Below are 57,545 nucleotides of genomic sequence, written 5' to 3'. Positions count from 1 at the left end.
AAAAGAAGTTTATTTTAAGTTTGACGGGATTGAAAAAGCGGTCATCTCTCCGCAAAAAAGTGATCAGCCGGCCAGCCCGGCTCCTGATAACCAGGGACGGATGGCCGTGATGATAGGCATGGACGATCAGGTTGGCGATCCAAATATCATCCAGCTCCCCACCAATGCCATTAAAACTACCGAAAAGGAGTTTTCCAAATTGCAGGAGGCCATGCGAAAGGATCCGAATGCCTTTGCCCAGTCAATGGTGGCTGCACAGGCGGCAAGCCAGGGCAGGCCAGCCCCAAAAATCGATATCAGGATCGGGCCGCAGCCGGTGATCAATAACCCGATAGAATTGCCTGAAAAGAAATGAGCCGGATTATAAAGTCAGTATGGTTGCTGGTTATAGGGTTACTATTTTCGGCTCCCGGCTTTGGTCAAAGTATTAAGGGCACAGTGAAAGACAGCACCGGGAAACCGGTGCCTTATGCCACCATTAACCTCAAAAACGCGGCCACTAATAACATTATAAACTATACCATAACCGATACCAAAGGCACCTACATTTTGCCGCTCCCGGCCAATACACCTATGAGCGGCCTGCTGGTCGAGGCGCGTTGTATAGGCTATAAAAATCAGAGCAGGGGCATTACGGATTTGCAGGCGCCTGTTGATTTCACTTTGTCTGTTTCCGTCAACCAGTTACAGGCCGTAGTGATTAAAAGCAGCCGGCCGGTGTTGCGGACAAACGGTGATACCCTAAGCTATAAAGTATCTGATTTCAGCAGTGTGCAGGACAGGGTTATTGGCGATGTGATTAAAAAACTGCCGGGTATAACGGTTGCCGCTGACGGCAGGATCAGCTATAACAATAAACCGATCTCCAACTTGTACATCGGCGGTGATAACCTGCTGGACGATAAATATAATATTGCTACCACTACCATTCCCCAAGGTGCGGTAGACCAGGTGCAGGTGATCCAGAACCACCAGCCCGTTAAAGTGCTCCAAAATAAAGTAGTGAGCGATGATGTGGCGCTAAACCTCAGCTTCAAAAAAGGCGCTAAATTGCAGATGGTGGGGCAAGAGAGCATCAGCGCGGGCTTACCTGGCAATTATGATGTGGATTTGAATGCCATGATGTTTAAGGATAAGTACAAGGCCATTAATTACCTTAAAGGCAATAACACAGGTAACGACCTGCAACAGGACCTGGTATCGCACAATTTTGCCGATTATATGCAGCAGATCGATAACGATGTACCGGCCACCATGTTATCGCTTGGTTCGGTGAATGACCCGGCTTTATCACGTAACCGGTATTTATTCAATCGCTCGGGGATCCTCAATCTCAATAACCTGGTCAATTTTAAAAAGAATGTGCAGATGAAGATCAATGCTTATTATTTGCGCGATGCCCGGCGTCAGGACTACAGCCAGCACACCACCATCTTTTTACCCGGCGATACGGTACGCTATAATGAAACGCAACGTAACCGCTTCCGCCCCGACATATTGCATACTCAGTTTACGCTGAACATTAACCAGGATAAATATTACCTGAACGATGTGTTGCTGATGGATAACAACCGGTCCACCAATTACTCAGACCTGAATACAAACGGCAGCATGGTGAACCAGGTATTTAAAGATAACGCGCTGAATTTTTCTAATGAATTTAACCTGATCAAATCCTTAAGATCAAACAACATTATCCAGGCTTACTCCTATATCAGTCATTCGACTGAGCCTGAGAGCAGGACAATTGGGCCGGACTATAACAATCCAATATTCAACAATAATGTACCTTATGCTCAGTTGGTACAAAATGTAAATGTACCTGCATGGTATACCAATAACTATATCTCTTTCAAAATACCGTCGAACCTTATCACGCAAAGTTTCAGAACAGGGTTCAGCGTTCAATCACAAAAGTTAAACTCAGATCTAAACGTTGTACAGGCAGATAACACGGTTAACCTTGAACCAGACAGTTCCATCAACCATTTAAACTGGACCAGGAAAAAACTGTATGCCGAAGCAGCTTATGATCTGCCAGGCAGTATCCTCAAAGTGAACCTCACCTTGCCGTTAAGCCTGCAGCAGATCAATTATTCGGATAGCCTGTATGCCCTGCGTAAGGGTTTAACCAGGTTATATTTCAATCCGCAGCTAAAAGTAAAATATCAAACCGGGATGGAGAACTACCTGAATTTGTTTTACAGCTACCGCAATGAGGCGGGTACCGTAGAAGATATGTACCAGGGCTATATCCTGAAGGATTACCGGACACTTTATGCCAATAATGCCGGCCTTACCGAACGGCAGAACCAGTTGGCCGCCCTTGGATTTAACTACCGCAAAGCGCTAACCCTTTTGTTCGCCAGCCTGAACATTGTTTATAACCATATCGCTTCCAATAATATCGCTTCAGAAGTAATTACCAACACCCTGCGGCAGCGTGTAGTACTGCCATATTCCAACAGTACCGATTCGTGGACGGTGAACGGCACTGTCAGCAAATATTCCTTTGCATTAAAAACCACTTTCAGCGGAGGGGTAAAATGGCAAAGTAATAAGTCGGTGCAGATCCAGAATAGCGCGCTGCTTCCTTTCAATACCATTTCCAGAACTATAAATGCCGGCGCGGATACCAAAGTGAATGAGCAGATAAACTTTAGCTATAAAGCTGCATTTACCCAAATCCAAAGTCATTCAGCAGCGGAGGCATCAACTTATCATATTAATCAGTTGCTTCAGCAAGCATCGATCAATTATAATCCTGTAACCAATTTACAGTTCAAATTATCAGGCGAGCATTACTTCACCCGCCAGCAAGGTAATCCTGACCTTAAATACTTTTTTGCAGATGCCTCGGCAAAATTCAGGGTCGAAAAATGGAAGACCGACCTGGAACTGAGCGTTGCTAATTTCCTGAACGTAAAAACTTATAACACGCTTTACTTATCAGCCAATACATTAACTGCCAGTTCGTACACCTTGCCGGGAAGGATTATATTGCTCAAAATAATGTTTCATATTTGAGTGGTGTCAGGTTTTTTCAGGCAACCTATCCGGCCTGCTGCTCCTCTTCCGTCAGTTTCAGCAATGTGGCTTCATTTTTTATGCGGATGCTTTTGCCCGATATTTCGATGATCTCCTCATCGATAAAATCATTAATGGTGCGAAACAGTGATTCATAGGCCGCACCTGTAAATGAGGCCAGGTCCTGCCGGGTAAGTTCAATCTTGATAAAGCCCTGTTCATTTAGCCCGAATTTGTTTTTAAGCGAAATAAAAGCCTGGGCTACGCGGCCTTTAACCGGCATGTGTGCCAGGTTGCGCATCCGTTTTTCCGATTCCTGCAATTCGTTGGCAAAGAAGCGCATCAGCTTAATAACAAAGTTATTGTTAACCTGCAGTGTACTTTCAAAAAAGGGCATTTCGATATAGCAAATTATACCTGCCTCAATGGCTGTGGCCGAAACCGGGTAAAACTCTGTGTTACCCAACCCGAGGTGTCCGACAATATCACCTTCGCGGGCAAACCGGAGAATAAGCTCTTTTTCCTTATCCCACTTTTTATGAACCTTTACCGTGCCCGAATAAACAAAGTAAATGCCGGTAACGGGATCACCTTCTTTAAAGATCTGCTGCCCCTTTTTTACAACGATATTTTTCCTGGCGGCGCTGATTGCCGGGATCCAGTCGGGCAGGCAGTGTGTACATAAAAAGCAAGTCCCCAAATCGCATTTATCTTTGTTTTTCGCCATTTATTGATGTGTATTTAAGCCGGTGCTGTTATAAAAACATGCTAATTTATTAAAAGCGGCGGCCTTTTGGCTGTTCCCAGGTAGCCATGTTAAAAATAACTCCCAAACTTAACAATACCGCACCGCCAAAAACAGGCCATGGAAATGAGCGGATGCCATTGATGTTAATGCTCCACGGATGGGAATCGAAAGGATTAACGGTATTCAGGTTCCTGAATAGCAACAATCCGGCAATGATGCTTGCGGCACCTAAAACAGAAAGAATAATGCTGGTAATTTTCATAATTATTGTTTGTGCAATGATTTTTATTAAAAACTAAGCAAATGTTGAATAAAAACATTGCATGTGCAATATAAAATTGAAAATAAATTTATTTATGCTGCTTTAAGTATTACCTTTGCAAGAAAAATAGCACAGTCCCCTAAAACGGAACGGGACTAATCAAAACATGGAAACAAAACAGAACGCCATCCCGGTTTCGCCCTCATTAAATGATCTTTACAATTTTAAATCCGGCTTAAAAGGCACCAGGCAAATGAAAACAAGGCTAATCTTTATATCGGCACTTTGTATTCTTATTGCCGGCCTTATCAGCGTAATAGCCAAAGGCCTTATCTATCTTATTAATATCGTTACCAATATCTCATTTTACGGAATGCTGGATGCCGGCTTTCACAGCCCGGCCAATAACCATTTGGGTTTATGGGTAATTGTTATACCGGCTATAGGCGGCATTATAGTAGGCATTATGGCCCTGTATGGCTCCAAGGCGATCAGGGGGCATGGCATACCAGAAGCAATGGAGCAGATCCTGGTAAATAAAAGCAAAATAAAACCGATTATAACTTTTCTGAAACCCGTATCATCGGCCATAGCCATAGGTACCGGCGGGCCATTTGGCGCCGAGGGACCTATTATTGCAACCGGCGGGGCACTTGGTTCAACCTTTGGCCAGTTATTCAAAATATCGCCCAACGAGCGTAAAATTATTTTGGCAGCAGGAGCAACAGCGGGCATGTCGGCCATATTTGGCACACCCATAGCAGCGGTGTTTTTAGCTATTGAGCTGTTGCTGTTCGAGTTTTCGCCCCGGGCCATATTACCGGTGGCATTAGCTTGTATCACCGGAGCAGCCGGGCACCATCTGTTATTTGAAGCCGGACCTGTATTCCCGATGCCTGATGTAGATACACCTTCAAATACCGCCCTGGCTATTTATAGCATCATTGGCCTGGTCATTGGCTTTATATCATTGGGGCTTACCAAAATAGTTTATTTTATTGAAGATAGCTTTGAAAAACTGCCCATCCACTGGATGTGGTGGCCTGCAATTGGTGGCCTGGCGGTAGGCCTGATAGGTTATTTTGCACCGCACACCCTCGGCGTAGGATATGATAATATTATTACTATTCTTTCGGGCACATTATCATTGATGCTAATTGTGCGTTTGTGTTTATTCAAATTTCTTTCATGGGCTATAGCCCTGGGCAGCGGCACTTCGGGCGGTACGCTTGCTCCCTTGTTAACCATTGGCGGCGCGGCCGGTGCGGCTTTTGGCGCATTGGTACACCTGGTATTTCCTGATGCGGGCATAAGTGTTCCAATAGCTGCGCTTATTGGTATGGCCGCTATGTTTGCAGGCGCTTCAAGGGCTTATTTAACCAGTATCACCTTCGCGCTGGAGGCTACCATGCAATCGCATGCATTACTGCCTTTGCTTGGTGCCTGCACAGCATCGTACCTGGTTTCATTCTTCCTGATGGAAAATACCATCATGACCGAAAAAATTGCCCGCCGTGGGGTATACACCCCTGATTCATACGAACCTGATCTGTTACAGGTATTGACTGTTGCCGACGTTAATAATGAAGTTGGTGAAACCTTAAAAAGCAATAGTACCATAGCCGAAACAAGGGCCCGGCTTACCGGAAATAATATTACCCAAAGTTTTTTTATAGTGACTAAAAATGATGGCAGCTATGCAGGCATGGTTAGCCTGACCGACATTTATAATCATAGTATTTCTGCCGAACTCACTATAAGTAATATAACCAAGGCAAGTAAACAGGCCGTGAGGAGTAATGATCCCCTGAAACGTGTTGTGGAGATCATGGCTGAAGAATCAGCAGAGGTGCTTCCCGTTATTGCCGCCGGAAATACCATAGCCGGGCAAATCTCCTATAAAGAGATCTTAAACACCTACTATCAGTATGTTGCCGAAAACCGGAAGCAAAACACGCAGATCTCCCTTAAACGACGTAGACTTAAAATTGCCGCCCGTGGCCGCAGCAGGGCTAAATCTTAAAAACAAAAGGCGTTTGAATTAAAAAAGAAACCCCGCGTGATCTTACGTCACGCGGGGTTTCTTTTTTTCTGAACGTTCCTGTCTCGTAAAAAATTAAATACGCCGAAACTGGGTTATTGCTTATTTATTCTATAGCTTTGATTTATAAAATGTTGCCGCTTGTTTAGCAACGTTTTATCCTCCATTTCTGCCAATTACACCTGTTTGATTTAACGTTGCTGTTGAAAGTAATATTTAACCATTAAATCATATTTTATGAAAAAATTTGTAATTGAAAGGGAGCTGCCCGGCGCCGGTAACCTGTCGCCCGAAGAATTACAGGCGATTTCACAGGCATCGTGTTCGGTTGTGAATGAATTGGGTAAGCCCTACCATTGGATCCAATCGTTTGTTACTGCCGATAAGATCTATTGCATCCACATTGCCGAAAGTGAAGATGTTATTCGCGAACATGCCATGAAAGGCGGCTTCCCGGTAAGCAGTATTGCCGAAGTTAAGGCCATCATTGACCCAACAACAAGCACCGCGACAGTTTAATATGATTGTTGTTAAAAGAAGAAAGGCCCATAATTTTATTACAGGCCTTTCTTCTTTTTAATTTGGTATTGGTTAATTCCCGACCGAACCCTGTGAGCCGGTTTTAAACAACGGATCTTCTTTAAAATAAGCACCACCGTTAAAACTAATCACATAATCAGATTTGAAATGCGTACTTTTTTTATAATAATCGGTGCTGATGATCTGTGCACCTGATTTTTGCGCTGCTATAAACGAGCTCATATCATTTGCGCGGGCTTCTTCTGTATCCGAGTCGGCACGGGTACGGATAATGTAACCTTTCTTAACCAGTTTTTGAATGGCTGCCAGGTCCTTTTTAGCATCATTTATAATGTGAATGGCGGCTTCAGGTGTGCCCGGCAATGCATCGGCAAACAATACACGGCCTTTTAACGATGGGTGACCGGCGATATAGGCAGCTCTTTTTTCGCCTTTTTCATCAAGAATAAAAATGAACTTCCCTTTGGCCGCTTTCAACGTCGGCCAGTTGTTATGCAATACGGCAGCTTCAAGGGTTTTGTATGTGCCGCGCACATCATCCGGGGTAATTAAATATTGTTTGCCCAGGTTGTTTAAAATTTCTTTATCCAGATTGTCAAAGGTTTTAGCTGTAAATTTTTCCGGAACAGTGAACCCTGGTTTTTTTGACGGCTCGTCTTTAGCATTCATGGTAATGTAAATGGGATTATGATCAGGATGTTCATCACTCCATTTCTTCAACTCCTGCAGGCAAAGCTTAAAAGTTGCGCAGTTGCTGCGGTAGTCGATATCTTCAATATGAAAAACCTTAAAACCAGGTTCTTTCATTACGCCCCGGGTATCAAACGCCGGCTGTCCCGGCACCCAGTCCAACCCTTTGGGGTGGGCATATCTGCCACCTTTGGTATCAGCATAAACGTCAATTTCCAAAGCGTTTAATCCTAAATTAAGCTGGTCGGTAAGACTGATGTGCTCATAATCTATCTTACTCATACCAACCGAATCGCGCTTTTGCAAAAAACGGAATAGTTTGGGATCAATTGCCTGCTTATAGCTGTTGTGCGATCCTATTACCTGGAAATGGTTCATTTTCTGGTCGCCTGGGTTGCTCAATAGCGCTGATGCTGAAAGAATAATGCCCCCAATTAATCCGCCTGTAAGTTTCATTTTGGTAAATATATTATTGGTTTAACAAAACAAGCGCAAAAGGCCTGGCTTTTGCGCTTGTATAAAAAATGTTACTAATTAATAACCCGGGTTCTGTTTCAGGTTAGGGTTGGTTTTTAATTCGGTTGATGGAATCGGATATAACCTACGGGTTGGATCGGTGTTCATTTTCAGGTCGTCCGTTTTGCCGCCCATAACCGGTAGTGGATATTCTTTCTCAAACAAACCATAGCGGATCAGGTCATTACGGCGCCATGCTTCCCATGAAAGCTCACGTGCGCGCTCATCCAGCAAAGCATCCAGGTCAATTGATGTAGCAAGCTCCGCGTGGGCACGGCTGCGTAGTTTGTTTACCAAAGTAAGCGGAGTTTGTGCGTCACCGTTTATGGTAGTTGGAGTAGCGCCGCGTAATATAGCTTCTGCTTTCATCAGGTAAATATCGGCCAAACGGAATACCGGTACATCGTTACTGTTTAAACGGGTAGCCTGGATGATGTTAACATCAGGATAGTATTTAATTGAACGTACACCTTCCGATTGTGAGGTTGTCACATCATTACCCAAATCCATTGGTTTTAAACCGGTAAGGGTTAGGGTTGGGATGATGTTAATTTGCTTGGTTGCGTTCGGGGCCGGGTAATAAACAGGTTGGTTAGTGAAGCCGCCATTGCCATCAGGATAATATTGCGGTCCCGCAAGCCATGTTTTGCTACGGTCATCGCCAGGAATGTTAAAGCGGTTATAAAACTCAGGTGTGGTGCTCATGGCAATACTTAAGCCTACGTTGAAGCCATAGGCCTGGGCCAGGTAATAAAAGAAACCGAAACGGGTAAACTGGTTGCCCGGAATTTGCTGGTCGTAAGGAACGGCAAAAATAGTTTCATTAATCTGCGGACCGTTGGTTGGCAAAAATATGTCGCGGTATTTGGCATCCAGGAAATAATTGGTGTTAGCCTGTACGCTATCACACATGGTAACGGTTTCCTGGTAACGGGTGGTGCCTGTATATATACCAGAGTTCAGGTACATTTTTGCAAGCAGGGCAAACACCATGCCTTTTGTCGGGCGGCCGTACTGGCCTACGTTTGTTGCTGCGTTGCTGGTTTTAGCGGGCAATAACGGCAAAACGCTTTTAAGCTCGCTTTCAATAAACTCATACACTTTTGCGCGTGGCTGATTGGTCGGTTGCGTAGTTACCGGAAAGTCGGTGATGATAGGAACGTTTCCATACAGGTCCATCATGAAGTAAAGGTACAAGGCGCGCATTGCTTTAACCTCGGCAATTGATGACGCTTTTTTTTCCGCTGTTGATGATGAGGCATTGATAACGGTGATAATACGGTTACAAGTGTTGATACCGCCGAAACCCCACTGCCATACGCCTATGACGTTAGGATGGTCAAATGTCCAGGTGTGGTAGTGTAACTGGCGGTACTGGCCACCGTCGTCGAAGTTACCGTCGCGGGCAGGCAAAATAGCCTCATCGGTCGACATATCCTGCATGCGCCAGTATGGTACTGCGTAACTTGACGACAGGTTTGAATAAATGGTACCCAGTAATGCCGTATAATCGGCATCAGTAACCGGGAAGTTTGATTTTACATATTGTGATTCAACAGGTACATCTAATTTTGTACATGAATATGTGCCAATCATGGTAGCGAAAGCGGCACATGCTAAAAATATCTTTTTCATCTTTTGTCTTTCTGGGTTTATTAGAATTGTGCGGTTATACCTAAGCTGAACGTGCGTGTTTTAGGATAGAAATCGCGGTTATCGATACCCGGGGTTAAACCGCCGATATTAACTTCGGGATCAACACCACGGTATTTTGTGATGATAAAAATGTTGTTACCCGATGCATAAAAACGCAGGCTTTTTATAGCCTGGATGTGTGGCTTAACGGTATAGCCCAAAGTAGCGTTATCCAAACGCAGGTATGAACCACTTTCAAGGAAACGATCAGAGATTAGGTAGGCGTTGATATCCTTAAATGATTCGCCCAAAGTGAACCTTGGGATGTTCTGCAGTCTCGCGTCGGCCGGGTTGTTCAATGAGGCAAGCGTTGCATTCAGTATCTTGTTGCCATATACGCCGCGAACCAGGAAATTAAGATCAAAGTTTTTATAGAAGAAGCTGTTGCTCCAGCCATAAACCAATTTGGGCTGGGCGTCATATTTTATAAACTGATCAGAAGTTAAGGGCTGGGTTGCCACTACCGATCCATCGGCTTTTTGGTAGGTACTTACACCATTGGCGTTTTTACCCATATAGTGCCACAGGTCAAAAGTACCAATAGCATAACCAGGCTGTATGATCTGGCTGTAATTGCCTGATTGGCCTTTACCGCCCAACTGGGCCGTTTGAATAAAAGGAAGCGTGAACCGGCTGTTTGATAAACTTTCAACAACGTTTTTGTTATGCGAAACGTTGAATGAAGTGCGCCATGTAAAGCTTTGCGATTTTACTGGTATCGCGTTTATGACAACCTCAATACCGTTGTTTTTAATTTTACCTACGTTGGCTGTATAAAACGGATAGAAATATAAAGTAGATGAAACCGGATAGGTAGCGATCAGATCGGATGTTTTTTTAACATAGTAATCAACCGAACCGGTAATGCGGTTATTCAATATACCAAAATCCAAACCGATATTGGTTGTACCGGTACTTTCCCATTTCAAATCGGGGTTATCATTACGTACCGGGCCGATAGGATTAACAATGTTACCATTGCTTAAAAATTTACCACCACCAGGAGGCACGCCATAAATCAGGCGGGCAGTAAAGGCATCGAAGCCTAAGCTGTTACCCGAAACACCATAACCTGCTCTTAATTTCAGGTCGCTGATAACCGGGATCGATTTCATAAAATCCTCGCTAATAATCTTCCATCCGACAGATACAGCAGGGAAGTAACCGTGACGGGTATTTAAACCAAATGCAGATGAACCGTCTTCCCTGATTGAAGCCTGCAGCAAGTATTTATCAGAAAACTGATATTGCGCACGGGCATAAAACGATATCAACCTTAAAGTTGAGATATAGGTAATAGCCGGAGCATTAGAGTTTATAGCATAATTAGGATTAAAAATTATTTGCGAAAGCTGGGTAGGATTAGAGAACGGCAAATAATTGTAGGTTAGGGCATCGTTTGAAAAGTTTTGGGTTTGTACGCCAAAACCATCATTGTTACGATCTTGCTGATAAGAGTAACCGCCCAATAATTTCAATGAGTGCTGGCCAAATACCCGGTCGTAGTTAAAATAAGCTTCTACTACGTTACTGGTATTAGTGTAAGCACTGCGGCTGGCCACGCCATGAGCGTTAACAAAGATGCCCGATTGGCTTGTTGAGTAAATGTTAACGTTGTTCTGCTCTTTTTGGGTTGACCCGGTTAAGGTGAATTTCAAGCCTTTTAAAATGTCAACCTGTGCCGACCCGTTTATTAAAGTTTTGTTGTTTTCTGTTCTTATAAAGTTATTATCAATTAATGATAAAGGGTTTAACGGGCCACTGCCTGTACGGGTGTAATTTTCTTTATAAGTACCATCGGGGTTAAACGGGCTTACTGTTGGCAGATAAAATAAAATGCCCGATAACACCTGGCTTTGATATATGTCATTGTTTTTAGTAGCGCTATTGGTTAAATTAATGCTCAGTTTTAAACGGTCATTAAAAAAACGCTGATTGATATAACCTTTGTAAATGGTACGCTCAAGGCTGGTATTTTTTAATATACCATTGTTTTTTAAATAATTGACACTTGCCCCATATTCCGAATTGGTACCCGCACCACCGTATGAAAGGTTATGGTTTTGCGAATAACTGGTTTTTTCGGCTAATTTTTGCCAGTTGGTGTTTGAGCCATCGTCGTCTGTTGGCTTTGAAAGCGCGGCTACACCATTGTCGGCGAGGTATTTGCGAAGTTCGTCGGCGGTAAGTACGTCAATGTTTTTTGATACTTTTTCAACAGCGCCATAGCCGCTGTATGTTAACCTGGTTTGGCCGGTTTTAGCTTTACGGGTAGTAACAATGATTACACCATTTGACGCGCGTGAACCGTATATAGCGGTTGATGACGCGTCCTTTAATACATCAATGCTTTCGATATCGGCAGGAGCCAAAAGATCTATTGACGCGCCTGGTACGCCGTCAATCACATAAAATGGTTGCTGTGCAGCACCTTCACGAAACGTTGACGGCCCCCTTAAAATGGTGGCAGGCTGTTTGTTAGGGTCACCGCTTTTGGTAATGTTTAAACCGGCAACTTTACCCTGCAATAGTTCGGCAGGAGTAGTTAAAACGCCGTTGTTAAATTCTTCGGCTTTTACCGAGGTAATAGCGCCTGTTACATCTTTACGGCTGGCTGTGCCGTAACCAATTACCACAACATCTTTAAGCTGTTTGGTATCGGTAACCATCGTAACATTTACCGTGTTCTTTTCGCCAACAGTAACCTCCTTTGGTACCGAACCTAAAAAGGTAAATTTAAGTACATCGCCGGCGCCGCTTGTTTTTACGGTATAGGCACCGTTAGCGTTGGTTGAGGTTGATCGCCCCGAACTTTTTACGGTCACCACTACGCCGGGTAAAGGAAGATTACTTTCATCGGTAACGGTACCCTTTATAGTGCCGTCCTGTGCAAAAACCGCTGACGAGGCCATAAGCATCAGCATAAAAAGACAAATCGTTTTACCCGATCTGTGCCATAATCTAAGAATAGATCTGTAGTTTTTTTCCATAGTTTTTAATTAAAGATAAACCCCTGTTTTAATAGTTGCCCAAGTTGAGATAGGAGGGCGATAATTGGTGCAAAGCAACGGTAGTTTTATTATCAGGAAATAAATATAGGGTTAACTTATCTATTAATTAAAATCAATATTGTTTTTCTTATTTATGCTGTTTTTGGCTGGTTTTCAGCTTTTTACTATTGATTAATAATCGGGCTTTGTTAACCCGGGATTAACAATGTTTAAATTTTGGCGTTTTGTAAAAAGGGTGTTATGAAGCGCCTGCTAAAAAATTTGACTTTTTTAAAATTGATGGAAAAAGACACGTTTAGAGCAACGGCCCAATTTACCGGTTGGCCAGCGAGATCATTGTGTAGGCTCCATTGGTTTGAATAGTAAACATAAACTCGCTGTTTTGGTAAATCTTGCTTCCGGGTTTTCCATAAATTATGTCCCTGAAGTCGTGACTTTCAAGATAGTCCTGGAATGAATGATCGTGCAACACAGGACACATGTACAGGAGTTGTTCCATCCTGATGGCGAGGGCTGTTTTTCGTTTCTTATTTTCCCATCTGTCTTTATCCTGGTCAAAAACCCATCCGCTGTTGATTTTATTGAGTTCGGTAGTATAAACGCCCGGCCCTGCTTTCATAAGCAGGATCATATCGGCTGGGGTTATTTCTCTTTCGGCTGTCTTTGATTTGCGCCATGGATGAAAAGCAAGTAGTAATATCAATAACGTAGCCGTTAGAAGGCCGATCCAAAGGTAATTTCGGCTTTGGGGAGGTTCGGGGATTATCGGATATTCGTGCGGGAACAGTTCATTTTTAATTACCGAGAGTGTATATTTTGCTTCGGCCCGGGCAAGGCCTTCTGCAACCAACAGGGCCTCAATCTCATGATCTGAATTGCCGTCGGCAATCATCCACTTTATCTGTTCGGTAATTTGTTGTTTATCCATTGGTAATGATGACAGGTTTAGGTTTAGTTTTGAAACTCAAGATACATATTTTTATAAAGGCAACATAACGGCAATTAAAAATGCAGATGGCGTTTCTTGAATGGGATACGCAAGGTAAAAGCGGCACTATTTTTTTAGCGTACAGTTTATATAATTATTATTGCACCGCTTTAGTTCTTCAAAACCAAATGAAACGCATTCTCCCGGTAATTGTACTTTCCCAGTTTTTTTGCACTTCACTGTGGTTTGCAGGCAATGCGGTTATGGGCGATATAGCCAAACAATTACAGCTTGAACCATCTTATCTGGCTTACTTAACAAGCGCGGTTCAGCTTGGCTTTATTACCGGCACCCTTGTTTTTGCCATCCTTGGTATTGCCGACAGGTTTTCGCCAGTAAGGGTCTTTTTTACCTGTGCGCTTATTGCCGCAGCTGTCAATGCGTTGGCATGTTTACCCGGAACAGATGCTGCGATAATATTAACGCTAAGGTTTACCATAGGTTTTTTCCTGGCAGGGATTTACCCGGTGGGCATGAAGATAGCCTCAGACCATTATCCGCAGGGATTGGGAAAAGCTCTCGGTTTTTTGGTTGGAGCATTGGTTTTGGGCACAGCGTTGCCGCACCTGCTTAAAAACCTGATGGCCACGTTGCCATGGCGCTACGTTATCCTGTCGACATCGATGTTAGCCGCTTTGGGCGGATGTACGATGATATTATTGGTGCCTGACGGCCGGGAAAGGAAGCCGGTAGTAGCACTTAATCCGGCTGCGTTTTTACAAAGTTTTCGAAACAGGCAATTCAGGGCAGCAGCCTTTGGTTATTTTGGCCACATGTGGGAGCTTTATGCTTTTTGGGCTTTTGTCCCCATGATGCTAACCGCCTACAATAATCGGTTCTCAAATGCGGTTTTGAATATCCCCCTATTGTCTTTTCTCATTATTGGGATGGGCGCTTTGGCCTGTGCAGCCAGCGGTATCATATCGAAATATCTGGGTGTGAAAAAAGTAGCTACCATCGCGTTGACAATTTCTTGCACCTGTTGCCTGGTATCGCCGCTATTTTTATTTACCGGCTCGACATGGATATTGATTTCATTTTTATTGATATGGGCTATTGCAGTCATTGCCGATTCGCCGTTGTTTTCAACATTGGTTGCGCAAAATGCCTATCAGCAATCAAGAGGAACCGCGCTAACCATTGTCAATTGCTTCGGTTTTGCTGTTACCATTGTAAGTATTCAACTGATCTCGGGTTTACGAACGGCCGAAAACGCGCGATATATTTACATGCTACTGGCCATAGGGCCGGTTTGGGGATTAATGGCACTGATAAAAGGGCGGAACACTAACAGGGATAGAAAAGAGAAAAGCTCCGGATCATAAACCCGGAGCTTTTCTCTTTATTGCTTAATTATTAAATGCTTACCTGAATTTAATATTAACACTTCCGCCCGATGCTTCGGCTTTAACCGGGATGCCGCCGCCATTGTATTTACCGTTAACCCGTTCCTTTTCCCATTGTCCGTTAAATTTAGCAACAGATGATGGCGACACGCCTTCACCTCGCAGGTCGAGGTCGTAGCCCTGGTTTTGCGGAAGTTCGATATCAACGTTACCGGCGCTTGATTCCAGTTTAAGATATTTGCCAACTTTTAGCATTTGAGCGTACAGACCACCGCCGCTGGTTTGCGCGCTAATACTCCCTGCCATGCGTTTAAGATCAATGCTCCCGCCGGAAGTACTGGTGATGAGTTCGCCGCTGATGTTATTGCCGTTAACGCCGCCACCGCTGGTCTCGGCGTTAATGGTGCCCTTTAGGTTTTCTAAAGTTATACCGCCGCCACTGGTTTCAAGCCTGATCCTGCCGTTACAGTTTTTGGCCTCAATACCGCCTCCGCTGGTTTCAAGCGAAATATCATCGCCCGAATTGGAAACATGAATGCCGCCGCCCGAGGTGTTACCGCGGATGGTACCGTAAAGCCTGTCGATAGTTAAACCGCCGCCGCTGGTGCTAAATTTTTCGTTGCCTTTTAAGTTATCAAGACCAATACCGCCGCCGCTGGTTTCCAGGTCGGTTGCGCATTGCTGCGGTACATAAATACGAAACGAGATGCTCAATGAGCTTCTCCAGTTAAAAAAGTTTTGACGCTTGCTTTTTGCAATGGCCCTAACTTCATGCCCGCTAACAGATATATCAAGTGTATAATCCTTGTCAAGGCGTTTTTTGATCTCTTCCTTTGAAAGCTCACTGTTATTATTGCCTTTGATGTAAACTTCAACGCGCGGTGCCTGTCCGGCTTGTCCGCTAACTACAATACCTCCGGCCGATGTACGTACCACGGCACTGGTAATAGCATCATTGGCTAATGACCTGGTAAGGTATAATGAACGGCTATCGCCATTTTGCGCTGCCGCCACAGCAGTTTGCCCGGCAAGCAAAAGGAGTAAAATATATTTTTTCATAAATGGGGTTTTAATGGTGATACAACTATGACCACACTTTACCCCTATACGTTACAGGCGTTTTTAATTTTTTATTTAACAGCCGTATATAAGAAGCTTTGGTGACCGGATTTTGGCAGCTTTGGGCTCAACCAAGCAAATCCCATAAATTACCAAAGGGATCTTTAAAAACGGCAACCGTGCCGTATGGTTCCGCCTGGGGTTCACGAACGAAGATGATGTTTTTGTCCTGCATCGCACGGTAATCGCGCCAAAAATCATCGGTCCTTAAAAAAAGAAATACGCGGCCACCCGTTTGCTGTCCTATCCGACTTTTTTGTTCATTACCTACGGCCTTTGCTAACAGCAAGCTACACTCAAATGCCCCCCTGGGCCTTACCAAAACCCATCTTTTATTTTCATTGATCGGTGTGTCTTCGACCAGGTCGAAATTCAATTTTTCTACATAGAATTGAATTGCTTCGTCATAGTCATTAACCACCAATGTAATGTGTGTTATAAATTGATTCATAAGCAGAAAAATAAGATGAACACATCAACAGTTAAAAAAACTTACTACAGCCGCCATTTAAATGACATGCTGTCGATAGCCCGCATGGTACATAAAATACCATTTAAATGATCATGCTCGTGCTGCATCAGTTCAGACAGGGCATCCGTCATCACCCACTGTTGTTGCTGCCAGTTTTCGTCAAGGTAATTTACGGTGATGGTTTTATGCCTTTTAACTTTCACCAGCAGGTTAGGAAAGCTCATGCAATCGTCCCAAAGTTCAAAAAGTTCATCGCTGGCGTCCTGTATTTCGGGGTTAATGAAAACTACAGGCTTGTCAATATTCATGTAAACCAAGCGTTTCATGATGCCCAGTTGAGGAGCCGCGATAGCCCGGCCAAAGTTGTATTTTTGCCTGATCTCCTGCATTACATGGTGCATATCTTCAACCCAACCGCTTACCAGCGGCAATTCGTTTCGTAATACCGGCGGGCAAACCTGGTAAAGACGCTCATCGCCAAGCAGCAAAATATCGTTCAATTTTTTCATTCCATAGTAAAACGTAAATTTATCACTTACGGAATCACATTAATCCCTCATGAATTGCTTTAACTTTATACTAAGACCAAAATAAGCGAAAATGCGGGAAAGCTAAACATTGACTTTCTTATCCAAATAAAGTTTTTTTGTAGTTATTTTTATCACATGCAGCCAAAAGAAATTTTAAAAGAGCACGTAAGCAAAACCGCCTCCCTAACCGACGAGCAGTTCGATTATTTCTTTTCGCATTTTACCTACAAAACATTCAAAAAAGGGCAAACTATAATCGGGGAGGGTGATAAAGTAGACTGTGAGTATTTCGTACTTTCGGGCTATCTGAAGTCGTTTTTTATTAACGACGACATGAAAATGTTCATCCTGCAGTTTGCTATGCCTACCTGGTGGGCTTCAGATTATAACGCGCTTTACAGCGGCGAGCGCGCTACAATTAGCCTGGATTGTATTACGGATGCCGAAGTACTTTGCCTCACCGGTCACGATCGCGAAAAGCTTTGTAATGAAATTCACGCAAGCGAGCACTTTTTTCGCTGGCGTACCAACAAGGGCTATGTAGCTGCTCAAAAAAGGCTGCTATCATTTATGAATAACAACGCAAAACGTCGTTATGAAGAGTTACTGGCGCAGTACCCTACGTTGTACAATGTGGTTCCCAAACAATTAATAGCCTCATATTTAGGCGTTTCAAGGGAGACATTGAGCCGTTTATACCATTCTTAAAATGTGATGTACATCACATAAATAAAGTGGTGTTTTAATTGTGATGTAGGTCACACAGTTTCCAGGCCATTAGTCCCCAACTTTGTATTGTCATTAAAGACATAACAAAATGGAAACTCAAAAATTTGAAATCATCAGCGCAAAAAGTAACATCGACTGGATTGGTCGTAAAGTTACAGGCGCACACAATGGTACCATCGCTATAAAAGAAGGCTCTTTAACTTTTGCAGATGGACAATTAACCGGCGGTAAATTCGATATCGACACCACGTCTATTAAAATTCTTGACATAACTGACCCGGCTACCAACGCCCAGTTTGCAGGCCACCTTGCTTCCGACGACTTCTTTAATTCAGAAAATTATCCCGAAGCTCAATTTGTAGTTACTGCGATCAACAAAGGCAGCAACGGCACTTATCGGATCACCGGCGACCTGACCATAAAAGGCATCACTCATTCCGTAAGTTTTGACGCGCAGGTTGCTACCGCAGCCGATACCGTAAACGCAACCGGTAAAGTTGTGGTCGACCGTACCAAATACGGCATGAGGTTTCGTTCCGGAAACTTTTTTAAAGACCTGGGCGATACACTTATCTACAACGATTTTGACCTGAATGTAAACATAACCGCAAAAGCTGTTTAAAACAGCTTTGCTTAAAAACTAAAGCCATGCCATACGTAAAAATTGAACTGACCCGCGAAGGTGTTACCCGCGAGCAGAAACAAATCCTGATAAAGGGTGTAACCGATTTGATTAACCGATACCCTGAACAAAGACCCGCATTTAACCCATGTAGTGATCAGCGAAATTGAGCTGGATGATTGGGGATATGCCGGCGAACAGACATCAGTATTAAGAGAAAGAGGCATCACTGCCGACAAGAAGTAAAACAATGAAAAAGCAAACAATAATCGTTACCGGAGCATCATCCGGTATCGGTAAAGAAATAGCCCGTTATTTTTTAGAAAAGGGCGATAACGTAGTCATTAACTCAACAACTGCCGATAAACTGGAAGCTGTTTACCAGGAGTTGGGTGCTGGCGATCACCTGGCCATGGTTGTCGGAAACGTAAGCGATAAAGCCACAGGCGAAAAGCTGGCCCAAACAGCCCTTGATAAATTTGGAAGCGTAGATGTGCTGATCAACAACGCCGGTATCTTTGAAACCAGGCCGTTTCTTGAAGTTGATGAAGCCTACCTCGACCGTTTTTTAAACACCAACCTTAAAGGTACTTACTTCACCACCCAGGCCGCGATTCCGCAAATGCTTAAACAGCATGATGGTGTGGTGATCAATATAGGTACGCCATTGGTTAACCATGCCCTTGGAGGTGTGCCCATTACAGCACAAATGGCATCAAAAGGCGCTATACACGCGCTTACTATACAACTGGCCGGCGAGTTTGGTAAAGATAATATCCGGGTAAATACTATTGCGCCCGGTACTATCCGTACCCCAATGCACGGTGATGATGCCGACCAAAGCGCAGGATTACACCTGCTGAACCGGGTGGGCGAAGTTGAGGACGTAGCCCAGATGGTGTACGCCGTTGCCAAAAACAATTTCATCAGCGGGGCCATTATCAATGTTGATGGTGGCATAGCAGCAGGCCATAATTTAAATTGAGTGTAAAATTCTTTTAGCAACTGCATTATGCCTTGCTTAGCGGCAGGCATAATGTTTAATTTATCAATAAAAATGGGAACTAACGATCAAAGCAAAGCTGCCATTGAACAGGCGCTTGAAAATTACTATTTCAAAGGGATTTATGAAGGTAATTTGGATTTGTTAAACCAGGTAATGAATACCGGCACACTGCTTTTTGGCGATGTAAAAGGACAGCCTTATGCCAAAACATTGGATGTTTATTTGGATGGGGTAAAAAACAGGGTAAGCCCTAAGGATTCGGGCAAACCATTTGACGGGAAAATCATTTCTGTTAAAGCAGTAAATTCAATTGCAGTTGCCGAAGTACAGGTAAAAATGTACGATTATAACTATCATGAGTTTTTATCGTTCCATAAACTCGACGGCAAGTGGCTCATTGTAAATAAAATGATCAGCGATACGAATTAATTTCGTTTCAGTGATAAATTGACCTATAGTCTTCAGTCAGAAGTCGTAAGCTCTAAGTGCAGAAAAAGAAAATCAGACTTGTGACTTCAGACTTAGTACTATCGACTTAATACTAAAACCATGTGGTATAACACAAAAGCAACGGAACTATTAGGTATTGATTACCCGATTTTACAAGGGCCTTTTGGCGGTAATTTATCGTCGGTTGAATTGGTAGCCGCGGTATCAAATGCCGGCGGGCTGGGCGGCTACGGGGCTTACACCCTGAGCGCGCCCGAAATTGCAGCGGTAGATAAACAGATCAAAGCAGCAACCAATAAACCGTACAACATTAACATATGGGTTTCGGAAACCGATGCACCTGACGGTGCAGCCACCGATGCGCAATATGAACACGCAACACAATTGTTTAAACCCTATTTTGATGAAGCCGGGATCCCATTGCCGCCCAAGCCCGATCCGTTTAAATTACGGTTCGAAAACCAGTTGCAGGTGATCCTTGACCTACGCCCAAAAGTATTCAGCTTTATGTTTGGCACGTTGCCTGCCGATGTGATGGAGCAGTGCCGTAAGTTAGGCATCGTTACTGTAGGCGCAGCTACCACGCTGGATGAGGCTATAGCATTGGAGGCAAGCGGGGTGGACCTGATCATAGCCTCGGGCTTTGAAGCGGGCGGTCACAGGCCATCATTCCTTGCCCCCGCCGAATCATCAACCACCGGTACTTTTGTGTTACTTCAATTAATTAAGGAGAAAGTAAAAGTGCCCGTTATTGCCGCCGGGGGCATTGCTAATGGCCGGGGGGTAGCCGGAGCCTTAACATTAGGTGCCGATGCTGTACAGATAGGGACTGCTTTTTTGGCCGTTGATGAATCGGGTGCGCTTCCTGTCCACAGGCAAATGCTGTTCTCAGATGCAGCGAAATATACTACCTTATCCCGCGCGTTTACCGGCAGGCTTGGCCGGGGTATTACCAGCAGGGTTGCTAAAGACCTGGCCGGAAAGGAAGCCGGATTTTTACCCTTTCCCCTGCAAACAACTTTTATGTCGCCTTTGAGAAAAGCCGCGCTTGAGCAGCAAAAATGGGATATGATTTTGTTTTGGGGCGGACAGATAGCACCAATATTGAAACACACCAATGCCACCGCGCTGATGCAATCATTAATTGAAGACACTACTAAAATTATGAACCCATGAAAAGCGAAGTTAATGTAACCTACTTAGGCGGACCAACCATCATTTTAGAGATCGGCGGCTTAAGGCTCATGACCGATCCTACGCTTGACCCCGCCGGCGAGCAATTCATGATCAACGATAAGCCTGCCTACCATAAAACCGAAGGCCCTGCTACTACCGACATCGGTAAAATAGATGTGGTTTTGCTAAGCCACGATCAGCATGGCGATAACCTTGACCATGCCGGCCGGGAGCTGCTGAAACAGGTTGATAAAACATTAACCACCAAAATAGGAGCCGAAAGATTAGGCGGCAATGCCTTTGGCCTGGCCCCATGGGAAAGCATCGCGCTTAACGATGAAGTAGTTATAACCGGCACACCGGCAAGGCATGGCCCTGCAGGCAGCGAAAAACTTACCGGCGATGTAACAGGTTTTATTGTAACTATTGCCGGGCTCCAGATCTATATCACAGGAGATACCGTGTTTTACGATGGCGTAAAGGAGGTTGCAGAAAAATTTAAACCTCAATATGTATTCATATTTGCCGGGGCAGCCAAACCCCGAGGCCCGTTCAATGTAACTATGGGCACCAATGATGCTATTGATACCGCTTTTGCCTTTCCTGATGCTACAATCATTCCGGTGCATTTTGAGGGCTGGTCGCATTATACCGAAACGGGCGAGATGCTGCAGCAATCATTTAACGCGCTGAGCATTGGCGGTCAACTCAGGATTTTACAGCCGGGCGTACAAACAAGTTTATAAGCAATTACTGGTATCATTCCCGCTCGTGGCCGGTAATTTGGGGTTCTGATAAAATTCCGGGATCTTCAATTGGTGCAACCACCTTTTTAGCGGCGCGCTCTGTAGCAAATGATGCTACCACGCAGGTAACCAGTATCAATATAATGGTGCCGTTCAGGATATTGTCGTCAATAATCTGCGCCTTGTATCCCACTAAAATAATGGCAAGGGTAGCCGCGGCATGTGCACTGCTTAAACCAAAAATGAGGTTACGCTGTATGCCCGAATATTTGAATATTTTTTGGGTAGATAATGCCGCCAGCCATTTACCCAGCAGGGCTCCAAGCGTTAAGCTTACTGCCACAATGGTAGCCTGCGGTCCGCGGCCCAGCACACGCAAATCAACCAGCATACCTACACTAATCAGGAAGAATGGAATAAATATGGCATTACCCACAAAATCGATCCTGCTCATTAAGGTTGATGACTGCTGTACTGCTTTATTTAAAGCAAGCCCCGCCACAAAGGCCCCTATAATGGGTTCAACCCCTGCCAGCTGGGATAAAAAGGCCGACACAAACACAATAAAAAGCACAAACACATATGGCAGTGTTTTACTATCGCGATAGCGGTTAAAAAACCAGTTTGCCAACGGCGGGATCAGCACAAACATGATGAACGCGAATATCGAAAGCGAAATCATCAGCTGCAGCCAGAAGCCGAAACCCAGCCCCCCATCCTTAGCGCCCATAATTACAGGCAGCAAAATCAGTACGGCGGTATCGGTCAATATGGTGCCCCCTACACTTATGGCGACGGCCTCATTTTTTGCGACGCCATATTTGCTCACTATGGGATAGGCCACCAGTGTATGCGTGGCAAACATACTGGCCGTTAAGGCCGATGTTATTAACGAATAACCGAGCGCATAATAACAAACAGGAAAACCGATGAGTATTGGGATGCAGAAAGTAAAGAAGCCAAACACAAAGCTTTTATGTTTCTTCTGCTTAAACTCGTTCAGATCAAGCTCGATGCCGGCAATGAACATAATATAGAGCAACCCGATGGTAGAGAACAGCTCAACCGCCGAGTTTTTGGTGAGCAGGTTTAACCCATGCGGACCAACCGCTATGCCAGCCATAATAAAACCCACAATACCCGGAATTTTGAACTTGCCCATGATGATTGGAGCAAGTAATATGATCAACAATATCAGCGAAAAAACAAGTACCGGGTTACTAAACGGCAGCTCAAGCTGTTGTGTTAACCGGCCCAGGATATCGGCATTATGCATGGGGCAAAGTTAGCACATAATAGCTACTTTCTTTTATCGATAAACTTAACCGGCTTGCGTACCGCTTCAGGGAATTGTAATTTCTGCATCTCATCGTGCTTCAGATAGGTGATATACGGGCTCACCCTTAGCCTGGCCTGCAAATTAGCCCGGATCTTGCGGTCGCATTCATCGGTATAGTTAACAGGCAACAGGTGAAGCAGTACTTCGTCCATACCTATCTCGTTTGAATACACTTCGGCTACAAAATCTTTGATCTCTTCCATGCCATTTAGCAGATCAAACAACGCCGGAGGGTAAAGGGTTGTACCCTTAAATTTGATCATTTGCTTTTTACGGCCAACGATAGATGATAGCCTGATACTTGTACGACCGCAGCCACATGGTTCATCAAAATAATGGCAGATATCCCCGGTTTTATATCGTAATAACGGCATACCCTCAACGCCAAGCGTGGTAATGGTAACCTCCCCCGATTCACCCGGAGCCACCGGGTTGTTCTGCTCATCCAGTACTTCAACTATCAATAGCTCCGGTTGGTGATGGCCGCCCCTGCCTTCGCCGCATTCGGTAAAAGCGGTTTGCATTTCGGTAGAAGCATAGGTTGAATACAGCTTGATATCCCAGGCTTCGGTGATCTTTTGACCTAAAATATTCAGGCTGAAATCAGTATTGCGGATATTCTCACCAATACAAACCGCCTTTTTAACTGACGATGCATTGATATCGATGTGATGCTCCTGTGCAAACTGGATCAGCTTTAAAATGAACGATGGTACGGCTACGATTGCTGTAGGTTTTAACCTCAAAATAGTTTCCCATTGTAACGATGGCACACCCGGTCCTAAACGGATAATGCCCGCCCCTATTTTGCGGATGCCCGAATAATAGGCCATTCCGGCCATAAACTGCCTGTCGAGCGTGAGCATGAGTTGGTACAGGTCAGCCGCCGAGCCATCGGCACAGGTAAAAGAATTGTACTCGTTATAAGCTAAACGCTCAAGATCATTTTCAGTAAGGGCAATAGTTACCGGGCTGCCTAAAGTGCCGGAGGTGGAACTGTACTCAATGATCTTGCCCCTGTCCACACATAAAAAATCGTCGTTGCGTTTTTGCAGGTCTTCTTTGGTGGTGGTCGGGATCAAACGCAGGTCATCGAGCGTTTTGACCTGGTTGATATCAATATGATGCTGTGCAAACAGGTCTTTATAAAAAGGCGAATTTTGGCTGAGGTAAGTCAGCAACTCTTGCAGCTTTTGCTCCTGGTATTTTACAACCTCATGTTTGGGTTGGAGTGCTAATGGTTCAAGGTGTTTTGTTATCACTGTTCAATAATTACCACGGCCGATGCCATTGTTTTTAAATGGGTTAATGATACGGAAATTTTTAACGGCCCGTTACGGTTAATCACTCCCGCGCTTTCGCCGGTAGGTTCTAAAATGGGCTTGCCGTTTTCATCATTGCTGATCTCAATTTCGCTAAAAGCGGTATCTTTTAGCCAGCCCGTACCTAATGCTTTAAAAAAAGCCTCTTTAGCGGCGAAGCGGGCGGCATAATGCTGATACTTATTGGTCTTGCTCTCACAATAGGCTATCTCCTTTGCCGAAAAAACCAGCTCACGAAAACCTTGTTCTTTAGCAATACTGCTTTGCACACGCTCCACCTCTATCATATCAATACCTACACCTAAAACTGTCATGAGCTTAACTTTTTAGTACATTTTTCAACCTGCTTTTTGATATAGTTTTCCTCGTTTACGGTGGCAATTACTTTGGTTAAAGCCGTTTTGTAATACCCGAGGGCTTTTTTATACTCGTTATGTTTAAACGAATAATCACCGGCAATCACATACGCGTGGTAAAATTGCGGATTGCTGGCCACCACGCTATCGGGGTTAATCTCTTCACCGTTAAAAGCTTTTTGTTTCAGCGTACGATAGGTTATAAAATTACGATAAGCCCGCGTGTTCAAAAACGCATCGGGCTTAATGGTAAGCGCGGTATCCATAATTTCATGATCGGTTTGCATGCCTTTCATGGCGAAGATCTTTTTCAAATCATAAGCCACAAACTCCCCCAGTTGCCATGGCGAGGTTGATACCCAAACAAGCAGCTTTTGCGGTTCAAAAACTACAGAGTGATGGGCAATTAACTGGTTCAATGCTTTCTCATTGCCCATGCCGATATTTTCACCATGCAGGCCCTGGCGGTCGCGCAATATATCAACCGTTTTTTGCACCGTGTTTTTACCTTCGGCATTCAGCAGTTCCATTAAACGTTGGTAGCGATATCGTGAGGCGCTATTACTCAACTGCACCAGGTTTTCTTTAGAGTGTGCCAGCCCTTTGCTTTGAAAGTGGTTGGCGCAAACAATATAGTTTTGGCGAGGATCATACACATCCAGCGTATCGGGTGTTTTCTCGATCACTACGGCCTTGTTATCTTCGGCCGAAGCTACCAGGAAAGATTCGGACACAAACATTTTGCGTTTTTTGGCGATCGCGATGGCCTCTTTAATGTTTTGGGCGTATTGCAAGATCTCACGGGCTACTAAAGATACCGGTGTGGCCGAACCCGATGGGATATTGGTCTTGTCGGCATTGATGGTAACGCTCAGGCCTTTTTCGTTCATGCCGGATACCGCGCCTACGAAGCCGCCCCAGGTTATGGTCATGAATTTATGCCCTTCAGATGGATTGAAGAATGCCACTATTTTATCATGCGCAAAATTATCGCCTACATAAAAATCAAAGTTCCGACCTACGATCATGGTACCATCGGCCGAGCGATCGTTCCAGGTACCAAACGAGGTACATCCCACCAAGGCCATGCTTTGCAGCGCGTGACCGATATCATGCGCGGCGTGGTAATTCAGGATGCGCTGATAATTGGAGCCGATATACTGGTATTTATCTGATGCTGATTTGGAGATGCCGTAGATCTCCTCTTTATATTCTTCGCTTACGTTCTTAGCCAAATCGCGGTTAAACCAGGCTATAAAATATTTCAGGAATGACAGGTAGGACTGTGAGGGGATGATCTTATTGATCTGATCGGTAAAATAAACCTCCTGGTTTACCACCAGCTCTTTGCTCAGTTTGCCATTAATTACCCCGCGCTCAAAAGGCTTACCCTCTACATACATCTCAAACAAACCACTCTTACTTTTCCGGAACCAGTTGTTATTAATGGTATAAAACCCCGGTGATGGCTGTTTTCGTTGTAATTGCAGGCTGCTCAAGTCGGCAGGTTTGGGTGGATAATCCATAGCTACGCAGTACAGGTAAATAAAGCCGATCAGCAGCAAGCCCACAAACACAAGGCCTGTATACAACACCCTTTTCCCAAACCGCTTCCAGCTAAATTTACTGTTACGCATTTCTTATTTTATCTATCAGATCATCATTGCCCAACAAAGCGCAACAGGTTACAATCCCGCTCATGGCGGCCCCTAAAATTCCATGTAAATTAAGGTTTTGCCCAGTGAAGTACAAATTAGGCAGTTTGGTACGCGGCGAAATGAACGTTTTCAGCGGGTGTTTATAATCCTTGGCAATGCCATAAAGCGAACCATCATCATTGCCAATATAATCACGATATGAGAGCGGCGTGGCGGTGTAGTACGAATAGATCTTTTCCCGTAAACCCGGAAATTTCAGTTCCACATCATCCAATAAAACCTCGGCTTTGCGCTTTTTAAATTGCTCGTATGTTTCTCCGCGATAAGCTTCGTCAGATACCGTATTGAAAGTATCCTCCCAAGGCTTTACTTCTTCATAACGCATATAGGCCAGTATGGTCATACCATCGGCGTATTCTTTATTTTTTGAGGATGGAGTCATGAACACGGCATAACCCAGCGGCCAGTTTTGCTGCGTATAATCGGCCATGTGCCATACCTGCCCGTCCTTAAAACTATAAACGTTATGGCTAAAGTATTTGAATGTATCTTTCTTAAACACAATATTGATAGTGAACGATGACACCGAGTTTTCCAGGTTTTTTAACCGGTTCCTGTATACGTTCTTGATCACTGATGAGTCCGTCATTTCCAGTGTTTTTACCGGGTGGATATTGGAGATGAAATGATCGGCATACAGCTTTTCGCCATGCTGCAGTTCAACATACGCTATTTTACCATCCTGTTCTACCAGTTTTTTCACGGCTTTATTCCGGATGATAACGCCGCCCCTGTTGCGGATATTGCGGGCAATGAGTTTAGCAATCTGCGAACCGCCGTCAACACATTTCCAGGAGCTTTCAATGTAGCTGTTAAGGATAAGCGCATGAACGTAGAGCGGTGTTTTATCGGCCTGCCCGGCATATAAAGAATTGTTACCGGCCAGTACCTGCTGCAATTTTTTATTATTGGTGATAGATGCCAGGAAAGCTTCAGTATCTACTTCCAGCACATCGGCCTTTTCATAAAAATCATCCGATGAGCGCAGGTTATACAACGGGAATTTATCACAAACCTCTTTCAGTTTATCGCAATAGGCTCGTAAAGCAGGTTCCTCATCCGGGAAATAAACCAACAGCTGTTTGATGAAATTATCATAGCCCTGAGCCTGGGGATATTCAACCGGATCGTTATCAATCATGATCTTATCAAAGGCATCGAGGCTTTGTTTTTCCAGTTTCAGGTTATCGATAATATCTATATACTTAAAGATCTGGTATAGATTTTGGCCCTTATCGAGCCCACCAAGATAATGAACACCTGAGTCAAAGATCACCCTATCGCGTACGTAGGTTTGCAGCGAGCCGCCAAGCTGCTTGTTTTTTTCAACAACACAAACCCGGTAACCTTCACGACCGAGCATATCGGCGCAAACCAAACCGCCCATACCGCTGCCAATGATCAGTACATCAAATTTATCGTTCATTTAAACCGGCTGCCCTTCTTTTTTAAGCACAAAAATAATATTTGAAGTGTATTTCGTGTTGTCAATCTCGGCGACTGAAAGATCATTCACTGCCGCTATATCCCGCAGCATTTTCCCCGAAAGGAACGAAAGACCATTTGCTCCTGTTTTATTAAAACCAAGCAACCTGGTCGAAAAAGTTTCGGTGAGCTCCGTTCCCTTATGCCTTTCCTCCATATCCTTATTGCCATCCCTGATGATGAGCTTGCCGCTGGGATTTAAATTGGCAATACATTTTTCAATCAATTGCTTTTGCTCCCCGGGCGGCAAATAGTGCAGCATATCGGCCATGATAATGGCATCATACCGCTGCATTTCAAATTGCAGGGCATCGGCATAAACAAAATTGATATTCTCCGTTTTTCCAAAGCAATTGGCTGCCACCTCTATCTTTTCCTCATCATAATCAACCCCGGTAAACTTGCGCCCCGGCGCTGCAAAATGCAGCATGTAGGGCATAAAGCCATAACCGCAACCCAAGTCAAGCATTTTTCCCTGGTTAGGCAGCAGCTCATGAAATACCTGGTAATTTTTTTCCAACCGTACTTTAATGCGCATATACCATTCCAGCACCGGGCCTTTATACAGGTAGTTATAAAACAGTTGTTCTTTATGATAGGCAGGCTGTTCAATTTCAGCACTTAGATTTTGGTATTCATCCTTAAAATAACGGCTGATGTTTTTGGTACGCTCCGCATAGCCTGTACCGAATGAAGCATCACCGGCAGCAATACGAGGCAGGTATTTTATGGTTATTGTGCCATTCTTCAGCAGGAAATCACCTTTGGTCATATTGTAGCCTGTTCCGTGCAGTATAATGGGCAATATGTCCATACCCAGTTGCTCGGCCAAAAAGAAAGCGCCTTTATGGAAACGTTTCATTTTGCCATCTGGCGAGCGGCTGCCTTCAGGAAAAATCACCATCGAGTATCCTTGTTTAACCTTTTCGGCCAGTTCATCAACGTTCTGCTCTACGCCTTCGGCCACCGGGAAATAACCAGCCATCCTCACCACCGCACCAAACACCGGCGAGTTCCAAACCCAGTGATTGGTAAACAAGATCAGTTTAGGATGCTGCATGATCAGCACCAAAATATCTAAAAACGATTGGTGATTACTGATCACCACGGCAGGTTTCTCAAAACTGTCTTTATTCACTACACGCTTACGCAGGTTAGGCATGATATGCATCATCGACCAGCAAAACTTCGACAGGATAGCATGATAAACATATTTGCTTCTTGGGCCTTTAAACGGGTTGAGCTTAATCAAAAACAAACCAATCAGGCTTGATAACAGGCAGCCGCTCACAAAGTAAGTGAAGGCAAAAACGGAGATCACGAAGCCGCTTATTGTCCAGGGGAAACGTTTTGCTTTTACTCGGTTCCTGATGAGCAGATTAAACAAAAACGGGATTAAAATCTGAGCCATCACAACCACGCAAACTATGCCGATGATGGAGATTAATGCGATTGAACGCAAAGCTGGATGTTTGGCAAAGATCAGCACGCCCAAACCCACAACCGTTGTAATAGCCGATAGAAAGATAGACGACTTGTACGAGGATAAATTCTTTTTGCCAGTTTTATATTCCTGTAGCAACCCATCCATAATAAACAGGCTGTAATCATCGCCCAAACCAAATATCAGTGCCGATATAATGATGTTCACGATATTGAACTGAATGCCCAACAAGCCCATCAAGCCCAAAATCCAGATCCAGGAAATAAACATCGGAATAAAAGAAACCAACGTAAGTTCGATACGCCCGTAAGTGAGCAGCAATACCGTAAACACCAGTAATGACGACATCACCGCGATACTGGTAAAATCATTGTTGATGATACCAACAAAACGGTTTGTTAAGTATTGCTTATCGACAACGGTAACATTTGGCGAATTTTCGAACAGGTTGTACAATTTGGCTTTATCAGCTTGTGAGATCTTAACCAATGTAATTACACCCGCCCTACCCGGTCGCTCGGTTATGTAATCATCCAACAAACTTTTGCGGATGCCGGCCATTTCATCCTGTCCAACCGGCTCAAAATTTTTATTGATGAGTTCCTTAAAATGGTCAAAAGCGGATGGTTTGAAACCTAAGGCAGCGCCTTCATTAACCAATACAGCTATTAACTGCTGTTTTTTTGCAGGTGTCCAGTAGTTATTCCAACGGGCAATGCGGGCTTTTTGCAGGGAATCGGAAATAATGAGCGATGATACACCGGAGTATTTTTTGACGATGTTTTTGTCTTTCAGTAATTCTATCTGTGCCGAGAGCTTTTCGTTAGTCCGGAGAGCATCATCCAATGTTTTGCCTTCGGCCAGGAAATAAACCGATTGCAGGGCGTATTTATTAATAGCGTTCAGTTTGGCTTCGGATGCTTTGAGTTTATCGGTCATGAAATTCATGCGGTTCATATCCGTTTCAAAGCTTACGTTCCGGGCTGTATGGCTGAATACTGCCGTAAGGATTATGATAGCGGAAATAATAAACTTATTATACTCGGGGTTATAGGCCGATAGCCTATCAATCCACGAAAGCTGGGCTGTATGTTGATCCTGTTCTTTTTTTGAGGCGATAAAATGCGGCAGGAACACCAGTGAGCAAAACGAAGCACCTATCAAGCTAAAAGCCGCAAACAGACCAAGATCTTTCAGCATTTCCGACTTTACAAACTCAAGGCACAAGAAACCGCCAATGGTTGTAAAACTGCCCACAGTAAGCGGCATAGCCAAATCGCGGATCACCTGTTCAATACTGCGGGTATGGCGGTAATGATTAAACACGTGCAGCGAATAATTAACCGCTATTCCTAACACCACCGAACCCGTGCCCAAGGCTATTACAGAAATACTGCCTTTTACAAAATAAACCACCGCAAGCGAAAACAATGCGCCAAACAAAACCGGCACTAAAATCACAACTGGTGCGCGCTTTTTTCTGAAGTAAAAACCCAGGAAAACAATCAGGAACACCACCGTAATCCCCTGGGTGAACATGGAGTCCTTGCGTAATTGCAGGGCATTGCCTACCGATACGGCTGTGGTACCGAAATAGCTGCAATCAACTGTTTGAAAGTTTTTAGTTTGTAAACTATCGATAACCTGGTCGATGCCTTTAAGCATTACGGCATTCTCACCAGTATTATTGGGCGAGTATTTGGGGGTGATGAACAGCAGCAGGTTTTTGTGATCTTTGGTCATCACATAGCTATCGTACAGTTCAAAATTTTCGTCGTATTGCAGCTGTTGCAATTTTTTAAGGCCTAGGTATGAGATCCCAACCGGATCGCTGCTGATCATGCTTTTCAGCGCTAATCCTGCGGGCGAGGTCAGCGTACGCAAATCGCGGGCAAGGGTTTCTTTTACCTGATTGGGGCGGATAAGTGTGTCAATATTTAAATAGTCACGCTCGGTAAGATAAATAGGCAGGTTTTTATTAATAGTGCCGAAAAGCGCCAGCACCAACCCCTCATCAACCTTTGCATTGATCTTACTTACATACCGTGAAAGTTTTTGCTGAACGGTTTCGGTAAAATTATCGGCAAAGGCTATAAGGCTATCGGGCTGCTGTTGTGTGGAATCTTTTAACGATACCATCACCACCAGCTTATCAACAAACTTGGAGTTTTGAAAAATATAGTTGAGTTTCTCTATCTTTTTATCCTTCGGCAGTATTTTGGAAATATCCTCCTCAAACCTTATCCTCGAAGCGAAAAAACCGATAAGCACAAAGCTTAACGCAAACACAGTATAAAACAGTGGTTTGCGGATATTGAAATAATTATAGATGCCTACCAGGATTTTTTCCATGAATTACAGGGCGGGGACTGGCCTCCGCTTAAACAGCTTTAGTAACGCAAAAGTGAGCAATCCAGCTATAATACCTGCAAAAATTGCCAGCGAAATGCTGCCGTAAAGATATTGTTCCAAATGTTCGCCAATGGATTTAAGCGAAATTTTATCCAAAGGGATATCCACATCCTTGCCGCCCATCCATAGGCTCCCGGTTTTATAACTCAGAAAAATAATAACCGGGATCATGGGCGCAACGCTGATGTGGGCAGCCGTAACCACGATGGCCTTGTTGAGCCTGAACAGGAAGGCCAGCGAAATAGCCACCAACAACTGGAAACCCCAGATAGGCACAATCCCCATAAAAACGCCAAAAGCTACAGATTTAGCTTTTAACTGATGCGAGTGTTCAGGGTTAAAAAACAGGTTTTTGAGCATTAGCTTAGCTTTTTTTTTATCAAAAAGCGTCCTGAAAAAATCGCGGGGTTTGATGTATGCGAAAGTTATGATAACCAGTACAGTGTTGAGTACACTAATGCGCGAAAAATCCTGAAAAGGGCGAAAATGCGATACCCGTATTTCTTTCGGGGCATAATAAACCTTTACCGGAACCCAATCTATCTTGATACCTTTCCAGGCGGCACGAACTATTACCTCTATTTCAAATTCGTATTTCCGGGTGATGAATTTGCTGGTTTTTAGCAGGTGGATAGGATACAGCCTATAACCCGATTGCGTATCCGGGCATTTAATGCCTGTCTCCACCCAAAACCAAAAGTTAGAAAACTTATGCCCGAAACTGCTTTTACCCGGCACCGACGATTGCTCCATATTACGCGAACCAATAATCAGCGAATCCGGTTCCTGTTCCAGTTTTTCAATAAAAGCAGGCAGGTCGGTAGCAAAATGTTGCCCGTCTGAATCGATAGTGATAGCATGTTGATAACCCTGTTCGGTTGCAAATTCAAAAGCTTTGCGTAAGGCCCAGCCCTTGCCTACATTCTGGGTATAGCTAACTGATTTTATTTGCGGGAATGATTGGATAATGGCAGGAGTACTATCGGTCGAGCCATCATTTACCACAATAACCTGATCGGTAAAAGCTAACACATCGGTAATAACAGCGGCCAGCGTACCCTGGTTATTATAGGTGGGTATAATAACGCATACCTTTAATTGTTTAAACTTTGCCTGTATAATTTGTAAGTTATCCGTCATATATCAATCGCACGTACCGGCTTCAGTCCAGGTTTTTATCAATGGGTTTTGTGGGTTTACGTTTAATGCTTTACAAAGTTATTGTTTCGGCTTAAATTAAACGTTAAATTTTTGTTGGGAGTATTTAATAAACTATGTATTAAATGTTGAAGTATTACCTCCTACGCATCAAGTAACTATTACGATTGCACAAAATGTATAAACATGTTTAATAACACACTGAGAGGAAGGTAAATCCACATAATGAAGCAATATAAAGTACGAAAAGTACATAATCAGTAGTCGTGTTCTCGATGAAATCGGAAACTCCACCTTTAGCAGGAGCAACAAAATCCCTATCCTGACACTTTCTGCTAAGAAATCTTAAAAATTGAAAAAGCAATAGTAAAGGGATCGTGTTTAGAAGAAGCCTGGAGGCGTTTCCATTTGGCAATTCCAAATCATAATCCCCCTTAAAATATAGGTAGAGAATAACATGTATTGCACCAAAACATAACCAGATCAAATATGATCTAAAATTTCTTAATGACACATATAGAAAAATGTATAAAAACAACTGTGTTAGCATGGCGTAGAAAATGACTGCTACTTGCCTGCTTTCTGTTCCTAAAATAAACCGCGACAGCGCAATACATAAAGTTATTACTGCATAAATCATTATTAAAACTATTTCCCAAGGCTTTAGTGGTTCATAATGAATGAATGGTTTTTGCACTTTGGCTTTTCTCATTTTGCAATAAGGTAAGAGATCAAAGTTATTAATTCTCTCCTCTTATTCACACACCGTATATCATTGCCAGGGGGAACGACGAAACGATCGCATGCGATACAGGGCGGCCCTGCTTCCGTGCGATTGCCGCGCTGCGCTCGCAATGATATGATTTTGGCATATCGTTCCACACAATACCCCCCACCCAGAAACCGTTTAATACTCGTTCCTAAATCCGAACATTTACCTTATTTTCGCCCTGATTTTGTGAAAAAGAGTAATCAAACCTTATTAAATAAAACTGCTGTGCCCATACTACAGGTTGGAGGAAAAACCCTTACGCTGGATGATTTTTACCAGGTAATTTTTAATAGTGCTACGATTGCTCCTGACGAACAGGCACTGCAAAAGGTAGAAGCCAGCTTTAATTTTCTTGGCAATTTTTCATCCAACAAGCTTATTTACGGCATTAACACCGGCTTTGGCCCAATGGCGCAATACAAGGTGAGCGATGAAAACCGTTTGCAATTACAGTATAATCTCATCCGCAGCCATGCTTCGGGCGGTGGCAGTTTGATGCAGCCCCAGTTGGTAAAAGCCCTGATGCTTGCCCGGCTTAACAGTTTTATGCAAGCCCATTCCGGTGTACACCCCGAACTGGTGAACCTGCTTGCCGAACTCATTAATAAAAACGTTACTCCCTGTATATTTGAACACGGCGGCGTAGGCGCAAGCGGCGACCTGGTACAATTAGCACACCTGGCATTAGTACTTATTGGCGAAGGCGAGGTGATTTACAACGAAAAAGTACAACCAACAGCTTCTGTTTTTGAACAGCTAAATATCAAACCTCTCCAAATCCATATCCGCGAAGGCCTGGCTATTATCAACGGCACTTCGGCTATGACGGGGATTGGTCTGCTGAACATCATCCGCGCAAAAAAATTGTTGGGCTGGTCGGTAATGCTTTCAGCAATGATCAACGAGGTTGTGGGCGCTTTTGATGATCATTACTCGCACGAGCTAAACAGGGTTAAACATCACAAAGGGCAAAATGCTATTGCCACGCAATTGAGGGAAATCCTGAAGGATAGCCAAATGACCCGTAGCCGCTCTGAGCACTTATATAATCCCGAAAATATCGATCAGGAGGTTTTTGAGGATAAAGTTCAGGAATACTACTCGCTTCGTTGTGTAACGCAAATTCTCGGTCCGGTGTATGATACCATTGCCCAGGCAGAGCATGTGGTTGTTGATGAGCTTAACTCGGTAAACGACAACCCGGTTATCGATCATGAAAGTCACAATATTTTCCACGGCGGTAATTTTCATGGTGATTATGTATCGCTGGAAATGGACAAACTCAAGATAGCTGTTACCCGGTTATCTATGTTATCCGAAAGGCAGCTCAATTATCTGCTGAATGATAAACTGAACCAGAAATTTCCCCCGTTTTTGAATTTGGGGGTGCTGGGTTTCAACTTCGGCATGCAGGGAATGCAATTTACCGCTACCTCAACCGTTGCCGAAAACCAAACCCTTTCGTACCCCATGTACGTACACAGTATCCCAAACAATAATGATAACCAGGATATTGTAAGCATGGGTTGTAATGCGGCATTGTTAACAAAAAAAGTGATCGATAACAGTTTCGAGGTACTGGCTATCCAGGCTATGACGCTGCCGCAGGCTGTCGATTACCTTGATTGCGCAAACAAGCTATCTACCCAAACCAACAAAGTTTATACCGGCTTGAGGGCTATATTCCCTACATTTATTGAGGACAAACCCAAATACCAGGATCTGCAGCAAGTAAAAGCTTATTTTGAAACGGCCGAAATATTTCCTGAATTTATTAAACCTTTTAACACCAAAAATATCATATGAAATGTGCATTAGTAACCGGCGGCTCAAGAGGAATTGGCAGGGCCATTTGCTACAAAATGGCCGCTATGGGTTATTATGTACTGGTTAACTATAAAGGCAACATCGACGAAGCCAACAATACCCTCGCCCAGATCAGGAAGAATGGCGGCGATGGCGAGCTGTTGCAATTTAATGTTGCCGATAAGAACGATATCCAACAAAAATTAGGCAGCTGGATAGAAACCAATACCGAAAAGTACATTGAAGTTTTAATAAACAACGCCGGCGTTAAAGACGATGGCCTGATGATGTGGATGACGGACCAGCAATGGGATGGGGTAATAAATACGAGCCTAAGTGGCTTCTTTTACGTTACGCGTTTAGTCCTTAACGGAATGCTGGTTAAAAAATACGGCCGGATTGTGAACGTGGTTTCGCTTTCAGGGTTAAAAGGCTTGCCGGGACAGGTGAATTATTCGGCAGCCAAAGCAGGTGTTATCGGTGCAACTAAGGCATTGGCGCAGGAGGTTGGTCGCAGGGGGATTACGGTAAATGCTGTAGCACCGGGGTTCATTGCTACCGATATGACTGCCGGGCTTGATGAAAAGGAACTGAAAGCGATGGTGCCATTAAAAAGATTTGGCACACCGGAGGAGGTTGCCCATGCGGTCGGATTTTTAGCATCGCCTGAGGCGGCTTACATTACGGCAGAGGTGCTTTCGATAAATGGTGGGCTTTATTCATAAAAAGAACAATATCGCCGCTCGGCTCCAGCCGGGTGGCAACTATCAAACGGCCTCTGGCCGCCGAAGCGAAAGAAGGCCAGAGGCCTGGAAATAATTACCACTCGGCTGGAGCCGAGCGATGGCAAATTTTATTTGCGGGTAACAAACACAAGAGTAATTAACTCTTAATATAAATTTAATTATAAGCTATTAAGATACAGGTATTTTAATAGCCGAAATTTGAAACATTAAACGAGCGCTATACATACAAAAACCAGATTAAGTTCTATTTTTTTGTATTTTTATCACATTTTGTTGACTATGTACTATCAGTTTTTGCTCAAATATGAATAGGGTTGTGATAACAGGGATGGGTATCTATTCGTGTATTGGGAAAAATCTTGATGAAGTTAAGGAATCCCTTTATACCGGCAGGTCGGGCATTGTATATGATGCTATCCGTAAAGATTTTGGCTACCGCTCAGGACTTACCGGCGCGGTTGAAAAGCCCAACCTTAAAGGTACGCTTGATCGCCGGGCGCGTATCATGTTGCCCGAGCAAGGCGAATATGCATATATAGCCACCACCGAAGCATTACAGCAGGCAGGTATCGATGCCGATTACATCGCCCAAACCGATGTAGGCATTTTATACGGTAACGACAGTACTGCCAAAGCTGTTATCGAAACCACAGATATCATCCGCGAGAAAAAAGACACCATGCTCATTGGTTCTGGTGCTGTTTTTCAAACCATGAACTCTACTGTTACCATGAACCTGGCTACCATATTCAAGCTGCGCGGTGTCAATTTTACCATCAGCGCGGCTTGCGCCAGTGGTTCGCATTCTATAGGTATGGGTTACCATCTTATCAAAAGCGGTATGCAGGACTGCATTATTTGCGGCGGCGCACAGGAACTCAGTCATTATTCAATGGGCAGTTTTGATGCGCTTTCGGCATTTTCTGTACACGAGGCCGACCCTGCTAAAGCCTCCCGCCCGTTCGATCGTGACCGCGACGGATTGGTTCCAAGCGGCGGAGCAGCTACTGTGATTTTGGAAAGCCTGGAATCGGCCCTAAAACGAGGCGCTACTATTTTTGGCGAGATTGTTGGTTATGGTTTTTCATCAAATGGGGGGCATATTTCAAACCCAACGGTTGAAGGGCCGGTACGCTCGTTGAATATGGCATTAAAAGATGCCGGCATACAGGCTTCTGAAATTGACTATATCAATGCTCATGCCACCTCTACCCCTGCCGGTGATGCCAGCGAGGCTAAAGCCATTGATGAGGTTTTTGGCGATTATAAGCCCCTGGTAAGTTCAACCAAATCCATGACCGGTCATGAGTGCTGGATGGCGGGTGCAAGTGAGATCGTTTATTCGATGCTGATGATGCAAAACTCGTTCGTGGCGCCTAACATTAACTTTGAAAACCCCGACGAGGATTCGGCGAAACTTAACATCGCTACCGAAACCGTCGATAAAAATATAGATACATTCCTGTCAAACTCGTTTGGGTTTGGCGGCACCAATTCGTCCCTGATTATTAAAAAATATATTTAAACTAAGCCATTATGCAAATTGAAGAGATCATAGAAAAAATCAACAGCTTCCTTGCCGAAGAATTTGAGGTTGATGCGGATAAAATGGTGCCCACAGCAAATCTGAAAGAAACCCTCGACCTTGACAGTCTTGATTATATCGACCTTGTTGTAGTAATTGAAAGCAACTTTGGGTTCAAAGTAAAACCCGAAGATTTTACGGGCATTGTTACCTTCCAGGATTTTTACGATTACGTACTATCGCGCATACAACCTAAGGAGCTTGCATAATGCCCGCCTGGCAGGGAAAATCAAAAGGCAATACCCTTGGCTATCGCATTTTTGTAAGCGTTTTAAAAACAGCCGGTGTAATGCCGGCCTATTTTATGCTGAGGTTTGTGGCGCTTTATTACTTCCTGTTTTCGTGGCAAACATCAAAAGGAACATATTACTATTTCCACAAGCGGCTCGGTTTCGGCAGGGTAAAATCAATATTGATGCTGTACAGAAATTACTATCTGTTTGGGCAAAGTATTATCGATAAGGTGGTGATTATGTCGGGGATTCCCAACAAATTCACTTTCAACTTTGACGGGATAGATAACTTGAGGGAGATTGCCGCCATGAACAAGGGCGGATTACTGCTTAGCTCGCACATTGGCAGCTGGGAAATAGCAGGCGAACTGCTTGATCATATAAACACCCGCATTAACATTGTAATGTTTGATGGCGAAGACAGGCAGATCAAGCAATACATGGATTCGGTAACCGGCGAGCGGAAAATAAACATCATTGTCATCAAAAACGACCTGTCGCACATATTTAAAATAAACGCGGCATTTCAGAACAATGAGCTGGTTTGCATGCATGCCGACAGGTATATCGAGGGCAATAAAACCATAACAAGGGAGTTTTTAGGTGAGGATGCGAAATTCCCGGCAGGGCCGTTTGTAATGGCCGAAAAATTTAAAGCGCCGGTAACGTTTGTTTACGCACTAAAAGAAAGCGCGTTGCATTACCACTTTTTCGCCAGTCCGGTAAAGGATTATTCGGATTGGGGCAGAGGCAAAGGCATGGAACAACTGGCAAATGATTTTATAACCAGCTTTGAAAACAAGGTAAAAACGTACCCTGAGCAGTGGTACAACTATTATAATTTTTGGCAATGATCTTACCAACACAGGATATTTTACCGTTGATACCACAGCGGTCGCCATTTGTAATGATTGACAAGCTGTTGTCATCAACTGATGACAACACGGTAACCTCGCTTCAGGTAAAGGCTGATAACGTTTTGGTAAGCGATGGCGAATTAAGCGAAGCCGGACTGACCGAAAACATAGCCCAAACCGCCGCCGCTGGTGCCGGATATGCCGCTCAGCAATTAGGCAAACCTGTACAGCCGGGCTTTATCGGTGCGGTAAAAAACCTGGAAGTATTTGCTTTACCAAAAGTTGGCGATACCATAGAAACCGAAGTAAAAATTGAAAACCAGGTTTTCGATGTTACCATCATCAAAGGAAAAATTACTTGCAAAGGCATAACGATAGCCCAATGCGAAATGAAAATATTTATTCAACCACAATAATATCAACCATGAAAAAAAACGCAATTAAACTGAGTTTACTGATACTTTTATTAACCGCGTTCTTAAAACCGGCATCTGCCCAAACCAAAGCAGAGGTATTCGATAAAAAAACCCCGATAACCTGGTTAGGTATGGATTTTTCACAAATGAAATTCATTGGTTCGGAAGAAGCTTACAGACGGGAGGTGATCAATGCCGAATTTGTTGGCAAATACATCCCCCTATGGGAAAATTTCTTTCTAAAAGAACCTAAAAAATATAACCCAGCCAGGGCGGTTCACCGCGATACCGTTCATTTTGCAATGAATGTTACCGAAAAAGTTAACAACGCGCTTACCAAAAACTTCTTTGATACTGATCCCGGTCATTTCAAAACGCTGACCGAAAAAGATATTGATGCATTGATTAAAAACTATGATTTTTTAGGTAATAAAGGCATCGGTATGTTGCTGATTGTTGAAGGCATGGATAAAGGGCGGGCGCAAGGGGGCGCCTGGGTAACTTTTGTTGATATGGATAAGAAAACGGTTTTATATACCGTTTTCCGCACCGGCAACAGCCGTGGATTTGGTTTCAGAAATTACTGGGCACACCCATGGCCGGTAATCCTGGACGATTTTGGCGCTGACTTCGATCTTTTCAAAAAATACTAAGCCCCTAAGGTTTTGCAGCAATCGCTAATAAATACTATTGAGATTGAAGTCAAATTCAGTGACGTGGATATGCTGGGCGTGGTTTGGCATGGCAACTATATTCGATATTTTGAAGATGGCCGCGAGGCGTTTGGCAAGCAATATGGCCTGGGTTATATGGATGTATATAACGCGGGCTACGTTGTGCCTATAGTTAACGTAAATTGTGATTATAAGCGCTTTTTGCGGTACGAGGATAAGGTGATCGTCGAAACCACCTACACCCCTACCGAGTCGGCAAAGATCAATTTTACTTACAGGTTACTCAACGCCCAAACCGGCGAACTTATCGTTAAAGGATCGACAACACAGGTTTTTGTTCGCCGTGATAATTTTGAACTGCAACTTACCAACCCGGATTTTTTTCTGGATTGGAAACAACAACAAGGTTTGATATAACAGAACGCCGTGATGAAGAAGGTTTACCTTGTTGCCGATAATGTTTACTCGCCGTTAGGGGCTACCACCACTCAAAACTTTGAGCACCTGGTTAACGGCGTTTCAGGCGTGAGGCAACACGACGACAAAGCCCTGTCTGACGATCTTTTTTTCGCATCGCTATTTGAAAAAGTATATTTTCAAACCGATGAATACTGCACCAAATTCGAGCACCTTCTCATCGCTTCGTTAACCGAAACCTTACATGGAGTCGATAAAAATATATCCGATAAAAAAACTGTTCTGATTATTTCCAGTACCAAAGGCAACATCAGTCTGCTGGAAACGGAACAAGCGGGCCCTGAACTGGATGAGCGCATTGCCCTGCATTCATCAGCAAAAAAAATAGCCCGACATTTTGGTTTTGTAAACGAGCCAATAATAGTTTCACATGCCTGTATTTCCGGACTTGTTGCTATGATCACCGGGATGCGATTGATCCAATCAGGGCAGTACGACCATGCGGTTATAGCCGGAGCAGATGTGATTTCAAAATTTGTGCTTTCGGGCTTCCAATCTTTTCAGGCCGTCAGTCAGGGATTATGCAAACCATTTGATGCAGATCGTGACGGTATCAATTTGGGCGAGGGCGCGGCTACGGTTATTCTATCGACAGACAAACCAACCGGAGAAGCTATTGAATTAGTTTCGGGTGCAATAAGCAATGATGCCAACCATATTTCAGGCCCTTCACGCACCGGCGAAGAATTATATTACGCCATCAATAAAGCGATGGATGCTGCCGGTTTAAAGCCTGAGGATATTGATTTTATATCTGCCCATGGTACAGCGACCGTTTATAACGACGAAATGGAAGCAAAAGCTGTAACGCTGGCCGGTTTGCAGCATGTTCCACTCAATAGCCTGAAAGGGTTTTACGGGCATACTTTGGGCGCTTCGGGATTGATAGAGGCCATCGTTTCTGCTCAATCATTAAAGCAAAATACCATCATTCCTACCAAAGGCTTTAGCAAACAGGGCGGTGCTAACCCAGTAAACGTTTGCAGCCAATTGATATCAACGCCACTTAACCGTTGCCTCAAAATAGCCTCTGGCTTTGGGGGATGTAATGCAGCCATAATTTTAACCAAATCACAACAGGATATTTCATAACATGAACACAGAACAGGTAGATGTATTGGTAATAGGTGCCGGTCCGGCGGGCACGGTGGCCGCTTCTATCGTACACCAGGCAGGCTTTAAGGTAAAAATTGTAGAGAAACAGCTTTTCCCGCGGTTTGTGATTGGCGAAAGCTTGCTGCCACGATGCATGGAAGCGCTAACCGAAGCCGGCTTTGTAGATGCCATAAGCGAAAAAGGCTTTCAGCAAAAAAATGGGGCTAAATTTGTGAAAGATGGCAAGATCTGCGATTATCAATTTGCCGACCAATTCACTCCCGGCTGGAACCGGACCTGGCAGGTACCCCGTGCCGATTTTGATAAAACCTTAGCCGATACTGTTGAGAAAATGGGCGTTCCTGTTCATTACGAAACTACCGTTACTAATATTGTTTTCAACGGCCAAAACTCGGTAACTACTTTGGAGGATAAAGATGGAAATCAAACAGAGATTTCGGCTCGTTTTATCATCGATGGCAGCGGTTATGGCAGGGTGATCCCCAAACTATTTAACCTCGACAGGCCATCGACCCAAGTTCCGCGTAAGGCGCTTTTTGTGCATACGGTGGATAAAAAACGCTCTATGGCCGATGAGCCAAACCGCATTACCATCGTAGTGCATCAGCCTGGCGTTTGGATCTGGATCATTCCTTTCGCCAACGGTATTACCTCCTTAGGTTTTGTGGGCAATCCTGAGTTTTTTAAGCAACATGAAGGCTCCGACGAAGAGATTTTGCGTGGATTGATAGCGTCGCAACCATATTTCAGCGAGCGTTTTGAGGATGTGGAATTTACTTTCGCACCGAGAGTTTTGGAATCATGGTCGGCCACTACAGATAAGTTTTATGGTAATGGCTTTGTACTTACCGGTAACGTAACAGAGTTCCTTGATCCGATATTTTCATCGGGCGTAACGCTGGCTACGGTATCGAGCCAAACAGCAGCCAAACTGGTGATCCGCAAGCTTAACGGCGAAACTGTGGATTGGGATAAAGAATACATGCAGCACATGATGCAGGGTGTAAATACCTTCCGCTCCTACGTTACCGCATGGTATGAGGGCGTGCTCGACACGATATTTTTTGCCAATAACCAGGACCCGCTTGTTAAAAGTCAGATCTGCTCGGTATTGGCCGGTTATGTTTGGGACCTCGATAATCCGTATGTTAAAAATCACGAAACAGCTTTGCATAAACTGGCACGTACTATTACCCTAAGAGATTTAGTAGCAGCCGATAAAAGCTAAAGGCAGGATCATTTAACCATGTACGAATTGAAAAACAATAAATGAAAATTTTTCACACTAATTTTTACGTATTAATCGAATTACACGAATTGAATCAATTTAAGATTCGTGTAATTCGATTAATTGTGGAGCGCTTGCAAAGCATTTGTGTAGAAATTTTTCAGTATGAGATTAGTAAAACTATAAATTGAAGAACCAATATTACATATCAGCTCACTGCAGTATCAGCGATAACATTGTTCGTTATAATAACGAAGTCGTATTTGCGGGTACAGAGAATGATATTCCCGGTTTTTTTCTGTCGGTTTACCAGCATCTTGGGGTAAAATACCCTAAGTTTTATAAGATGGATAACCTGGCAAAACTGGGTTGGCTTACTGCTGAAGTTTTGCTGAAAGATTTCGACAAGGCGAAATATCAGCCGACTGACATCGGCGTGGTGTTAACCAACGCAAACTCCAGTCTTGATGCTGATAAGCGGTATTATGATTCGATGCAGGAGATAGCAAGCCCTGCATTATTTGTTTATACGCTACCCAACATTGTTATCGGCGAGATCTGCATCCGTCATCATTTTAAAGGCGAAAACGCTTTTTTATATTTTTGACCGGTTTAATGCAGATTTCATAGCAAGTTACGTTTACAACTTGCTCGATATCAGGCAATTGAATGTTTGTATTTGCGGATGGGTGGAGCTGCTTGGCGATGAATATAAAGCAGTTTTGTTTTTGATAGAAAAGGACGGTGTAATGCCCTTCAAAACAGAAAATATTAATAAAATTTACAACCCCACCCAAACCCTCTCCGAAAAGGAGGGCTTTTAAAAATGTGTTTTTTTAAGTCTCCCCTACCGGGGGAGATTTAGAGGGGGTAATTATAAAACTTACAATATGGATAAATTAATGGCCGATCTGAAAGAGCAGATCATTGAGCAGTTGAACTTACAGGATGTGAAGCCGGAAGATATCGGTGATGACCAGCCGCTTTTTGGTGATGGCCTTGGTCTGGATTCGATAGACGCGCTGGAACTGATTGTGCTGCTACAGCAAAAATATAAAGTAAAGCTTTCCAACGCAGAGGACGGCCCGAAGATCTTCCGCTCAGTACGCACCATTGCCGAATTTATTGAAAGCACCAGGATTCCGAACGCCTAAACAATGGAGCAACCTGTTTTTATAGCCGGCGTTGGGGTAATTTCGGCCATAGGTAATACTGTGGCCCAAAACCTGCTGTCGCTTGAACAGGAAAAAACAGGCATTGCCCCTATCCAATACCTGGATACTGAACACCGGGATGAGTTTCCGGTTGGTGAGGTTAAACTAAGCAATAATGAGCTTGCCGAAATGTCGAGGTTCAAACCGGGCATCAGTCGCACGGCTATGCTGAGTTCAATTGCCGCTAAAGAAGCTTTAGCTGACACCGGAATTATCAATCTTGCAGGTTTAAGAACAGGTTTTATCTCCGCCAACACCGTCGGCGGCATGGATAAAACCGAAGATTTTTTCAGGGACTTTTTAGACGATAACACCAAAGGCAGATTACGCAATGTCATTAATCACGAGTGCGGGGCCATTACCAATTTAGTTGCCGATCAGCTGGGTATAAGGCATTATGTAAGCACTATTAGCACGGCTTGTTCTTCATCGGCTAATGCCATTATATACGGCGCAAGGCTTATTAAAAACAACATACTGGATGTGGTTATTGCCGGCGGTACCGATGCACTTACCCGCTTTACCCTCAACGGTTTTAACACCCTCATGATATTGGATAAACAGCCCTGCCAGCCTTTTGATGCCGACCGCCGTGGCCTTAATCTTGGTGAGGGTGCAGGGTATGTGGTGCTGGTATCTGCGCGAATAGCATCATCGCTTAAAAAAGAGATGTATTGCACCTTCAGCAGCTATCATAACGCCAATGATGCCTATCATCAAACGGCTTCATCGCCCGAAGGAACTGGATCATTATTGGCCATGGAAGGCGCGCTTAAAAAAAGTGGCTTACAGCCTGCCGATATCGGTTATATTAACCTGCATGGTACAGGCACACAAAATAATGATAGTTCAGAAGGCACAGCCATCAGCAAGCTATTTGCAGGACATTCTCCAAAAATGAGCTCTACTAAAGCATTCACGGGGCACACGCTCGGAGCAAGCGGCGGCATTGAAGCCGTGTTTTCAGCATTGGCGGTGCGGCGCGGTTTGATATACCCTAATCTGAGGTTTGAAACGCAAATGGACGGCTTTCCTTTTACACCGGAGACCCATTTTTCAACGCAGCCGGACGTCAAACACGTATTATCTAACTCTTTTGGGTTTGGCGGAAATTGTTCATCATTAATATTTTCAAAACTATAGGCGATGTACATCAGGGCAGCAAGCAATATATCGCCACAAAATACCTTCGGTAATCAGCAGTTCCTTTCAGAACTGGCAGGATATACCGGCGACGGGCTCACCTGTATTGAACCGGATTATAAAGCCCTGATCGATCCAAAAATCATCCGCCGCATGAGCCGAATCATTAAAATGGGTGTTGCTGCCGGGATGGATTGCCTGCAACAAGCCGGAGTCAACGCGCCGGATGCTATCATCACCGGAACGGCTTACGGCTGCCTGGAAGATACCAATACCTTCCTTACTAAAATGGCGCAGCAAAACGAGGAAGCGCTATCCCCTACCGCGTTTATCCAATCCACCCATAATACCATCAGCGCGCAGATAGCCTTACTGCTGCAATGTCATCAATACAACAACACCTTTGTAAATGGCGGCGCTTCGTTTGAAAACGCCCTGCTTGATGCTATGATGCTTTTGTATGAGGGCGAAGCGGCCAATGTACTGGTTGGCGGTATCGATGAAATCACCACTAATAGTCATGCTATTTTAAAGCGCATGGGCTTATATCGCCGGGAACAGGTATCAAACTTTGATCTGCTTAATACTCCCGGCAAGGGGACAATGGCTGGCGAAGGATCCGCGTTTTTCATGTTGAGCAGGGAAGCCTCGGATAATGACTGGGCTAAAATTGATGGCGTATCCAGCTTTTATAAACCGCGCAACACCGCCGAAATAAAACAACAGATCAGCATTTTTTTGCAAAGCCAAAACGCCAATATCCATGAGATTGACCTGGTAATAACCGGTAATAACGGTGATTTAAAAAATGATGCCGTTTATGAGCAATTGCTAAAATATGATTTTGCTAATGCGCCTGTTATCAATTACAAAGCCCTCTGCGGCGAATATCCAACCTCATCGGCATTTGCAACGTGGCTGGCGGCGCATGAAATCAAAGCTGGGGGCTGTTCATTTGTACCTGAAAGCGACCAAACTTCGTTAAAAAAGGTATTGATCTATAATCATTACCAAAATATCCACCACTCGTTAATCCTGCTTTCGGCATGTTAAATTTCAGGAATACCAATATCCTTTTTGCCGGGCTGCTGGGGTTGATAATCTGGCAGGATATTACAGAAGGGGTATCCTGGTGGAGTTATCCAGTGTTGATCTTTATTTACTCGCTGATATTATTTTACGGGTGCTATTACATCGGCTCTAACTTTTTTATGCGGGTGATGTGCTCACTCAAAACCAACAAAAAGATCATCGCTATAACTTTCGATGACGGACCTGACGCTATCGCCACGCCACAGATTTTGGAGATCTTAAAACAACAAAACATCCCGGCAGCATTCTTTTGTATTGGCAGTAGAATCTCGGAGAATGAAACCATCATAAAACGGATCCACGAAGAGGGCCACATCATCGGCAACCACAGTTTCTCGCATTATTTTTGGTTCGATCTGTTTTCTTCAGCCAAAATGCTGGATGATATACTTCAAGCGAACCAGCAGGTAAGACACGTGATTAATTTAAGTCCGCTGTTGTTCAGGCCTCCTTACGGGGTGATCAACCCCAACGTCAAAAAAGCCATTTTAAAAAGCAGGATGGAGCCCATAGGCTGGAGCGTGCGCTCGATGGACACGGTGATCAACAATCCTCAAAAACTATTAAATAAGATAACGCGCCGCTTAAACCCCGGCGCTATTTTCCTGTTTCATGATACAGGAGTCGCAACAATTTCAGTATTGCCTCGGTTTATTGAACAAACCAAAGCACAGGGATACGAAATAGTACGACTGGATAAAATGCTAAATTTGCAGGCTTATGCGTAGATTGATTGAAAATAAAATATTAAAAGCTGAAGCAGGGGCTGTGCGATTCCCTCCCTCGGGAGGGTTTAGGGAGGGGTTTCATCAGCGTTTAACCCCTACCTCCTCCTTCACCAAGGAAGGAATCGCGCGGGCCGCCACACTTTTATCATGTACTAAGTCTCTGTTGATTCTTTTGATAATCACCTGCGCGGCCATCTCTGCCCAAGCCCAGCACGCAGGTTATACCCAACTATCTGATCTTACCAAATTCAAACAGCAGTTTGCCGAAGTTGCTGCAAAAACAAACAGCATTAAAAGCGATTTTACCCAGGATAAAAATCTGAGCATGCTTTCAGAAAAGATCACCTCTAAAGGCAAATTCTGGTACCGCAAGCCCAATATGCTGCGGATGGAGTATACCCAGCCATTCAGCTATCTCATGATCCTGAACAAGGACAATGTGTACATTAAAGATGGACAAAAAGAAAACAAGGTATCCACCCGCTCCAACAAAGTATTTAAGCAGATCAACAAAATCGTTGTCGATTGTATACAGGGAACGGCACTCAATAGCGGCGATTTTAAATCGGCGGTATACGAAAACAAGGGCACCTATTTAGTTTCTCTATCCCCTGTCAATAAACAACTGAGTGACTTTTTCAAAACCATCGAGATCACTGTTGATAAAAAAGATTATTCGGTAAACACCATCGAAATGCTGGAAGGTACGGGCGATAGCACTACCCTGCATTTCACCAATAAAGAGATCAATGCCAATATCCCGGATGCGTTTTTTGCTATTAAGTAGCTGCCTGCTAATGCTGGCTGGCTGCTCATCGGTTTACAAAAACCTGAAGCCGACCGAAGGCAATGTACGCGAGATCAAAAAATTCGCGCCCGATTTTACCAATGTGCTTTATAAAACCGGGGTAGATGTAATTGGCGGGCATCATTTAAGCGGCCTGTTGCTGATTAAAACCCTTCCCGATAAAAGCGTGCGTATGGTGTTCAGTAATGAAATGGGGTTTAAATTTTTCGATTTTGAGTTTAAGCCCGATGGCGGCTTCAAGGTGTATTACATCATTAAGCAAATGGATAAGCGCCCGGTGATCATCACCCTGCAAAAAGATTTTGAGCTGGTGATGATGCGTAAGCAAAACTCCGAAACAGGTTATATGCGCAAAGATGATAACTATCTGTATTATGTTTTCCCACAGGAAAAAGGCGCCAACTATTACATCACCAATAAAACCGGAACAGAGCTGATCCGCATGGAACGCTCATCCGACAGGAAACCCGTGGTGCAGGCCATTGTGCATGGCTTTTACAATGGCATTCCTGATACCATTGGCATCAGCCATAAAAACTTTAAATTTAATATCGGTCTTAAACGTTTGGAAAGATAGATGCTCAACAATACTTTTTTCAGTTTTACCACTCCCGAAACTAATGGCGATTTGCTCAAAACAACCATCAGCCTTAACCCTGCGCATGATATTTTTAAAGGGCATTTCCCAGGCAATCCCATTGTGCCGGGTGTGTGCATGATGCAGATGGTCAAAGAGATTCTGGAAAATCAGCTCGGCAAAAAGTTAAGACTTGTTAAGGCTGATAGTATCAAGTTTCTGTCGTTCATCAACCCTAATGAATACCCCCAGGTTGGGTTGGAGATAAAGATGAGTACCGTTGATGAGCAGGTTAAGGCAGATGCGCAACTGGTAAATGAGGGGATTGTGTTTTTGAAGTTTAAGGGGACGTTTAAATAAAAAATGTCATTGCAAGGAGCTGCCGGGGACGAGCGTTGGACGCGACGTGGCAATCTCGTAGCTATGCATAAATACATTGCAGGTTCGCTCTGCTTTCGACGAGATTGCCACGCTTCGCCCGCAATGACATAGTTTTATATTAACAGGCGAATATCAATTCTCAGCAACCGCCTTTGCACTTTTCCCTAACCTAATGGCTGCCAATAAATAGTAAAAAGCACCAAAGGCCGAATACCCTGCCAAATTTGCAATCCCCATATTAGGCGAGTGCGCCATTGCTATAAATGACACACCGGCAAGCATAGATTGCCCCCCACTTAATATCATTGGCCATTGGCCGCCAAACTCTTTACGTCTTTTTAAGCCCAATACCAATTGGATTAATCCTGTTAACAAAGCCCATCCGCCAAATACAATTAACGCGGCAGGCACTCCTTTGGTTATAGCAAAACCTACCGACAGGGTTGTAACGATGCTAATAGCAACGTTTACATATTGCGGTGTTACCGATGTTCCGTTGCCTTGATTAGCACGGATATCAAGGAATGTACCTACAACATCCCATAACGGATAGATCACAAGCAGTATGGTTGCTGCGGTAAATGAAGTTTTAGCCAATAACGATACCAATATTACCCAGGTAACTGAAAATGCTACCCTTGTAAAATAAAGCTTACGCAACTCGCGGGCTGTATTAGCCGCGGCTGAAGTTTCTATGATCAATGTTTTATTTGCTGACATGACTTTAAATTTTTATTTCGTTTTGTTTGATGAAGCAAAGTTGGGCACAAAACGAGACCGCAATTTTCACTTAGGTGAAAATTGGGAGGGGCAATTGTCAGCAGAGTTTCGTTTTTAAGGCTTTTGCTGTGATAGTCGCTTCTTGATGCGGGTAAGAGATGGGTTTTTAATGCCCAAATAAGATGAAATATGATATGCGGGAATGCGGCTTACGATATTGGGATGCTGCGTTATCATTTTCAAATAACGCTCTTCGGCTGTATTAAATAAAAACTCTTCGGTACGGGCTTGCGATTGGTTAAAGAATAATTCGGCAACCAGGCGACCGAAGCGTTGCCAGCCGGTTGGCGTGGAGTAAAGATATTGAAGATCATTATAGTTGATGGAGATGATCTCGGCATCCTCCATCGCCTGGATATAATATGCGCAAGGGTATTGATTGATAAAACTGCGGAATGATACCAGGAACTGCCTTTCCGAAAAAAAGTAGATGTTCTTTTCTTCCTGCGTTTCGGGGTGTACGTAGTAGATCCGGAATAGACCTTTGTTAATAAGCGCAAGATCGGTACATACAATGTTCTGCATGTTAAAAAAATCGCCTTTCTCAATTTTACGGGTGCGCCAATACGGCAAGCTAACCGCCACATCGTTTTCAGACATACCGGCAAAATTGCCAAGAAGTTCGTTTAATACCTGTTGCTTATCGGCCATAACTAACAAAGTGCAATAAGGTTAAATATCGGCACAAAAAATCATACTAATTTTCACCTGGGTTAAAAACAACTGATTTTATTTTCTTATTTTACAATCAAACTAAATTGAATAAAAAACAATCATTAAATCAATCAACACAATGAAGCATATAAATACATCTCCCCATGTTAGTGAGTTTGATAGAGATCACCCTGTTCCTGACGGTTATTATATTGGCCGTTTCAGGTCCCCGGAAAAGAAAAAAGAAAGACAATAACATCAACCCGGATGCCCTTCTGCGTTCCGAATACCACATTACCGAAAACGGGGGATTAGAACACGTAAAAAGCGAAATCTAATACCAAACCTACCTTCAGAAACATAATGAAAATAAAATAGAACCGTCGCTAAACAATTAGCGGCGGTTTTTTATTTAATTTACGGAATTATAAACCTCATCCCCGTCCCGGCTTGAAACATATCTGCAGCTTTTTATTTTTTAGTTTAATTTATAGCAGCCTGTTTGCACAGATAAAAGTTAGCGGTAAAATTGTCGACAATTCTAAAGTTCCTGTGGCCTTTGCTGTGGTTAACCTGCAACAGCAAAATTCAGAGCAAACAAGGGTAGTGCAAACCGATTCCATCGGGCTATTTAGTTTTACTGACGTTGATAAAGGCACCTATCATTTAACTATCACCTTCACCGGCTATCAAAAAACCAAACTTAAATTAAACTTGCAACAAGATACCTCGGTATCTATTACCCTCGCTGATAATACCACACAGTTGAACGAAGTAACCGTAACAGCAGGCAAAGCCTCTGTTGAAAACAAGGGCGATAAGCTGGTTTACAATGTATCCACCAGTGCCACATCGGCAGGAGCTGATGTACTTACGGTTATTGGTCGCGTGCCGGGTATAAAAGTTGGTGATAATGACCTGAGCATTGTTGGCAAAGGCAGCGTTAAAGTTATGGTGAACGAAAGATTGGTTCAACTGGCTGGAACCGACCTGCTCCGTTACCTGCGCTCATTATCTGCAAGCCAGGTAGGCAGTATTGAGGTAATTAAAAATCCGGGAGCTGCTTATGATGCTGAGGGCAACGCCGGATTGATCAACATCACGCTCAAACATAGCAAAAAACATGGCTATACCGGCAGCGTACAAATTAATGATGAGCAATGGATGCATAGCCCGGCCTCGGTTTATGGTACCAGCAATTACTGGTGGTTAAATGCCAGCGGCGATATTAACTACAATTCGGCCAAACTCTCCGCATATGCCAGTGTTAATGTTGACCATGACCACGAACTGGAGGGCTTTGAAACCGATATTTACTATCCTAAGCAAACCTGGCTGCAAACAGATACCGGCAACTATCGTTATCACAATTTAAACTTCATTGCCGGGGCCGATTATAGGTTTAGTTCAAAAGTAACTGCCGGGGTAAATTACCAGGGAGGTAAGAATACCTATGACGGATCCGACCATGTGAATAACCCCATCATTAACAACACTACCGGTGCTATCGATTCAACATTAAGAACCTATGCCACCTATCACCCGGTGGCTATCAGTAATGCGGTTAACCTGCATAGCACCATCAGCCTGGATACATCAGGTGCTAAATTGGTACTTAATGCCGACTATTTTAACTATTACCGCACCGACAGATCGGACTTTGAGAGCAACACTTACCTCGCTGACGGATCATTGAATGCAGCCAGTCGTAATCGCTACCATGATACCAATAAGCAGGACATCAACATTTATACATTCAAGGCCGATGCGCTTTTGCCAACCAAATATGCCCGCTTTGCTTTTGGCGGCAAACTGAGCTTTATCAATAATTACAGCAACGCTTTTTATTATAAAAAGGCAACCAACGATTCGCTAAAGTATGACCCGAACTTAAGCAATGAATTTACCTATACCGAAAATACCCAATCTGTTTACGGCAGCATAAACCGCGAGGATGGTAAATGGAAGTACCAGGCCGGCTTGCGGGCAGAGCACACCGAAACCAAAGGCTACTCGCACACGCTTAACCAAACTACCATTAATAATTACACAAGGTTGTTTCCATCAGCAACGGTGAGTTACCAGGCAGCTGTTAATCACAGCCTATCACTAAACTTTGGCAGGCGGGTTAACCGGCCAACTTTCTGGAACCTTAACCCATTCAAGAGCTTGTTTACAGCTTATAGCTATGGCGAAGGCAACCCCTATCTTCAACCAGAATATAATACCAATTTTGAGCTTTCGCACACCTATAAAAACAGGCTTACTTCGGCTATATTTTTAAACGTTACCAACAATGGTTTTAACAACGTAACCATTGCCCGGCCAGATACTAATTTGATTTATACCACGCCCCTTAATTTTATTAAAACTTACCGGGTAGGTATTTCCGAAAATTATTCGATGCAATTGCTTAGCTGGCTTGATAATAATAACCAGTTCACTTTTTATCATACCGATGCAAAATCTGCATTGGCTGCAGTAAATGGGATCAATGGCTTCGGGGCGTATATTGCGACCAACAACAACATCTATTTTAATGCCGATAAATCATTTTCAGGTGCAGTTAATTTTTGGTACCAGTTCCCGGAGGTAGATCATATAGGCAGAAGTGATGCTTACTACAAACTCGACCTTGGCCTTAAAGCATCCGTTTTTAAAAAGAAGGTCGATGTTTCATTTGTAATGAACGATGTTTTCAGGAGCAGCGCATCGGCAGTTACTACAATTGTTAACGGGGTAAGACAAAAATACACCAACTTCCAGATTAACAGGTATGCTCTTGTTGGCATCAGTTACCGCTTTGGCAATAGCCAAAACAAGGCAGCAAAGCAGGATACCGGCAACCAGGAAGAGAAAGGCCGGGTCCATTAAAAGCAAAAAGGGACTTTTACGGCCCCTTTCAAACAATTACAAAACAAAAACAAGGTTACATTTTACCTGTGCTGTCTTTCCCCATTTTGCTTTTACCCATTTTACTTTTTGACATTTTATCATGGCTCATTTTGTCCTTGCTCATTTTATCAGTACTCATTCTACCTGAAGCCATTTTATCGTGGCTCATTTTGTCTTTGCTCATCTTGTCCTTTTTCATTTTACCGGTGTCGCTTAGCATAACGGTATTATGCGCAGGATTTAATGTTTTAGCTTGTACATTCGCTGTAATGCCGGCAATAGCAAGGGTGGCGATAAGGGTGCCCGAAATAATTGATGTGATTTTCATGTTTGATTTTTTAGTTGGTATTTGCCGCTTAGTCGGGTTGATAAATGAAACCTTACAAAATATTTTCATTTATTTAGAAAGCCATCCGATAGGCTATCAATCAAAAAAATTCGTGAAATTCGTGCACACTCAATTCGACCACATTAAAGCTACTTTATGGAGATCAGCCAGGCACAGCAACTTGTAGATAACTGGATAAAAACAACCGGCATCAGGTATTTTAACGAACTTACCAATACCGCTATTTTAATGGAAGAGGTTGGCGAAGTAGCCCGGATCATGGCGAGGCAATACGGCGAGCAATCATTCAAAAAATCAGATACGGAAGTTAATCTGGCCGATGAAATGGCCGATGTACTTTTTGTACTTATTTGCCTGGCCAATCAAACCGGCATCGACCTAACCGACGCCCTGGAAAAGAACATGGAAAAGAAAAGCATCCGAGATGCCGAACGGCATAAAAACAATGAAAAATTGAAATAAATAAAATTTAATTTCACATTAAACACAAATACAAAATTAAATTCTTTAAATATTAAATTAAACACAATTTAATAAGGCAAAAATCGTTTAATCTAAAACAATTAAACAGCCTTATTATGAAAACCTATTTTTTCCTGTCGATAAGCTTTTTGCTTGTAACGACCTCATGCGAACGTCAAAAAGAACAAAAAGCAACAATTGCCGATGTAACGTTAATCCCGCCTGCTCCCGAAGAAAAAGTTGAGAGTATGGCTTTTAAAGCGCCGGTTGTTGTCGAAGACGACCATGGTTCCCGCAAGACAACAATTACCGACACCGCCAAAAAGATCATCAAGGAAGGAGATATCCGTTTTGAAACCGGTAATCCTAAGGCAGCTAGGCAAAACATTGTTTCATCGCTCAAAAAGTTAGGCGGTTACCTTGCCGAAGAAAATGAGACCAACAACGGCGAAACCAATCAAAAGGAATACAGTCTCAAGATCAGGGTTCCCTCTAAAAACTTTGATGCTTTTTTAAATAGCTTAACTTCCAGTGCAGATCATATCGACTCCAAAAACATTCACATCAGGGATGTGACAACACAATTCATCGACGTTAAGGCACAAATCAACAATAACAAGCAGTTAGAGCAGCGTTATTTGCAGTTGGCTGCTAAAGCTATCAAAATGACCGACCTGCTGGCTATTGAAGATAAGCTTGCCGCTATCCGTACCGAAATTGACTCGGCACAAGGGCAGTTGAACTATTTAAGCAGCCAGGTGAGTTACAGCTCGCTGGATATCAGCTTTTACACCAGGCAGGCCAACCTGGTTAACAACGGCAATGGTTTTGGCTATAAGTTTAAAAACTCACTGAGCACCGGCTGGGATACCATGCAAAACATGTTCTTTTCAATAGTATCCCTGTGGCCTTTAATATTTGTTGCGTTAATTATTTACCTGTTAATCATCCGCTGGAAAAAACGAAGGAGAGCAACTGTGTTAACAGAGGCATAAAAAATATCGTTAAAGTTAACTTAATGTTTAAATTATAAAAAGGCTAATGCAAAAAGGTATTAGTTGATGAAGATTTAATTAAAAGGGTAGAAACTTTACTAAATTATTTAATAAATGCTTGATAAGTAGAAATTTAACCCCTAATTTTAAGCACCTAATTAATTGATTATGATCCGTGTACGGTCTAAAGTTGTACTGTTGGTTGCCCCCCATGTAGTTGGCCTTGAGGTATTGCCTAATAACAAGGTTTTTAAACATATTTCAGCCATTCCGGCTATTTTTCCATCCATACACGATATCAAACCCAACCTGCTCATACTTGATTACGACTATCTTGTTCAGGACATCGAAAAGATCCTTCGCCGTTTAAGCGCAAACATTGCATACAAAAACATCAGGATTTGCTGCTATAAAAATAAATGGCACTCCAAGGTTGATCCTTTCCTGAAAACATTAGGCGTTGACCATATTTTTTATGCTGAAGATATGCAGGACGAAGTCACCAGGAAAAGCGCATTTGACGCCATTGGCAACGTTATAATGGACGGGACGTTTTTTAATTTATTAAAGCCGGTACATTGATCGCCCGTTTCTCTTAGATATCATTGCAAGCGCAGCATGGTAATGACATGTTTTTATTCTTATATCATGGCTCTTGCCATCCGATTTTTAATGTCCTGCCTCTTGATCTCTTGTTTCCTGATCCTTGATCTTTTGTCTCTCCCTTAAACAACCACATCTCCCTCAAAAACCCTTTCAGCAGGGCCTTCTAAAAAAATGTCTGTAAAAGTTTTGCCATCATAATCAAAACGGATATTGAGGTTGCCCCCCAATACTCTTATAGGTGTGGTAATATGCCCGGTTTGCTGTTTGTGCTGCGCCATGGCCAGCGCAACGGCAGTTACGCCCGTTCCGCAGGCAAAGGTCTCATCCTCTACCCCACGCTCAAATGTGCGTACAAAGTAGCCCTCTTTCATTGGTTCAACAAAATTTACATTAATGCCATTTTTGCGATAAGTGGCATTATTGCGGATAGCGTGGCCTTCCTGGTAAACATTGCGTTGTTCAAGCCCGTCAACCAGCTTTACGTAATGTGGCGAGCCGGTGTTGAGCACATAAGCATCGGCATCGGTATTAACTTCGTTTACATCAATCATTTGCAGGCTTACCCAATCGCCTTCGTCTGAAATTTTGGCATAATGGGGGCCGTCTACTGCCAAAAATTCGGTTTCCGATTCAATAACGCCTAAAAATTTGGCAAAGGCCACAATACAGCGCCCGCCGTTGCCGCACATGCTGCTCGGCTGGCCGTCGGCATTGTAATAAATCATCTCAAAATCGTATCCGTCTTTGTTTTGCAATAGCATCAAACCATCACCCCCGATTCCGAAACGACGATCGCACAGTCCCGAAATCAGCTTAGGGTTATGATGATCAACGCTGTTATCGCGGTTATCAATCAAAATAAAATCATTGCCTGCGCCCTGGTATTTATAAAAATGTATCTTCACAATTATCCTGTTAATATCAGTCCCTTTAGTCTTCAACAAAACCCGTGCTAACAATTAAAATAGCCGGTGTTTATCTATTTAACAAATTTTAACAAAAAACGGGATAACTAATCATTGATTATCTCGTCTATATGGTATTAAATTTGATCTGTAAAATAAGTAAACTTAATAATAAGAAAGGCAAATAATAAATGAAAAAGATTGGTTTAACACTATTAACCGCTTTTGTTGGAGGTGCGATGGCCTTAGGAGTATATAAGGTTATCGAAAACAAATACTCCGACAACCTGAGCTTTGAAGACAAGCAAAAGGTATATTTTACGAGCAACCCGTCCACCCCGGTTTCATCAACCGGTGACCTTGATTTTACCCAGGCAGCGGCTGCAGCAACCCCGGCGGTGGTTTACATCCGCACAACCTATACTAACAAAGGCAGCGGCGGACAGGACCAGCTGGAGCAAATGTTTGGTGATATGTTTGGTCAGCGGGTTCGTCCGCAAGGCCCACAGATGGCATCAGGCTCTGGTGTTATCATTTCGCCCGATGGCTACATTGTAACCAACAACCACGTGGTTGAAAAGGCCGATAAAATTACCGTTGCTACCAATGATCACCGTACTTTCAGCGCCAAAGTTATCGGCACCGACCCAAGTACAGATCTTGCCCTCATTAAAGTTAGCGCTAACAACCTGCCAATTGTAAAATTAGGTAACAGCGACGACGCTAAAGTTGGCGAATGGGTTTTAGCTGTAGGCAACCCTTTTAACTTAACATCAACCGTTACAGCCGGTATCATCAGCGCCAAAGGCCGTAACATTGGTATTATTGGCAGCGAAAACAATGATGACGATAACCCGTTTGGCCGTACCCGCAACCAGTCGACTCCTAAGCTGAACAAAGCTATAGAGTCGTTCATCCAAACCGATGCGGCTATTAACCCTGGCAATAGCGGCGGTGCCCTGGTGAACACCCGTGGCGAACTGATTGGTATTAACGCCGCTATCGCTTCGCACACCGGTTCATACGAAGGCTACGGCTTTGCCATCCCGGTTAACCTGGCTAAAAAAGTACTGAACGATATCAAGAAATTCGGTACAG

58 protein-coding genes (2 of these 58 only partly in view) are annotated in these 57,545 nt (G+C 43.7%); 37 read left to right on the top strand and 21 right to left on the bottom strand.

The annotated features are described in order from the left end of the window. Together ABID99_RS27115 and ABID99_RS27110 are read left to right on the top strand one after the other, a co-directional pair. Window positions 1-355, top strand: partial view of a hypothetical protein gene (locus ABID99_RS27115; RefSeq protein ID WP_373615714.1) — the 3' portion only. The gene continues 26 nt to the left of window position 1, outside the view; the window shows 355 of its 381 coding nt (coding positions 27-381); the start codon falls outside the window, past its left edge; its stop codon occupies window positions 353-355. Next, window positions 352-3,027, top strand: a complete 2,676-nt coding sequence (locus tag ABID99_RS27110; RefSeq protein WP_373615713.1) for a carboxypeptidase regulatory-like domain-containing protein — start codon at window positions 352-354, stop codon at window positions 3,025-3,027. Before ABID99_RS27115 ends, ABID99_RS27110 begins: the two co-directional genes overlap by 4 nt. Window positions 3,028-3,052: 25 nt before the next feature. On the opposite strand, the gene ABID99_RS27105 is transcribed toward ABID99_RS27110, so the two are convergent. Together ABID99_RS27105 and ABID99_RS27100 are read right to left on the bottom strand one after the other, a co-directional pair. Next, on the bottom strand, window positions 3,053-3,754 hold the full coding sequence (locus ABID99_RS27105; RefSeq protein ID WP_176626524.1) for a Crp/Fnr family transcriptional regulator: 702 nt from the start codon (window positions 3,752-3,754) through the stop codon (window positions 3,053-3,055). 49 nt (window positions 3,755-3,803) lie between these two features. Beyond that, complete coding sequence (locus tag ABID99_RS27100) at window positions 3,804-4,037, bottom strand: hypothetical protein (protein WP_090533632.1); 234 nt, start codon at window positions 4,035-4,037, stop codon at window positions 3,804-3,806. Window positions 4,038-4,203: 166 nt separating this feature from the next. On the opposite strand from ABID99_RS27100, the gene ABID99_RS27095 reads away from it, so the two are divergent. Together ABID99_RS27095 and ABID99_RS27090 are read left to right on the top strand one after the other, a co-directional pair. Next, window positions 4,204-6,060 carry a chloride channel protein gene (locus ABID99_RS27095; protein ID WP_373615712.1) on the top strand — a complete coding sequence of 619 codons (1,857 nt, stop codon included), beginning with the start codon at window positions 4,204-4,206 and terminating at the stop codon, window positions 6,058-6,060. Window positions 6,061-6,315: 255 nt separating this feature from the next. After that, window positions 6,316-6,597, top strand: coding sequence for a DUF4242 domain-containing protein (locus ABID99_RS27090; RefSeq protein ID WP_090533628.1), 282 nt, complete (start codon window positions 6,316-6,318; stop codon window positions 6,595-6,597). A gap of 72 nt (window positions 6,598-6,669) precedes the next feature. On the opposite strand, the gene ABID99_RS27085 is transcribed toward ABID99_RS27090, so the two are convergent. The 4 genes from ABID99_RS27085 to ABID99_RS27070 form a co-directional block, all read right to left on the bottom strand. Beyond that, the gene (locus tag ABID99_RS27085; protein ID WP_373615711.1) at window positions 6,670-7,764 is read right to left on the bottom strand and encodes a phosphatidylinositol-specific phospholipase C1-like protein; all 1,095 of its coding nucleotides are present in this window, start codon (window positions 7,762-7,764) and stop codon (window positions 6,670-6,672) included. 78 nt (window positions 7,765-7,842) lie between these two features. Continuing rightward, window positions 7,843-9,459 carry a RagB/SusD family nutrient uptake outer membrane protein gene (locus ABID99_RS27080; RefSeq protein ID WP_176626521.1) on the bottom strand — a complete coding sequence of 539 codons (1,617 nt, stop codon included), beginning with the start codon at window positions 9,457-9,459 and terminating at the stop codon, window positions 7,843-7,845. 20 nt (window positions 9,460-9,479) lie between these two features. Beyond that, on the bottom strand, window positions 9,480-12,509 hold the full coding sequence (locus ABID99_RS27075; protein WP_090533621.1) for a SusC/RagA family TonB-linked outer membrane protein: 3,030 nt from the start codon (window positions 12,507-12,509) through the stop codon (window positions 9,480-9,482). Between the two features lie 334 nt (window positions 12,510-12,843). After that, entirely contained in the window at window positions 12,844-13,458 is a 615-nt protein-coding gene (locus tag ABID99_RS27070; protein ID WP_373615710.1) for a hypothetical protein, read from the bottom strand. A gap of 188 nt (window positions 13,459-13,646) precedes the next feature. On the opposite strand from ABID99_RS27070, the gene ABID99_RS27065 reads away from it, so the two are divergent. Next, on the top strand, window positions 13,647-14,843 hold the full coding sequence (locus ABID99_RS27065; RefSeq protein ID WP_373615709.1) for a nitrate/nitrite transporter: 1,197 nt from the start codon (window positions 13,647-13,649) through the stop codon (window positions 14,841-14,843). A 39-nt stretch (window positions 14,844-14,882) separates the two neighbouring features. On the opposite strand, the gene ABID99_RS27060 is transcribed toward ABID99_RS27065, so the two are convergent. From ABID99_RS27060 to ABID99_RS27050, 3 genes are all read right to left on the bottom strand, one after another. Further along, window positions 14,883-15,923 (bottom strand): DUF4097 domain-containing protein, encoded by a 1,041-nt coding sequence (locus ABID99_RS27060; protein ID WP_373615708.1) that lies wholly within the window; start codon window positions 15,921-15,923, stop codon window positions 14,883-14,885. Window positions 15,924-16,050: 127 nt separating this feature from the next. Next, window positions 16,051-16,434, bottom strand: coding sequence for a VOC family protein (locus tag ABID99_RS27055; protein WP_373615707.1), 384 nt, complete (start codon window positions 16,432-16,434; stop codon window positions 16,051-16,053). A gap of 44 nt (window positions 16,435-16,478) precedes the next feature. After that, entirely contained in the window at window positions 16,479-16,964 is a 486-nt protein-coding gene (locus tag ABID99_RS27050; RefSeq protein ID WP_373615706.1) for a peptide deformylase, read from the bottom strand. Window positions 16,965-17,120: 156 nt separating this feature from the next. Between ABID99_RS27050 and ABID99_RS27045 the strand changes: the two genes are divergently transcribed. The 7 genes from ABID99_RS27045 to ABID99_RS27015 all read left to right on the top strand — a co-directional run bounded on the left by ABID99_RS27045 (window position 17,121) and on the right by ABID99_RS27015 (window position 21,714). Further along, entirely contained in the window at window positions 17,121-17,693 is a 573-nt protein-coding gene (locus ABID99_RS27045) for a Crp/Fnr family transcriptional regulator (protein WP_176626510.1), read from the top strand. A gap of 109 nt (window positions 17,694-17,802) precedes the next feature. Continuing rightward, complete coding sequence (locus ABID99_RS27040; protein ID WP_373615705.1) at window positions 17,803-18,336, top strand: YceI family protein; 534 nt, start codon at window positions 17,803-17,805, stop codon at window positions 18,334-18,336. Window positions 18,337-18,362: 26 nt separating this feature from the next. Continuing rightward, the gene (locus ABID99_RS27035) at window positions 18,363-18,506 is read left to right on the top strand and encodes a 4-oxalocrotonate tautomerase family protein (protein WP_373615704.1); all 144 of its coding nucleotides are present in this window, start codon (window positions 18,363-18,365) and stop codon (window positions 18,504-18,506) included. An 80-nt stretch (window positions 18,507-18,586) separates the two neighbouring features. After that, window positions 18,587-19,321: an SDR family NAD(P)-dependent oxidoreductase gene (locus tag ABID99_RS27030; RefSeq protein ID WP_373615703.1), complete on the top strand. Its 735-nt coding sequence runs from the start codon at window positions 18,587-18,589 to the stop codon at window positions 19,319-19,321. A 72-nt stretch (window positions 19,322-19,393) separates the two neighbouring features. Continuing rightward, window positions 19,394-19,771 (top strand): nuclear transport factor 2 family protein, encoded by a 378-nt coding sequence (locus ABID99_RS27025; RefSeq protein WP_373615702.1) that lies wholly within the window; start codon window positions 19,394-19,396, stop codon window positions 19,769-19,771. A gap of 120 nt (window positions 19,772-19,891) precedes the next feature. Then, window positions 19,892-20,968 (top strand): NAD(P)H-dependent flavin oxidoreductase, encoded by a 1,077-nt coding sequence (locus ABID99_RS27020; RefSeq protein WP_373615700.1) that lies wholly within the window; start codon window positions 19,892-19,894, stop codon window positions 20,966-20,968. Beyond that, entirely contained in the window at window positions 20,965-21,714 is a 750-nt protein-coding gene (locus ABID99_RS27015) for an MBL fold metallo-hydrolase (RefSeq protein ID WP_373615699.1), read from the top strand. The genes ABID99_RS27020 and ABID99_RS27015 overlap by 4 nt, the downstream gene beginning before the upstream one ends. A 13-nt stretch (window positions 21,715-21,727) precedes the next feature. Here the strand turns inward: ABID99_RS27015 and ABID99_RS27010 are convergent, their stop codons facing one another. The 8 genes from ABID99_RS27010 to ABID99_RS26975 form a co-directional block, all read right to left on the bottom strand. Further along, entirely contained in the window at window positions 21,728-22,990 is a 1,263-nt protein-coding gene (locus ABID99_RS27010) for a cation:proton antiporter (RefSeq protein ID WP_373615697.1), read from the bottom strand. 23 nt (window positions 22,991-23,013) lie between these two features. Next, window positions 23,014-24,315, bottom strand: coding sequence for a phenylacetate--CoA ligase family protein (locus ABID99_RS27005; protein WP_373615696.1), 1,302 nt, complete (start codon window positions 24,313-24,315; stop codon window positions 23,014-23,016). Then, window positions 24,312-24,689, bottom strand: coding sequence for a holo-ACP synthase (acpS, locus tag ABID99_RS27000; RefSeq protein WP_090533594.1), 378 nt, complete (start codon window positions 24,687-24,689; stop codon window positions 24,312-24,314). Before acpS ends, ABID99_RS27005 begins: the two co-directional genes overlap by 4 nt. Beyond that, the gene (locus ABID99_RS26995) at window positions 24,686-26,368 is read right to left on the bottom strand and encodes a C45 family autoproteolytic acyltransferase/hydolase (protein ID WP_373615694.1); all 1,683 of its coding nucleotides are present in this window, start codon (window positions 26,366-26,368) and stop codon (window positions 24,686-24,688) included. The genes acpS and ABID99_RS26995 overlap by 4 nt, the downstream gene beginning before the upstream one ends. Next, entirely contained in the window at window positions 26,361-27,875 is a 1,515-nt protein-coding gene (locus tag ABID99_RS26990; protein ID WP_373615693.1) for a phytoene desaturase family protein, read from the bottom strand. Before ABID99_RS26990 ends, ABID99_RS26995 begins: the two co-directional genes overlap by 8 nt. Then, window positions 27,876-31,730: a 1-acyl-sn-glycerol-3-phosphate acyltransferase gene (locus tag ABID99_RS26985; protein ID WP_373615692.1), complete on the bottom strand. Its 3,855-nt coding sequence runs from the start codon at window positions 31,728-31,730 to the stop codon at window positions 27,876-27,878. It lies immediately after the preceding gene. A 3-nt stretch (window positions 31,731-31,733) separates the two neighbouring features. After that, entirely contained in the window at window positions 31,734-32,930 is a 1,197-nt protein-coding gene (locus ABID99_RS26980) for a DUF2062 domain-containing protein (protein WP_373615691.1), read from the bottom strand. A 208-nt stretch (window positions 32,931-33,138) separates the two neighbouring features. After that, the gene (locus ABID99_RS26975) at window positions 33,139-33,660 is read right to left on the bottom strand and encodes a hypothetical protein (RefSeq protein WP_090533583.1); all 522 of its coding nucleotides are present in this window, start codon (window positions 33,658-33,660) and stop codon (window positions 33,139-33,141) included. A gap of 285 nt (window positions 33,661-33,945) precedes the next feature. Here ABID99_RS26975 and hutH point away from each other — a divergent pair, with 285 nt between their 5' ends. The 19 genes from hutH to ABID99_RS26880 all read left to right on the top strand — a co-directional run bounded on the left by hutH (window position 33,946) and on the right by ABID99_RS26880 (window position 48,780). Continuing rightward, window positions 33,946-35,526 (top strand): histidine ammonia-lyase, encoded by a 1,581-nt coding sequence (hutH, locus tag ABID99_RS26970; RefSeq protein WP_373615690.1) that lies wholly within the window; start codon window positions 33,946-33,948, stop codon window positions 35,524-35,526. After that, window positions 35,523-36,251 carry a 3-oxoacyl-ACP reductase FabG gene (fabG, locus tag ABID99_RS26965; RefSeq protein ID WP_176626484.1) on the top strand — a complete coding sequence of 243 codons (729 nt, stop codon included), beginning with the start codon at window positions 35,523-35,525 and terminating at the stop codon, window positions 36,249-36,251. The genes hutH and fabG overlap by 4 nt, the downstream gene beginning before the upstream one ends. A 325-nt stretch (window positions 36,252-36,576) precedes the next feature. Beyond that, window positions 36,577-37,797, top strand: coding sequence for a beta-ketoacyl synthase (locus ABID99_RS26960; RefSeq protein ID WP_188834145.1), 1,221 nt, complete (start codon window positions 36,577-36,579; stop codon window positions 37,795-37,797). A gap of 11 nt (window positions 37,798-37,808) precedes the next feature. Then, window positions 37,809-38,066, top strand: a complete 258-nt coding sequence (locus tag ABID99_RS26955) for an acyl carrier protein (protein WP_373615689.1) — start codon at window positions 37,809-37,811, stop codon at window positions 38,064-38,066. Then, complete coding sequence (locus ABID99_RS26950; protein ID WP_373615688.1) at window positions 38,066-38,944, top strand: hypothetical protein; 879 nt, start codon at window positions 38,066-38,068, stop codon at window positions 38,942-38,944. The genes ABID99_RS26955 and ABID99_RS26950 overlap by 1 nt, the downstream gene beginning before the upstream one ends. Then, window positions 38,941-39,363, top strand: a complete 423-nt coding sequence (locus tag ABID99_RS26945) for a 3-hydroxyacyl-ACP dehydratase (RefSeq protein WP_090533573.1) — start codon at window positions 38,941-38,943, stop codon at window positions 39,361-39,363. The genes ABID99_RS26950 and ABID99_RS26945 overlap by 4 nt, the downstream gene beginning before the upstream one ends. An 8-nt stretch (window positions 39,364-39,371) precedes the next feature. Continuing rightward, window positions 39,372-40,016 carry a hypothetical protein gene (locus ABID99_RS26940; protein WP_090533571.1) on the top strand — a complete coding sequence of 215 codons (645 nt, stop codon included), beginning with the start codon at window positions 39,372-39,374 and terminating at the stop codon, window positions 40,014-40,016. A gap of 12 nt (window positions 40,017-40,028) precedes the next feature. Continuing rightward, window positions 40,029-40,454 (top strand): thioesterase family protein, encoded by a 426-nt coding sequence (locus ABID99_RS26935; RefSeq protein WP_217633217.1) that lies wholly within the window; start codon window positions 40,029-40,031, stop codon window positions 40,452-40,454. 12 nt (window positions 40,455-40,466) lie between these two features. Continuing rightward, window positions 40,467-41,606 (top strand): beta-ketoacyl synthase N-terminal-like domain-containing protein, encoded by a 1,140-nt coding sequence (locus tag ABID99_RS26930; protein WP_373615686.1) that lies wholly within the window; start codon window positions 40,467-40,469, stop codon window positions 41,604-41,606. Between the two features lies 1 nt (window position 41,607). Then, the gene (locus ABID99_RS26925) at window positions 41,608-42,858 is read left to right on the top strand and encodes an NAD(P)/FAD-dependent oxidoreductase (RefSeq protein ID WP_090533564.1); all 1,251 of its coding nucleotides are present in this window, start codon (window positions 41,608-41,610) and stop codon (window positions 42,856-42,858) included. A gap of 187 nt (window positions 42,859-43,045) precedes the next feature. Further along, window positions 43,046-43,465, top strand: coding sequence for a hypothetical protein (locus tag ABID99_RS26920; RefSeq protein ID WP_373615684.1), 420 nt, complete (start codon window positions 43,046-43,048; stop codon window positions 43,463-43,465). A 40-nt stretch (window positions 43,466-43,505) separates the two neighbouring features. Further along, window positions 43,506-43,682: a hypothetical protein gene (locus ABID99_RS26915; protein WP_373615683.1), complete on the top strand. Its 177-nt coding sequence runs from the start codon at window positions 43,506-43,508 to the stop codon at window positions 43,680-43,682. 66 nt (window positions 43,683-43,748) lie between these two features. Beyond that, window positions 43,749-44,012: a phosphopantetheine-binding protein gene (locus ABID99_RS26910; protein WP_090533560.1), complete on the top strand. Its 264-nt coding sequence runs from the start codon at window positions 43,749-43,751 to the stop codon at window positions 44,010-44,012. 3 nt (window positions 44,013-44,015) lie between these two features. Next, complete coding sequence (locus tag ABID99_RS26905) at window positions 44,016-45,215, top strand: beta-ketoacyl synthase (RefSeq protein WP_373615682.1); 1,200 nt, start codon at window positions 44,016-44,018, stop codon at window positions 45,213-45,215. 3 nt (window positions 45,216-45,218) lie between these two features. After that, window positions 45,219-46,268, top strand: coding sequence for a beta-ketoacyl synthase chain length factor (locus ABID99_RS26900; RefSeq protein ID WP_373615681.1), 1,050 nt, complete (start codon window positions 45,219-45,221; stop codon window positions 46,266-46,268). Then, window positions 46,262-47,035, top strand: coding sequence for a polysaccharide deacetylase family protein (locus ABID99_RS26895; RefSeq protein ID WP_373615680.1), 774 nt, complete (start codon window positions 46,262-46,264; stop codon window positions 47,033-47,035). The genes ABID99_RS26900 and ABID99_RS26895 overlap by 7 nt, the downstream gene beginning before the upstream one ends. A 172-nt stretch (window positions 47,036-47,207) precedes the next feature. Continuing rightward, window positions 47,208-47,822, top strand: a complete 615-nt coding sequence (locus ABID99_RS26890) for an outer membrane lipoprotein carrier protein LolA (RefSeq protein WP_217633216.1) — start codon at window positions 47,208-47,210, stop codon at window positions 47,820-47,822. Then, on the top strand, window positions 47,800-48,420 hold the full coding sequence (locus ABID99_RS26885; protein WP_373615679.1) for a hypothetical protein: 621 nt from the start codon (window positions 47,800-47,802) through the stop codon (window positions 48,418-48,420). The genes ABID99_RS26890 and ABID99_RS26885 overlap by 23 nt, the downstream gene beginning before the upstream one ends. After that, window positions 48,421-48,780, top strand: coding sequence for a hypothetical protein (locus ABID99_RS26880; RefSeq protein WP_373615678.1), 360 nt, complete (start codon window positions 48,421-48,423; stop codon window positions 48,778-48,780). Between the two features lie 153 nt (window positions 48,781-48,933). On the opposite strand, the gene ABID99_RS26875 is transcribed toward ABID99_RS26880, so the two are convergent. Next, window positions 48,934-49,521 (bottom strand): DUF308 domain-containing protein, encoded by a 588-nt coding sequence (locus ABID99_RS26875; RefSeq protein ID WP_373615677.1) that lies wholly within the window; start codon window positions 49,519-49,521, stop codon window positions 48,934-48,936. A 114-nt stretch (window positions 49,522-49,635) separates the two neighbouring features. After that, complete coding sequence (locus ABID99_RS26870; RefSeq protein ID WP_090533545.1) at window positions 49,636-50,232, bottom strand: Crp/Fnr family transcriptional regulator; 597 nt, start codon at window positions 50,230-50,232, stop codon at window positions 49,636-49,638. 167 nt (window positions 50,233-50,399) lie between these two features. Between ABID99_RS26870 and ABID99_RS26865 the strand changes: the two genes are divergently transcribed. Together ABID99_RS26865 and ABID99_RS26860 are read left to right on the top strand one after the other, a co-directional pair. Further along, a complete protein-coding gene (locus tag ABID99_RS26865; protein WP_175490098.1) occupies window positions 50,400-50,573 on the top strand; it encodes a hypothetical protein in 174 nt (57 codons plus the stop codon). 112 nt (window positions 50,574-50,685) lie between these two features. Beyond that, entirely contained in the window at window positions 50,686-53,109 is a 2,424-nt protein-coding gene (locus ABID99_RS26860; protein WP_373615676.1) for a TonB-dependent receptor domain-containing protein, read from the top strand. A gap of 55 nt (window positions 53,110-53,164) precedes the next feature. Here ABID99_RS26860 and ABID99_RS26855 read toward each other — a convergent pair whose 3' ends face one another. Next, window positions 53,165-53,458, bottom strand: a complete 294-nt coding sequence (locus ABID99_RS26855; protein WP_373615675.1) for a hypothetical protein — start codon at window positions 53,456-53,458, stop codon at window positions 53,165-53,167. A 156-nt stretch (window positions 53,459-53,614) separates the two neighbouring features. On the opposite strand from ABID99_RS26855, the gene ABID99_RS26850 reads away from it, so the two are divergent. The 3 genes from ABID99_RS26850 (at window position 53,615) to ABID99_RS26840 (ending at window position 55,518) form a co-directional block, all read left to right on the top strand. After that, complete coding sequence (locus ABID99_RS26850) at window positions 53,615-53,941, top strand: nucleotide pyrophosphohydrolase (protein ID WP_176626457.1); 327 nt, start codon at window positions 53,615-53,617, stop codon at window positions 53,939-53,941. A gap of 116 nt (window positions 53,942-54,057) precedes the next feature. Then, window positions 54,058-54,936, top strand: a complete 879-nt coding sequence (locus ABID99_RS26845; RefSeq protein WP_373615674.1) for a DUF4349 domain-containing protein — start codon at window positions 54,058-54,060, stop codon at window positions 54,934-54,936. Window positions 54,937-55,104: 168 nt separating this feature from the next. Then, on the top strand, window positions 55,105-55,518 hold the full coding sequence (locus ABID99_RS26840; protein ID WP_176626453.1) for a hypothetical protein: 414 nt from the start codon (window positions 55,105-55,107) through the stop codon (window positions 55,516-55,518). Window positions 55,519-55,661: 143 nt separating this feature from the next. Here the strand turns inward: ABID99_RS26840 and dapF are convergent, their stop codons facing one another. Beyond that, window positions 55,662-56,447 (bottom strand): diaminopimelate epimerase, encoded by a 786-nt coding sequence (gene dapF, locus ABID99_RS26835; protein ID WP_188834156.1) that lies wholly within the window; start codon window positions 56,445-56,447, stop codon window positions 55,662-55,664. 191 nt (window positions 56,448-56,638) lie between these two features. Here dapF and ABID99_RS26830 point away from each other — a divergent pair, with 191 nt between their 5' ends. After that, window positions 56,639-57,545: the 5' portion of a Do family serine endopeptidase gene (locus ABID99_RS26830; protein WP_188834157.1), read on the top strand. 623 nt of this gene lie beyond the right edge of the window; the window shows 907 of its 1,530 coding nt (coding positions 1-907); its start codon is at window positions 56,639-56,641; the stop codon falls past the right edge of the window.

Origin of the sequence: Mucilaginibacter sp. OAE612, from assembly GCF_041806395.1 — a bacterium.
GTDB lineage: Bacteria > Bacteroidota > Bacteroidia > Sphingobacteriales > Sphingobacteriaceae > Mucilaginibacter > Mucilaginibacter rubeus.
This window is presented reverse-complemented; position numbering and strand designations above follow the sequence as displayed.

What these genes read in the sequence shown, in the direction of transcription:
- ABID99_RS27110 (WP_373615713.1), top strand. Translation starts at nt 352, where the DNA reads ATGAGCCGGATTATAAAGTCAGTATGGTTGCTGGTTATAGGGTTACTA.
- ABID99_RS27105 (WP_176626524.1), bottom strand. Translation starts at nt 3,754, where the DNA reads ATGGCGAAAAACAAAGATAAATGCGATTTGGGGACTTGCTTTTTATGT.
- ABID99_RS27100 (WP_090533632.1), bottom strand. Translation starts at nt 4,037, where the DNA reads ATGAAAATTACCAGCATTATTCTTTCTGTTTTAGGTGCCGCAAGCATC.
- ABID99_RS27095 (WP_373615712.1), top strand. Translation starts at nt 4,204, where the DNA reads ATGGAAACAAAACAGAACGCCATCCCGGTTTCGCCCTCATTAAATGAT.
- ABID99_RS27090 (WP_090533628.1), top strand. Translation starts at nt 6,316, where the DNA reads ATGAAAAAATTTGTAATTGAAAGGGAGCTGCCCGGCGCCGGTAACCTG.
- ABID99_RS27085 (WP_373615711.1), bottom strand. Translation starts at nt 7,764, where the DNA reads ATGAAACTTACAGGCGGATTAATTGGGGGCATTATTCTTTCAGCATCA.
- ABID99_RS27080 (WP_176626521.1), bottom strand. Translation starts at nt 9,459, where the DNA reads ATGAAAAAGATATTTTTAGCATGTGCCGCTTTCGCTACCATGATTGGC.
- ABID99_RS27075 (WP_090533621.1), bottom strand. Translation starts at nt 12,509, where the DNA reads ATGGAAAAAAACTACAGATCTATTCTTAGATTATGGCACAGATCGGGT.
- ABID99_RS27070 (WP_373615710.1), bottom strand. Translation starts at nt 13,458, where the DNA reads ATGGATAAACAACAAATTACCGAACAGATAAAGTGGATGATTGCCGAC.
- ABID99_RS27065 (WP_373615709.1), top strand. Translation starts at nt 13,647, where the DNA reads ATGAAACGCATTCTCCCGGTAATTGTACTTTCCCAGTTTTTTTGCACT.
- ABID99_RS27060 (WP_373615708.1), bottom strand. Translation starts at nt 15,923, where the DNA reads ATGAAAAAATATATTTTACTCCTTTTGCTTGCCGGGCAAACTGCTGTG.
- ABID99_RS27055 (WP_373615707.1), bottom strand. Translation starts at nt 16,434, where the DNA reads ATGAATCAATTTATAACACACATTACATTGGTGGTTAATGACTATGAC.
- ABID99_RS27050 (WP_373615706.1), bottom strand. Translation starts at nt 16,964, where the DNA reads ATGAAAAAATTGAACGATATTTTGCTGCTTGGCGATGAGCGTCTTTAC.
- ABID99_RS27045 (WP_176626510.1), top strand. Translation starts at nt 17,121, where the DNA reads ATGCAGCCAAAAGAAATTTTAAAAGAGCACGTAAGCAAAACCGCCTCC.
- ABID99_RS27040 (WP_373615705.1), top strand. Translation starts at nt 17,803, where the DNA reads ATGGAAACTCAAAAATTTGAAATCATCAGCGCAAAAAGTAACATCGAC.
- ABID99_RS27035 (WP_373615704.1), top strand. Translation starts at nt 18,363, where the DNA reads ATGCCATACGTAAAAATTGAACTGACCCGCGAAGGTGTTACCCGCGAG.
- ABID99_RS27030 (WP_373615703.1), top strand. Translation starts at nt 18,587, where the DNA reads ATGAAAAAGCAAACAATAATCGTTACCGGAGCATCATCCGGTATCGGT.
- ABID99_RS27025 (WP_373615702.1), top strand. Translation starts at nt 19,394, where the DNA reads ATGGGAACTAACGATCAAAGCAAAGCTGCCATTGAACAGGCGCTTGAA.
- ABID99_RS27020 (WP_373615700.1), top strand. Translation starts at nt 19,892, where the DNA reads ATGTGGTATAACACAAAAGCAACGGAACTATTAGGTATTGATTACCCG.
- ABID99_RS27015 (WP_373615699.1), top strand. Translation starts at nt 20,965, where the DNA reads ATGAAAAGCGAAGTTAATGTAACCTACTTAGGCGGACCAACCATCATT.
- ABID99_RS27010 (WP_373615697.1), bottom strand. Translation starts at nt 22,990, where the DNA reads ATGCATAATGCCGATATCCTGGGCCGGTTAACACAACAGCTTGAGCTG.
- acpS (WP_090533594.1), bottom strand. Translation starts at nt 24,689, where the DNA reads ATGACAGTTTTAGGTGTAGGTATTGATATGATAGAGGTGGAGCGTGTG.
- ABID99_RS26995 (WP_373615694.1), bottom strand. Translation starts at nt 26,368, where the DNA reads ATGCGTAACAGTAAATTTAGCTGGAAGCGGTTTGGGAAAAGGGTGTTG.
- ABID99_RS26990 (WP_373615693.1), bottom strand. Translation starts at nt 27,875, where the DNA reads ATGAACGATAAATTTGATGTACTGATCATTGGCAGCGGTATGGGCGGT.
- ABID99_RS26985 (WP_373615692.1), bottom strand. Translation starts at nt 31,730, where the DNA reads ATGGAAAAAATCCTGGTAGGCATCTATAATTATTTCAATATCCGCAAA.
- ABID99_RS26980 (WP_373615691.1), bottom strand. Translation starts at nt 32,930, where the DNA reads ATGACGGATAACTTACAAATTATACAGGCAAAGTTTAAACAATTAAAG.
- ABID99_RS26975 (WP_090533583.1), bottom strand. Translation starts at nt 33,660, where the DNA reads ATGAGAAAAGCCAAAGTGCAAAAACCATTCATTCATTATGAACCACTA.
- fabG (WP_176626484.1), top strand. Translation starts at nt 35,523, where the DNA reads ATGAAATGTGCATTAGTAACCGGCGGCTCAAGAGGAATTGGCAGGGCC.
- ABID99_RS26960 (WP_188834145.1), top strand. Translation starts at nt 36,577, where the DNA reads ATGAATAGGGTTGTGATAACAGGGATGGGTATCTATTCGTGTATTGGG.
- ABID99_RS26955 (WP_373615689.1), top strand. Translation starts at nt 37,809, where the DNA reads ATGCAAATTGAAGAGATCATAGAAAAAATCAACAGCTTCCTTGCCGAA.
- ABID99_RS26950 (WP_373615688.1), top strand. Translation starts at nt 38,066, where the DNA reads ATGCCCGCCTGGCAGGGAAAATCAAAAGGCAATACCCTTGGCTATCGC.
- ABID99_RS26945 (WP_090533573.1), top strand. Translation starts at nt 38,941, where the DNA reads ATGATCTTACCAACACAGGATATTTTACCGTTGATACCACAGCGGTCG.
- ABID99_RS26940 (WP_090533571.1), top strand. Translation starts at nt 39,372, where the DNA reads ATGAAAAAAAACGCAATTAAACTGAGTTTACTGATACTTTTATTAACC.
- ABID99_RS26930 (WP_373615686.1), top strand. Translation starts at nt 40,467, where the DNA reads ATGAAGAAGGTTTACCTTGTTGCCGATAATGTTTACTCGCCGTTAGGG.
- ABID99_RS26925 (WP_090533564.1), top strand. Translation starts at nt 41,608, where the DNA reads ATGAACACAGAACAGGTAGATGTATTGGTAATAGGTGCCGGTCCGGCG.
- ABID99_RS26910 (WP_090533560.1), top strand. Translation starts at nt 43,749, where the DNA reads ATGGATAAATTAATGGCCGATCTGAAAGAGCAGATCATTGAGCAGTTG.
- ABID99_RS26905 (WP_373615682.1), top strand. Translation starts at nt 44,016, where the DNA reads ATGGAGCAACCTGTTTTTATAGCCGGCGTTGGGGTAATTTCGGCCATA.
- ABID99_RS26900 (WP_373615681.1), top strand. Translation starts at nt 45,219, where the DNA reads ATGTACATCAGGGCAGCAAGCAATATATCGCCACAAAATACCTTCGGT.
- ABID99_RS26895 (WP_373615680.1), top strand. Translation starts at nt 46,262, where the DNA reads ATGTTAAATTTCAGGAATACCAATATCCTTTTTGCCGGGCTGCTGGGG.
- ABID99_RS26885 (WP_373615679.1), top strand. Translation starts at nt 47,800, where the DNA reads ATGCGTTTTTTGCTATTAAGTAGCTGCCTGCTAATGCTGGCTGGCTGC.
- ABID99_RS26880 (WP_373615678.1), top strand. Translation starts at nt 48,421, where the DNA reads ATGCTCAACAATACTTTTTTCAGTTTTACCACTCCCGAAACTAATGGC.
- ABID99_RS26875 (WP_373615677.1), bottom strand. Translation starts at nt 49,521, where the DNA reads ATGTCAGCAAATAAAACATTGATCATAGAAACTTCAGCCGCGGCTAAT.
- ABID99_RS26870 (WP_090533545.1), bottom strand. Translation starts at nt 50,232, where the DNA reads ATGGCCGATAAGCAACAGGTATTAAACGAACTTCTTGGCAATTTTGCC.
- ABID99_RS26865 (WP_175490098.1), top strand. Translation starts at nt 50,400, where the DNA reads ATGTTAGTGAGTTTGATAGAGATCACCCTGTTCCTGACGGTTATTATA.
- ABID99_RS26855 (WP_373615675.1), bottom strand. Translation starts at nt 53,458, where the DNA reads ATGAAAATCACATCAATTATTTCGGGCACCCTTATCGCCACCCTTGCT.
- ABID99_RS26850 (WP_176626457.1), top strand. Translation starts at nt 53,615, where the DNA reads ATGGAGATCAGCCAGGCACAGCAACTTGTAGATAACTGGATAAAAACA.
- ABID99_RS26845 (WP_373615674.1), top strand. Translation starts at nt 54,058, where the DNA reads ATGAAAACCTATTTTTTCCTGTCGATAAGCTTTTTGCTTGTAACGACC.
- ABID99_RS26840 (WP_176626453.1), top strand. Translation starts at nt 55,105, where the DNA reads ATGATCCGTGTACGGTCTAAAGTTGTACTGTTGGTTGCCCCCCATGTA.